Source organism: Ruegeria sp. BG9 (assembly GCF_056538305.1).
In genome coordinates this window covers 57,672-112,870 of the sequence record NZ_JBQFSY010000002.1, presented here as the reverse complement: position 1 = coordinate 112,870, position 55,199 = coordinate 57,672, and the positions used below count along the sequence as shown (strand labels likewise).

The 55,199-nt window shown below is 57.9% G+C and carries 58 protein-coding genes and 1 pseudogene (2 of these 59 cut by a window edge); 25 read left to right on the top strand and 34 right to left on the bottom strand.

The genetic code is table 11. The annotated features are described in order from the left end of the window. The 4 genes from ACR0I8_RS04170 to ACR0I8_RS04155 all read left to right on the top strand — a co-directional run. A protein-coding gene (locus tag ACR0I8_RS04170; protein ID WP_170689526.1) for a glycosyltransferase family 2 protein crosses the window boundary here: on the top strand, positions 1–601 show its 3' portion. 446 nt of this gene lie to the left of the window's left edge; the window shows 601 of its 1,047 coding nt (coding positions 447–1,047); its start codon lies off the left edge, out of view; the stop codon is at positions 599–601. A gap of 160 nt (positions 602–761) precedes the next feature. Then, entirely contained in the window at positions 762–1,748 is a 987-nt protein-coding gene (locus tag ACR0I8_RS04165; RefSeq protein ID WP_170689527.1) for a glycosyltransferase family 2 protein, read from the top strand. Next, positions 1,745–3,445, top strand: a complete 1,701-nt coding sequence (locus ACR0I8_RS04160) for a DUF5927 domain-containing protein (protein ID WP_170689528.1) — start codon at positions 1,745–1,747, stop codon at positions 3,443–3,445. The genes ACR0I8_RS04165 and ACR0I8_RS04160 overlap by 4 nt, the downstream gene beginning before the upstream one ends. A gap of 6 nt (positions 3,446–3,451) precedes the next feature. After that, positions 3,452–4,873 (top strand): nodulation protein NodH, encoded by a 1,422-nt coding sequence (locus ACR0I8_RS04155; protein WP_170689530.1) that lies wholly within the window; start codon positions 3,452–3,454, stop codon positions 4,871–4,873. Here ACR0I8_RS04155 and ACR0I8_RS04150 read toward each other — a convergent pair. The 8 genes from ACR0I8_RS04150 to hslO all read right to left on the bottom strand — a co-directional run bounded on the left by ACR0I8_RS04150 (position 4,870) and on the right by hslO (position 14,100). Beyond that, complete coding sequence (locus ACR0I8_RS04150; RefSeq protein WP_170380233.1) at positions 4,870–5,388, bottom strand: L,D-transpeptidase family protein; 519 nt, start codon at positions 5,386–5,388, stop codon at positions 4,870–4,872. The two genes, ACR0I8_RS04155 and ACR0I8_RS04150, sit on opposite strands and share 4 nt — an antisense overlap. 57 nt (positions 5,389–5,445) lie before the next feature. After that, positions 5,446–6,231 (bottom strand): ion transporter, encoded by a 786-nt coding sequence (locus ACR0I8_RS04145; protein WP_170689532.1) that lies wholly within the window; start codon positions 6,229–6,231, stop codon positions 5,446–5,448. Positions 6,232–6,245: 14 nt separating this feature from the next. Next, on the bottom strand, positions 6,246–7,475 hold the full coding sequence (locus ACR0I8_RS04140; RefSeq protein WP_170689533.1) for a class I SAM-dependent RNA methyltransferase: 1,230 nt from the start codon (positions 7,473–7,475) through the stop codon (positions 6,246–6,248). A 38-nt stretch (positions 7,476–7,513) separates the two neighbouring features. Then, positions 7,514–9,346, bottom strand: a complete 1,833-nt coding sequence (locus ACR0I8_RS04135) for an ABC transporter ATP-binding protein (RefSeq protein WP_170689535.1) — start codon at positions 9,344–9,346, stop codon at positions 7,514–7,516. Continuing rightward, positions 9,343–11,181 (bottom strand): ABC transporter ATP-binding protein, encoded by a 1,839-nt coding sequence (locus ACR0I8_RS04130; protein WP_170689536.1) that lies wholly within the window; start codon positions 11,179–11,181, stop codon positions 9,343–9,345. The genes ACR0I8_RS04135 and ACR0I8_RS04130 overlap by 4 nt, the downstream gene beginning before the upstream one ends. 192 nt (positions 11,182–11,373) lie before the next feature. Next, the gene (locus tag ACR0I8_RS04125; RefSeq protein WP_170689538.1) at positions 11,374–12,528 is read right to left on the bottom strand and encodes a CCA tRNA nucleotidyltransferase; all 1,155 of its coding nucleotides are present in this window, start codon (positions 12,526–12,528) and stop codon (positions 11,374–11,376) included. Beyond that, on the bottom strand, positions 12,525–13,121 hold the full coding sequence (locus ACR0I8_RS04120; protein WP_170689539.1) for a CoA pyrophosphatase: 597 nt from the start codon (positions 13,119–13,121) through the stop codon (positions 12,525–12,527). The genes ACR0I8_RS04125 and ACR0I8_RS04120 overlap by 4 nt, the downstream gene beginning before the upstream one ends. Then, a complete protein-coding gene (hslO, locus tag ACR0I8_RS04115; RefSeq protein ID WP_170689541.1) occupies positions 13,114–14,100 on the bottom strand; it encodes an Hsp33 family molecular chaperone HslO in 987 nt (328 codons plus the stop codon). The genes ACR0I8_RS04120 and hslO overlap by 8 nt, the downstream gene beginning before the upstream one ends. 76 nt (positions 14,101–14,176) lie before the next feature. Between hslO and ACR0I8_RS04110 the strand changes: the two genes are divergently transcribed. Beyond that, positions 14,177–14,620 carry an NUDIX hydrolase gene (locus ACR0I8_RS04110; RefSeq protein WP_170689543.1) on the top strand — a complete coding sequence of 148 codons (444 nt, stop codon included), beginning with the start codon at positions 14,177–14,179 and terminating at the stop codon, positions 14,618–14,620. 99 nt (positions 14,621–14,719) lie between these two features. Here ACR0I8_RS04110 and ACR0I8_RS04105 read toward each other — a convergent pair whose 3' ends face one another. After that, the gene (locus ACR0I8_RS04105) at positions 14,720–15,991 is read right to left on the bottom strand and encodes a SpoIIE family protein phosphatase (RefSeq protein WP_170689545.1); all 1,272 of its coding nucleotides are present in this window, start codon (positions 15,989–15,991) and stop codon (positions 14,720–14,722) included. Between the two features lie 157 nt (positions 15,992–16,148). On the opposite strand from ACR0I8_RS04105, the gene ACR0I8_RS04100 reads away from it, so the two are divergent. Then, positions 16,149–16,478, top strand: coding sequence for an Hpt domain-containing protein (locus ACR0I8_RS04100; protein WP_170689546.1), 330 nt, complete (start codon positions 16,149–16,151; stop codon positions 16,476–16,478). Here the strand turns inward: ACR0I8_RS04100 and ilvA are convergent. Then, the gene (ilvA, locus tag ACR0I8_RS04095; protein ID WP_170689548.1) at positions 16,475–17,701 is read right to left on the bottom strand and encodes a threonine ammonia-lyase IlvA; all 1,227 of its coding nucleotides are present in this window, start codon (positions 17,699–17,701) and stop codon (positions 16,475–16,477) included. The two genes, ACR0I8_RS04100 and ilvA, sit on opposite strands and share 4 nt — an antisense overlap. Positions 17,702–17,757: 56 nt before the next feature. Beyond that, positions 17,758–18,576, bottom strand: coding sequence for a hypothetical protein (locus ACR0I8_RS04090; protein WP_480702768.1), 819 nt, complete (start codon positions 18,574–18,576; stop codon positions 17,758–17,760). A gap of 91 nt (positions 18,577–18,667) precedes the next feature. Between ACR0I8_RS04090 and ACR0I8_RS04085 the strand changes: the two genes are divergently transcribed. Together ACR0I8_RS04085 and ACR0I8_RS04080 are read left to right on the top strand one after the other, a co-directional pair. After that, positions 18,668–19,894 carry an argininosuccinate synthase gene (locus ACR0I8_RS04085; protein ID WP_170380221.1) on the top strand — a complete coding sequence of 409 codons (1,227 nt, stop codon included), beginning with the start codon at positions 18,668–18,670 and terminating at the stop codon, positions 19,892–19,894. Positions 19,895–20,033: 139 nt separating this feature from the next. Next, positions 20,034–20,315 (top strand): SCP2 sterol-binding domain-containing protein, encoded by a 282-nt coding sequence (locus ACR0I8_RS04080; RefSeq protein ID WP_170491779.1) that lies wholly within the window; start codon positions 20,034–20,036, stop codon positions 20,313–20,315. On the opposite strand, the gene ACR0I8_RS04075 is transcribed toward ACR0I8_RS04080, so the two are convergent. From ACR0I8_RS04075 to ACR0I8_RS04065, 3 genes are read right to left on the bottom strand one after another with little or no spacing between them, the layout of a single operon-like run. Beyond that, positions 20,312–20,653: a carboxymuconolactone decarboxylase family protein gene (locus tag ACR0I8_RS04075; protein WP_170462857.1), complete on the bottom strand. Its 342-nt coding sequence runs from the start codon at positions 20,651–20,653 to the stop codon at positions 20,312–20,314. The genes ACR0I8_RS04080 and ACR0I8_RS04075 overlap by 4 nt on opposite strands. An 11-nt stretch (positions 20,654–20,664) precedes the next feature. Continuing rightward, the gene (locus ACR0I8_RS04070; RefSeq protein WP_170380218.1) at positions 20,665–21,423 is read right to left on the bottom strand and encodes an amino acid ABC transporter permease; all 759 of its coding nucleotides are present in this window, start codon (positions 21,421–21,423) and stop codon (positions 20,665–20,667) included. Between the two features lie 9 nt (positions 21,424–21,432). Beyond that, positions 21,433–22,173 carry an amino acid ABC transporter ATP-binding protein gene (locus tag ACR0I8_RS04065; RefSeq protein ID WP_170689550.1) on the bottom strand — a complete coding sequence of 247 codons (741 nt, stop codon included), beginning with the start codon at positions 22,171–22,173 and terminating at the stop codon, positions 21,433–21,435. Between the two features lie 122 nt (positions 22,174–22,295). Between ACR0I8_RS04065 and ACR0I8_RS04060 the strand changes: the two genes are divergently transcribed. Both ACR0I8_RS04060 and msrA read left to right on the top strand, forming a co-directional pair. After that, positions 22,296–23,066: a transporter substrate-binding domain-containing protein gene (locus ACR0I8_RS04060; protein ID WP_170380216.1), complete on the top strand. Its 771-nt coding sequence runs from the start codon at positions 22,296–22,298 to the stop codon at positions 23,064–23,066. Between the two features lie 160 nt (positions 23,067–23,226). Continuing rightward, a complete protein-coding gene (gene msrA / locus ACR0I8_RS04055) occupies positions 23,227–23,898 on the top strand; it encodes a peptide-methionine (S)-S-oxide reductase MsrA (protein WP_170689552.1) in 672 nt (223 codons plus the stop codon). On the opposite strand, the gene ACR0I8_RS04050 is transcribed toward msrA, so the two are convergent. Both ACR0I8_RS04050 and ACR0I8_RS04045 read right to left on the bottom strand, forming a co-directional pair. Next, entirely contained in the window at positions 23,895–24,767 is an 873-nt protein-coding gene (locus ACR0I8_RS04050) for a ribokinase (RefSeq protein WP_170689554.1), read from the bottom strand. The two genes, msrA and ACR0I8_RS04050, sit on opposite strands and share 4 nt — an antisense overlap. After that, a complete protein-coding gene (locus ACR0I8_RS04045; RefSeq protein ID WP_170689556.1) occupies positions 24,764–27,025 on the bottom strand; it encodes an NADP-dependent malic enzyme in 2,262 nt (753 codons plus the stop codon). The genes ACR0I8_RS04050 and ACR0I8_RS04045 overlap by 4 nt, the downstream gene beginning before the upstream one ends. Positions 27,026–27,186: 161 nt before the next feature. On the opposite strand from ACR0I8_RS04045, the gene mutS reads away from it, so the two are divergent. Then, on the top strand, positions 27,187–29,802 hold the full coding sequence (gene mutS, locus ACR0I8_RS04040) for a DNA mismatch repair protein MutS (RefSeq protein WP_170689661.1): 2,616 nt from the start codon (positions 27,187–27,189) through the stop codon (positions 29,800–29,802). A gap of 58 nt (positions 29,803–29,860) precedes the next feature. On the opposite strand, the gene ACR0I8_RS04035 is transcribed toward mutS, so the two are convergent. After that, complete coding sequence (locus ACR0I8_RS04035) at positions 29,861–30,424, bottom strand: nucleotide exchange factor GrpE (protein WP_170470713.1); 564 nt, start codon at positions 30,422–30,424, stop codon at positions 29,861–29,863. 10 nt (positions 30,425–30,434) lie between these two features. Further along, a complete protein-coding gene (gene hrcA / locus ACR0I8_RS04030; RefSeq protein ID WP_170380211.1) occupies positions 30,435–31,499 on the bottom strand; it encodes a heat-inducible transcriptional repressor HrcA in 1,065 nt (354 codons plus the stop codon). Positions 31,500–31,611: 112 nt separating this feature from the next. Between hrcA and rph the strand changes: the two genes are divergently transcribed. Genes rph through ACR0I8_RS04010 form a run of 4 tightly spaced genes read left to right on the top strand, consistent with a single transcriptional unit; the run spans position 31,612 to position 34,437 of the window. Beyond that, positions 31,612–32,325, top strand: a complete 714-nt coding sequence (gene rph / locus ACR0I8_RS04025; protein WP_170412685.1) for a ribonuclease PH — start codon at positions 31,612–31,614, stop codon at positions 32,323–32,325. Then, complete coding sequence (rdgB, locus tag ACR0I8_RS04020) at positions 32,322–32,936, top strand: RdgB/HAM1 family non-canonical purine NTP pyrophosphatase (protein WP_170689558.1); 615 nt, start codon at positions 32,322–32,324, stop codon at positions 32,934–32,936. Before rph ends, rdgB begins: the two co-directional genes overlap by 4 nt. Then, positions 32,926–34,080 (top strand): radical SAM family heme chaperone HemW, encoded by a 1,155-nt coding sequence (gene hemW / locus ACR0I8_RS04015; RefSeq protein WP_170689560.1) that lies wholly within the window; start codon positions 32,926–32,928, stop codon positions 34,078–34,080. The genes rdgB and hemW overlap by 11 nt, the downstream gene beginning before the upstream one ends. Before the next feature lie 3 nt (positions 34,081–34,083). Further along, on the top strand, positions 34,084–34,437 hold the full coding sequence (locus ACR0I8_RS04010) for a YbaN family protein (RefSeq protein ID WP_170660972.1): 354 nt from the start codon (positions 34,084–34,086) through the stop codon (positions 34,435–34,437). Here ACR0I8_RS04010 and ACR0I8_RS04005 read toward each other — a convergent pair. The 7 genes from ACR0I8_RS04005 to ACR0I8_RS03975 all read right to left on the bottom strand — a co-directional run bounded on the left by ACR0I8_RS04005 (position 34,427) and on the right by ACR0I8_RS03975 (position 41,802). Continuing rightward, entirely contained in the window at positions 34,427–35,323 is an 897-nt protein-coding gene (locus ACR0I8_RS04005; RefSeq protein ID WP_170689562.1) for a ParB/RepB/Spo0J family partition protein, read from the bottom strand. The genes ACR0I8_RS04010 and ACR0I8_RS04005 overlap by 11 nt on opposite strands. A gap of 20 nt (positions 35,324–35,343) precedes the next feature. Beyond that, positions 35,344–36,147 (bottom strand): ParA family protein, encoded by an 804-nt coding sequence (locus ACR0I8_RS04000; protein WP_170380205.1) that lies wholly within the window; start codon positions 36,145–36,147, stop codon positions 35,344–35,346. Beyond that, positions 36,140–36,751, bottom strand: coding sequence for a 16S rRNA (guanine(527)-N(7))-methyltransferase RsmG (rsmG, locus tag ACR0I8_RS03995; protein WP_170689564.1), 612 nt, complete (start codon positions 36,749–36,751; stop codon positions 36,140–36,142). Before rsmG ends, ACR0I8_RS04000 begins: the two co-directional genes overlap by 8 nt. Further along, a complete protein-coding gene (mnmG, locus tag ACR0I8_RS03990) occupies positions 36,748–38,616 on the bottom strand; it encodes a tRNA uridine-5-carboxymethylaminomethyl(34) synthesis enzyme MnmG (RefSeq protein ID WP_170689565.1) in 1,869 nt (622 codons plus the stop codon). Before mnmG ends, rsmG begins: the two co-directional genes overlap by 4 nt. A 12-nt stretch (positions 38,617–38,628) precedes the next feature. After that, on the bottom strand, positions 38,629–39,915 hold the full coding sequence (gene mnmE, locus ACR0I8_RS03985; RefSeq protein ID WP_170689567.1) for a tRNA uridine-5-carboxymethylaminomethyl(34) synthesis GTPase MnmE: 1,287 nt from the start codon (positions 39,913–39,915) through the stop codon (positions 38,629–38,631). Between the two features lie 30 nt (positions 39,916–39,945). Continuing rightward, positions 39,946–41,217, bottom strand: a complete 1,272-nt coding sequence (gene rho, locus ACR0I8_RS03980) for a transcription termination factor Rho (RefSeq protein WP_170462843.1) — start codon at positions 41,215–41,217, stop codon at positions 39,946–39,948. Between the two features lie 135 nt (positions 41,218–41,352). Continuing rightward, positions 41,353–41,802, bottom strand: coding sequence for a CopD family protein (locus tag ACR0I8_RS03975; RefSeq protein ID WP_170689569.1), 450 nt, complete (start codon positions 41,800–41,802; stop codon positions 41,353–41,355). A gap of 404 nt (positions 41,803–42,206) precedes the next feature. Here ACR0I8_RS03975 and ACR0I8_RS03970 point away from each other — a divergent pair, with 404 nt between their 5' ends. From ACR0I8_RS03970 to dnaQ, 4 genes are read left to right on the top strand one after another with little or no spacing between them, the layout of a single operon-like run. Then, on the top strand, positions 42,207–42,806 hold the full coding sequence (locus ACR0I8_RS03970) for a nucleoside triphosphate pyrophosphatase (protein ID WP_170689571.1): 600 nt from the start codon (positions 42,207–42,209) through the stop codon (positions 42,804–42,806). Beyond that, the gene (locus tag ACR0I8_RS03965) at positions 42,803–43,636 is read left to right on the top strand and encodes a shikimate dehydrogenase (RefSeq protein ID WP_170689573.1); all 834 of its coding nucleotides are present in this window, start codon (positions 42,803–42,805) and stop codon (positions 43,634–43,636) included. The genes ACR0I8_RS03970 and ACR0I8_RS03965 overlap by 4 nt, the downstream gene beginning before the upstream one ends. Then, positions 43,633–44,226, top strand: a complete 594-nt coding sequence (gene coaE, locus ACR0I8_RS03960) for a dephospho-CoA kinase (RefSeq protein WP_170689574.1) — start codon at positions 43,633–43,635, stop codon at positions 44,224–44,226. Before ACR0I8_RS03965 ends, coaE begins: the two co-directional genes overlap by 4 nt. Continuing rightward, entirely contained in the window at positions 44,219–44,941 is a 723-nt protein-coding gene (dnaQ, locus tag ACR0I8_RS03955) for a DNA polymerase III subunit epsilon (protein WP_170380196.1), read from the top strand. The genes coaE and dnaQ overlap by 8 nt, the downstream gene beginning before the upstream one ends. A 27-nt stretch (positions 44,942–44,968) precedes the next feature. Here dnaQ and secB read toward each other — a convergent pair whose 3' ends face one another. Further along, complete coding sequence (secB, locus tag ACR0I8_RS03950) at positions 44,969–45,478, bottom strand: protein-export chaperone SecB (protein WP_170380195.1); 510 nt, start codon at positions 45,476–45,478, stop codon at positions 44,969–44,971. A 54-nt stretch (positions 45,479–45,532) separates the two neighbouring features. Continuing rightward, positions 45,533–46,033 carry an FxsA family protein gene (locus ACR0I8_RS03945; protein WP_170380194.1) on the bottom strand — a complete coding sequence of 167 codons (501 nt, stop codon included), beginning with the start codon at positions 46,031–46,033 and terminating at the stop codon, positions 45,533–45,535. Between the two features lie 108 nt (positions 46,034–46,141). On the opposite strand from ACR0I8_RS03945, the gene ACR0I8_RS03940 reads away from it, so the two are divergent. The 3 genes from ACR0I8_RS03940 to ACR0I8_RS03930 are packed head-to-tail and all read left to right on the top strand — an operon-like array spanning position 46,142 to position 48,422. Next, positions 46,142–46,801 carry a Tim44/TimA family putative adaptor protein gene (locus ACR0I8_RS03940; RefSeq protein ID WP_170550850.1) on the top strand — a complete coding sequence of 220 codons (660 nt, stop codon included), beginning with the start codon at positions 46,142–46,144 and terminating at the stop codon, positions 46,799–46,801. Beyond that, complete coding sequence (gene mltA, locus ACR0I8_RS03935) at positions 46,798–47,835, top strand: murein transglycosylase A (protein WP_170380192.1); 1,038 nt, start codon at positions 46,798–46,800, stop codon at positions 47,833–47,835. Before ACR0I8_RS03940 ends, mltA begins: the two co-directional genes overlap by 4 nt. Continuing rightward, entirely contained in the window at positions 47,835–48,422 is a 588-nt protein-coding gene (locus tag ACR0I8_RS03930; RefSeq protein WP_170640851.1) for a Smr/MutS family protein, read from the top strand. The genes mltA and ACR0I8_RS03930 overlap by 1 nt, the downstream gene beginning before the upstream one ends. Before the next feature lie 52 nt (positions 48,423–48,474). Here ACR0I8_RS03930 and ACR0I8_RS03925 read toward each other — a convergent pair whose 3' ends face one another. Together ACR0I8_RS03925 and hslU are read right to left on the bottom strand one after the other, a co-directional pair. Further along, complete coding sequence (locus ACR0I8_RS03925; RefSeq protein ID WP_425084054.1) at positions 48,475–49,503, bottom strand: alpha/beta hydrolase; 1,029 nt, start codon at positions 49,501–49,503, stop codon at positions 48,475–48,477. A gap of 181 nt (positions 49,504–49,684) precedes the next feature. Continuing rightward, positions 49,685–50,992, bottom strand: coding sequence for an ATP-dependent protease ATPase subunit HslU (hslU, locus tag ACR0I8_RS03920; protein WP_170380189.1), 1,308 nt, complete (start codon positions 50,990–50,992; stop codon positions 49,685–49,687). Positions 50,993–51,192: 200 nt separating this feature from the next. On the opposite strand from hslU, the gene ACR0I8_RS03915 reads away from it, so the two are divergent. Further along, positions 51,193–51,594, top strand: a complete 402-nt coding sequence (locus tag ACR0I8_RS03915; protein WP_170689576.1) for a DM13 domain-containing protein — start codon at positions 51,193–51,195, stop codon at positions 51,592–51,594. Positions 51,595–51,699: 105 nt separating this feature from the next. Then, positions 51,700–52,941 carry an MFS transporter gene (locus ACR0I8_RS03910; RefSeq protein WP_170689577.1) on the top strand — a complete coding sequence of 414 codons (1,242 nt, stop codon included), beginning with the start codon at positions 51,700–51,702 and terminating at the stop codon, positions 52,939–52,941. 95 nt (positions 52,942–53,036) lie between these two features. On the opposite strand, the gene hslV is transcribed toward ACR0I8_RS03910, so the two are convergent. Next, positions 53,037–53,588: an ATP-dependent protease subunit HslV gene (gene hslV, locus ACR0I8_RS03905; RefSeq protein WP_170661002.1), complete on the bottom strand. Its 552-nt coding sequence runs from the start codon at positions 53,586–53,588 to the stop codon at positions 53,037–53,039. Between the two features lie 197 nt (positions 53,589–53,785). On the opposite strand from hslV, the gene ACR0I8_RS03900 reads away from it, so the two are divergent. Further along, complete coding sequence (locus ACR0I8_RS03900) at positions 53,786–53,980, top strand: DUF1127 domain-containing protein (protein ID WP_170380185.1); 195 nt, start codon at positions 53,786–53,788, stop codon at positions 53,978–53,980. A gap of 57 nt (positions 53,981–54,037) precedes the next feature. Here the strand turns inward: ACR0I8_RS03900 and ACR0I8_RS03895 are convergent, their stop codons facing one another. The 4 genes and pseudogenes from ACR0I8_RS03895 to addA form a co-directional block, all read right to left on the bottom strand. Then, the gene (locus tag ACR0I8_RS03895; protein WP_170689579.1) at positions 54,038–54,400 is read right to left on the bottom strand and encodes a Lin0512 family protein; all 363 of its coding nucleotides are present in this window, start codon (positions 54,398–54,400) and stop codon (positions 54,038–54,040) included. Continuing rightward, on the bottom strand, positions 54,397–54,747 hold the full coding sequence (locus tag ACR0I8_RS03890) for a Lin0512 family protein (RefSeq protein ID WP_170689581.1): 351 nt from the start codon (positions 54,745–54,747) through the stop codon (positions 54,397–54,399). Before ACR0I8_RS03890 ends, ACR0I8_RS03895 begins: the two co-directional genes overlap by 4 nt. A 69-nt stretch (positions 54,748–54,816) precedes the next feature. Beyond that, a pseudogene (gene trxA, locus ACR0I8_RS03885) lies at positions 54,817–55,158 on the bottom strand (thioredoxin); the annotation flags it as partial. Between the two features lie 39 nt (positions 55,159–55,197). Further along, a protein-coding gene (gene addA / locus ACR0I8_RS03880; RefSeq protein ID WP_480702761.1) for a double-strand break repair helicase AddA crosses the window boundary here: on the bottom strand, positions 55,198–55,199 show a 2-nt sliver of it. The gene runs 3,358 nt beyond the window's last position; only 2 of the gene's 3,360 nt are visible here; its start codon lies off the right edge, out of view; the stop codon is cut by the window's right edge — 2 of its three bases fall inside, at positions 55,198–55,199.

The window sequence follows — 55,199 nt, the reverse complement described above, 5'->3', positions numbered from 1 at the left end:
CCGACCCTTGCAAGACCTTACTCGTTGGCTGGAGGGGCAAGGCCGCGCCGGGTTCGGCGCTTTGATGCTGGATCTCTACCCGAAAGGCCCGCTGGGGTCGCAAACGCACGACCCGGAAAGTGATCCGACCGAGGTCCTAAACTGGTTCGACGCCGGCCCTTACCGCGCGCAACGGCAAACCCCTATGGGTAATCTATGGGTCCAGGGCGGCGCGCGCGAGCGGGTGTTTTTCGCCAATACACGCCAGCGCTCACCGACTTTGAACAAGATTCCTCTGATCAAATGGTCCCGGCGCTATGCCTATGTAAACTCAACCCATTCCGCGCTGCCCCGACATCTTAACGCGCTCTATGATGGGCCGAACGGAGCCGCGCCATCGGGCCTACTTTTGCACACGAAGTTCCTGCCCGAGATCACCGCAAAGTCGCAGATCGAGAAAAATCGCCGCCAGCATTTTCATGATCCCGACCAATTCCAGACATACTATGATGGGATCATCGCGCAGCCGGATATGTGGACCGACCAGTCCGAGGCATATACCGGTTGGTTAAAACTACAGCAACTGGGGCTGATGAATGCGGGGTATTGGCCGGATCAGTAGGGTTAGGGTCACTAACCTGTTGTAAATGCATTGCCCCTCAAGATGAAAAAATGGCATAGTCGGCGGAATCCGGGTGTTGGACACTCAGCAATCAATCCGGGGAAGCTCGCGTCAATAACAAGGGTTGGGCAGTCGCGTGGGCCTTTTGGAATCTTATCGCATGAGGTTGCGGCGCAAGCGCCGTCTCGTGCGCTGCGTCAAAAGACGGCGTGAGCTGAAGCCCATCAGCACGAATACCGCCGCCATCCGCCCGTACGATGTGTTGCTGATGAGCGTTGTCCGTAATGAGAAGATCCGCCTGCCCTTCTTTCTGGACTACTACCGCAAGCTGGGCGTGAACCATTTTCTGTTTGTCGACAATTACAGCGATGACGGCAGCCTCGAGTTTCTGCGCACGCAGCCCGATGTCTCGGTCTGGCAGACGAAAACCAGCTACAAAAAAGCGGGTTTCGGGCTGGACTGGTCCAACTATCTGCTGCGCAAATATGCGCATGGACATTGGGTTCTGACCGTCGATCCTGATGAGTTCTTTATCTATCCGTTCTGCGACACCCGCCCGATCAGCGCGCTGACCGACTGGCTGGACAGCTGTGCGGTGCGCAGTTTCGGCACCATGCTGATCGACATGTATCCCGAAGGTCCTGTAGACGATGAACCCTATCACGAGGGTCAGGACCCGTTTGAAATAGCGCGTTGGTTCGATGCCGGGAATTACATGATTTCCAAGAACCCCGAATATAAGAACCTGTGGATTCAGGGTGGCCCAAGGGCCCGTGTTTTCTTTCAGGACAACCCCTCGAAGGCCCCGGCACTGAACAAGATACCCTTAGTGAAGTGGGATCGGCGCTATGTCTATATCAGCTCAACCCATTCGCTGCTGCCGAGGGGTTTGAACCAAGTTTATGACGAATGGGGTGGGGAAAAGACCAGTGGCGCGCTGTTGCATGCCAAGCTGATCAACACCCTAGGCGACAAGGCACGCGAAGAGATGCAGCGCAGGCAGCACTATCGCGGGTCCGGTGAGTACAAGGCTTACGCCAAACAGCTAGAGGAGCAGCCCATTTTTCGCTGCGATTGGTCGCAGCAATATATCAACTGGCGGCAGCTTGAGATTCTGGGCCTCATGTCGAAAGGAAACTGGGCATGAGTTCGCTTGGCATCGTTATGCTGGTGCATACCGCCCTGGACCGGGCGGAGCAGGTTGCCCGCCATTGGACCGCCGCGGGCTGCCCTGTTGTGATTCACGCGGACGGCAAGGTCGCCGAAAAGACGTATTCAAACTTTGTCGCCTCCTGCGCGGACAACCCCCTAATCGGTTTCTCGGAGCGTCATACGTGCGATTGGGGCCGTTGGGGTATCGTCGCGGCCTCACAATCCGCATCCGAGCAGATGCTGGAGAGCTTCCCGGACGTGCGGCATGTCTTCCTATCGTCCGGCGCGTGTCTGCCTCTGCGCCCGGTGCAAGAGCTGATCGACTACCTGTCCGACCGTCCCCGCGTCGATTTCATCGAAAGTGCTACTACCGCCGATGTCAGCTGGACGATCGGTGGGCTGGACCATGAACGCTTTACCCTGCGGTTCCCGTTTTCCTGGCGCAATCAGCGCAAACTGTTTGACGCCTATGTAAAACTGCAACGGGCGACCGGCATGCGCCGCAGCATCCCAGACGGTTTGACTCCGCATATGGGCAGCCAATGGTGGTGCCTGACGCGGCAGACCCTCTCGGCTATTTTGCAAGACCCCAGGCGTAAGGTCTATGACCGCTATTTCCGCCATGTCTGGATACCGGATGAAAGCTATTTTCAGACACTTGCGCGGCTCTACTCCACGCATATCGAAAGCCGGTCCCTGACCCTGTCGAAATTCGACTACCAGGGGCGGCCCCACATCTTTTACGATGACCACCTGCAACTGCTACGCCGGTCGGACTGCTTTGTTGCCCGTAAAATCTGGCCCCGGGCCGAGAGACTTTATCACTCTTTCCTGACCGACCAGACCAGCGCGATGCGGCCGGCCGAACCTAACCCGGGCAAGATCGACCGCGTTTTCTCCAAGGCGGTCGAGCGGCGCACTCATGGGCGAGATGGCCTCTATATGCAAAGCCGCTTTCCCCGCCACGGCAGCGAGAACGGTCTGACGGCTGCGGGTTATTCGGTGTTTCAGGGGTTCTCGGACCTGTTTGAAGAGTTCGAAACCTGGCTGGAAACTGCGACCAACACACGGGTTCACGGGCACCTCTTTGCCGCAAACCGCGCCGAATTCGCGCAGGATGAGACGATCACCAATGGCGCGCTCAGCGACAGTGCCACGTTGCGCGACTATAACCCCAAGGCGTTCCTGTCGAACCTGATCTGGAACACACGCGGTCAGCGCCAGTGTTTCCAGTTCGGCCCGCGAGACACGCAGGACATCAACTGGTTTCTGGCGCGGGACAAGAACGCGCAGATCTCGGTGATTACCGGGGCGTGGGCGATTCCGCTGTTCCGGTCAAACATGAACTTCGCCGATATCCGCTGCGAAGCTGCCCGCTTGCAACAGATCGAAAGCAAACAGCTTGAGGTGCTAAGCTCGGTTTGGACAAAAGCGCGTGTGCGGAGCTGGACGCTGGCAGATTTCATTGAGGCCCCGATGGAGCCTCTGCAAACCATTCTGGACGAGATCGCACCACAGACGTCCCGCCACCTGACCGAGGCCCCGCTTATGGTCGATCTGGCCGGCTTTGGGCAATTCCTCCAGAACCTCAAGAACCAGGGCATGCACCCGCAACTGATGGGCGACTTCCCCGTCGATGATGTGTTTGGAACCCGCACCAAGCCTTTCCGCAAACCTTATCTGGTGCAGTGATCCCCGATGGCCGGTCCCTTTGAATCGTTCGTAATCCTGGGTGCGATGCGCACCGGATCAAACCTGTTAGAGGCCAACTTGAACCGGATCGACGGCCTCACTTGCCATGGTGAGGCCTTCAACCCGCATTTCATCGGGCGGGTGAAATCAGATCATATTCTGGGTCTAACACTGGACGAAAGGGACCAAGATCCCGGGAAACTCCTGACAGCGATCCGCGCAGCCCCGGACGGGTTGCACGGGTTTCGGTATTTTCAGGAACACGACCCGCGCATCCTGCCTGAGGTCCTAAACGACCCGCTCTGCGCCAAAATCATCCTCAGCCGCAATCCGCTGGACAGCTATCTTTCGCTGAAGATCGTTCGGAAAACCAAGCAATGGCAGTTGAAGAATATCAAGCGCCGGTTGGAAGAAACGGTCGAATTCGACGCGGCTGAGTTCTCGGACTACGTCGACACCCTCGCCTCTTATCAGACGTCTCTGCTTAACCACCTGCAAAGATCGGGCCAGACCCCCTTTTACATCAACTATGATGACCTGGACGATCTTGAGGTTTTGAACGGTCTCGCCAAGTGGCTCGGAGCGGTCGGGCGGTTGGATGCGCTGGACGATACGCTCAAGCCACAGAACCCGTCAGCCGCTGTGACCAAGGTGACCAACCCGGACGAGATGGCGCGTTCAGTGTCAGGAATGGACCGTTTCGCCTTGCACCGCACGCCAGATCTGGAACCACGACGCGCGCCAACGCTGCAAAAATGTATCGCGGCACCGACAACACCACTGCTGTTTCTACCGATTCCCGGCGGGTTAGAGCCTGCTATTGCCCAATGGTTGGCGCGGATGGATGGATGCGACGAGGATGCTTTGCACGACACCCCGGACGCAGTCGAAAGCTGGATGCGAACCCATCCCGGGCACCGCAAATTCACTATCCTGCAACATCCGATCGCTCGCGCGCATAATGCCTTTTGCGACTATGTTCTGGCCAAGGACCATGAGGACTATGCCGATATCCGCCACATGCTGCGCAATCGGTTCAAACTGCCGATCCCCGGACAGTTGCGTAAAAAGAACTACTCGAAGGATCAGCACCATGCGGCATTTACGGCTTTCCTGACGTTCCTACACCACAATCTGAACGGCCAAACCCCGATCCGGGTCGATGCGATGTGGTGCAGCCAGTCAAAGGTGATTGAGGCCATGACGCCTATCGCCCTGCCCGACCTGATCCTGCGAGAAGATGACCTGCAGACCGCTCTACCCGATCTCGCCGCAAGCTTGGGGAACGCAAACCCACCCACGCCTGAAATCCGCGCTGCGGATACGCCCTACGGATTGGAAGAGATTTACGACGCACAACTCGAGGCGCTGGCAGCAAAGGCCTACCAGCGCGACTATGCGAAATTCGGGTTTGGGCCCTGGCGCTAGGGACGCAGAGTGATCAGCGTACCTTTGTTGACCATCGCATAGATCTCTTCGATCTCGTTATTCTTGACGGCGATGCATCCGGCGGTCCAGTCCGGGGTCTTCTTGGCGCGCTTAAGCTCCGACCGCAGACTGGGCTGACCGTGGATAAAGATATCACCACCCGGATCAACGCCCGCCGCCTTGGCCTGAGCTACATCCTGTGAGTTGGGATAGGAAATACCCAAAGACAGATGATAGCGGCTTCTCGGGTTGCGCCGATCGATCAGGTAGCTCCCCTCTGGGGTCCGACCATCACCACGCTTGGTTTTGGTGCCATTGGGCGCAAAGCCCAGATCAACATCATATTCCCGCAAGACATGCTCATGATGCAAAAGGTACATCTTGCGCGCGCTCTTGTTGACGACCAGCGAGGTCACCTCGGGTCCATCATATGTCAGAAATCTGGGTCCGGCTGAGGCACAAGCCGAAAGGCTCAGCGTTGCCATTGCACCCAATCCAAATGCTCGACGATCCATGATTCACTGCCTGCTGCTTTTTTTTGGGTATTATGCCAAAAACTGAAAAAACTGAAATCACTTTTTGATGTTTGATTGCTCAATTAGTCGGCGCTCTATGGCTTCCAGCCGCTCCAGCACCTCATCTCGGTAGGCATCGGTCTTCACTTCGTCCTCGGCGTGGTGCGCATCCTGCATCGAATTCACGATCAGACCGACCAGCAAGTTCACAACTGCGAAGGTGGTGACCATTATGAAGGGCACAAAGAACAGCCAGGCGTAGGGGTAGACCTCCATCACAGGACGCACGATGCCCATGGACCAGCTTTCCAGCGTCATGATCTGGAACAGCGTATAAGCTGACAGGCCCAGATCCCCAAACCAAGCCGGGAAGGAATAAGAGAACAACTTGGTCGAGATCACCGCGCCAATATAAAACAGAATCGCCATCAGCAGGAAAACGCTGGCCATGCCTGGAAGGGCCGATATAAAGCCTTCGACCACCCGGCGCAGGCGCGGTGCAACTGAGATCACGCGCAAGACTCGCAGGATTCGTAGGGCCCGCAGCACCGACAAACCGCCCGCGCTTGGGACCAGAGCGATGCCGACGATCGTGAAATCAAACAGATTCCAGCCGCTCTTGAAGAAGTTGCGGCCTGAGACGATCAGCTTCATCGCGATCTCAACCACGAAAACCGCAAGGCACAGCTTATCGAGAATGACGATCAGCGGCCCCGCTGCATCCATCAGCGTTGGCGAGGTCTCCATCCCCAGCAGAATCGCGTTGAAGATGATCACTGCCGTGATGAACTGCCCGAAAAAGGGGGCTTCGATGATGTTCTGCAAGCGCTGTTTGAACGCCATGGGTTGCTGTCTCCTTAACGTGCGGGGTTCAGCACAAACCGCGCGGCCAGTTCCGTATGGGACGACCACCGAAATTGGTCAACGACCTGCACCCATTCAAGGGCGTAGCCTGCATCAACTAGCGTTTTTGCATCCCGCGCAAAGGTAATGGGGTTGCACGAGACATAGGCGATCACCGGGGGCTGCGCCTGCGCAAGTTCTGCGACCTGCGCTTCGGCCCCCGCACGCGGCGGGTCAAGGACCACGGCATCAAAGCCCTTGAACTCATCCGGCATTAGAGGGCGCCGGAACAGATCACGGGCCTCACAGGTGACGCGTTTCAACCCCGTGGCCTTGCGCCATCCCTGATTAAGTGCCTGCGTCATAGCGGATTCACCTTCGACCGCGTGAACCTCGACCTCTTGCGCGAGCGGTAGAGAGAAGGTTCCACTCCCGGCAAACAAGTCCACAACCCGCCTTGCACCTTGCGTGGCTTCCAAAACAGCCTGTGTTAGAGCCTGTTCTCCGTCCTTTGTGGCCTGCAGAAAGGCCCCCGGTGGCGGGATGACCCCGGCGATTCCAAAGCGCTGGACTGGTGGTTGCCGCATCGCGATCACCTCACCATCCCAGCTGAGGCGCGCCAGCCCGTGTTTCTCGGTCGCTTGTGCCAAGGCAAGCTCCAGCGGGCCGTCCAAGGGCTTGCCGCCTGACACCGCGATATCCAGACCGCCCTCGGACAGGGTCAGCGCAACCGCCAGTACACCTTTGCGGCTGCCACCCAGCAGCGCCAGCGCCTCGGCGACCGGGATCGCGGCGATCAGGGCCGGGTCCAGGAGATGGCAATCTGGGATTTCGGTGATCGTATCGGACGCGCGACCGTGAAATCCGGCCAGCGTGCCTTTCTTCGTCCGCTGCACGGCAATCGTTGCCCGCCGACGAGACCGCTCGGGCGAAGTGTGGATCGGCCGCATCGGGGCCTCAAGGCCCTGTGCAGACAGTGCTGTGCGCACGATTTCCACCTTCCAATCCGCCACAAACGCGTCCGAGGCGTGCTGCAACTGGCAGCCTCCGCAGGCTTTGTAGTGGCGGCACGGGGCTTTAACCCGTTGATCTGAAGGGGTTTCCACCCGCATGTCTTCCAGTAGCTGGCCGACCAAAGTTCCGCTGACCACTTCGCCCGGCAAAGTCCGGGGAATATAGACAGGGCCGTCTGCGATACCGTCGCCTTGATGACCAAGGCGGTTGATGGTGAATTGCTGCGTCATGGGGGCCTGATAGCCGGGCTTCGCCTGCAACAAAACCCTTATTCTGCAGCCTCGGCCTGAATGAAACCACCCGACTGGCGATGCCAGAACCGCGCATACAGCCCGCCCTGGTCCAAAAGCGCCTCATGCGTGCCGGCTTCAACGATCCGCCCCTGATCCAGCACGACGATCCGGTCCATCTCGCTGAGGGTCGACAGGCGATGCGCGATGGCAAGCACGGTTTTACCCTCCATCACCCGATGCAGCGCAGTCTGGATCGAGGCCTCGACCTCGGAATCTAGCGCCGAGGTCGCCTCGTCCAGCACAAGGATAGGCGCGTCCTTAAGAATGGCGCGGGCCAGGGCGATCCGCTGCCGTTGTCCACCGCTGAGTTTCACGCCTCGCTCACCCAAGTGCGCGTCGTAGCCTTTCCGGCCTTGCGCGTCTTCGAGGCTCAGGATGAACTTATGGGCTTCGGCCTTCTCGGCGGCCTCGATCATCTCGGCCTCGGACGCATCGGGACGACCGTACAGAATGTTCTCACGCGCCGAACGGTTGAACATGGCGGTTTCCTGCGTGACCATCCCGATCTGACGGCGCAGGCTGTCTTGGGTTACTTGCGACACATCCTGCCCGTCAATCGAAATCACGCCTTTTTCCCCGTCATAGAGCCGCAACAACAGCGAAACGAGGGTGGATTTGCCCGCACCTGACGCCCCAACGATGCCCAGCTTTTCGCCCGGTGCGATCGTCAAGTTCAGATCAGAAACCCCGCCAATATCCCGACCATAGGCAAAGCTGACGGACTCAAACGCAATGCCGCCCTGAGACACGGCAAGGTCCTTGGCTGCTGCGGCGTCCTCAACCCGGTCCCGCTTGGCCAGCGTTTTCATGCCGTTTTCGATCTCGCCAACATTCGCGTAGAGACCCATCAGCGTGAAGCTGACCCAGCCCGTCATTTGGGAAATGCGGATCGCAACCGCACCCGCCGCCACAATGTCTCCGGCCGTCGCCATGCCCAGTTGCCAAAGCCAAAGCGTTGCACCCAGCAGCATCACGGGCAGAACACCTGCCAGAACCATAAGGATGAACCGGAACGCGGCGGAGAGTTTGCCGAAATCCAGAGATCTTTCGCGCAGGTCGACCATCGCGTTTCGCGCTGTCTGATCTTCATAAGCGGAGTGGGCGAACAGCTTGACGGTTTTGATATTGGTGATCGTATCCACCACCTGCCCCGACACCATCGCCCGTGCGCCCGCCCGCGCGGCCGAGCGTTTGCGAATGCGGGGCAGATACCAGCGGACCAGCGTGAAATAGACCACCAGCCAACCCGCAAAGGGCAGCATCACCAACGGGTGAATAGACCCTAACAAAAGCAAAGATCCAACAAGAGACGCCAAAGCGAAGACAATCGCACTGATCGTTTCCGACACGACCGAGGCCATCGCGTTCGAGGTTTGCATCTGTTTCTGCGCAATCCGACCGGCAAAATCGTCGTCGAAATAGGTGACTGACTGACCCAGTGTCCAACGGTTCAGCTTGGCCAGAACCAAGGGCGGGATGTTCGGCATGACGATGTAGTTGTTCGACACCGAGGACAGGCCAAACAGGATCGGGCGGATCACCATGAAGAACACCGCCGCGCCGACAATCATCCAGATATTCTCAGCGGTCAGAAAATGCTCGGGCCCGCCCGAGGTGGCGACATCGATGACCCGGCCCAGAATCCAGGCGGTGGCGGCCTCCATCGCGCCAGCGATCGCCGAGAACGCCGCCGCGACAAACAGCATGGGCCAAGCGCCTGACAGACTCCAGCGAATGAACGCCCCCAGCGTTTGTGGTGGGGGCGTCTCGATGTTCTTGAACGGGTTGATGAGGTCGGCAGCCCTCATTCAGCGGCCTCCGGATTCATGAAGCCGCCAGATTGCCGCGCCCAGAACTGCGCGTAAAGGCCACCCTGCGCCAAAAGATCGGCATGCGCGCCCTCTTCCACGATCCGGCCCGTATCCATCACCAGAATACGGTCCATCTGAGCGATAGTGCTGAGCCTGTGGGCAATGGCAATAACGGTTTTTCCTTGCATCATACCGTAAAGGGTTTCCTGAATGGACGCTTCGACCTCGGAATCTAGGGCGGATGTCGCCTCATCCAACAGCAAAATCGGCGCGTCCTTCAGAATGACCCGCGCCAGCGTGACCCGCTGCCGCTGACCTCCTGATAGCTTCACGCCACGCTCACCCACATGCGCGTCATACCCGGTTCTGCCCTGAGGGTCCTGCAGGTCGAGAATGAACTCATGCGCTTCGGCCTGTTTGGCGGCGGCGATCATCTGATCCTCGGTCGCGTCCGGACGGCCATAGAGGATATTGTCGCGCACCGACCGGTGCAGCAAAGCGCTGTCCTGCTGGACCATGCCGATACGGCTGCGCAAACTGTCCTGCGTGACCTGCGCAATGTTCTGATCGTCGATCAGAATTGCCCCTCGCTCAACGTCATAGAATCGCAAAAGAAGCTTTACTAGGGTCGATTTTCCGGCCCCGGAGCGCCCGATCAGGCCAATCTTCTCACCCGGTTGAATGGTCAGGTTGATGTGGTTCAAACCTCCGGCCTCACGCCCATAGTGGTGGGACAGATCGTTGATTTCGATCTTGCCTTTGCTCAGTTGCAATGGCTTCGCCGTAGGTGCATCCAGCAGGTCGATTGGCTGAGCAATGGTCTCCATCCCCTCAGCGACAATGCCAAGTTGGCGGAAGAAACTGGTCAGCGCCCACATGATCCACCCGGTCATCGCGTTTAGGCGCAGGGTCAAGGCAGTCGCCGCAGCAACAACACCAACCGAGGCCGTGCCCTGCATCCACAGGGAAATCGCCCATCCCACGACGCCCACGATCAGCAGGCCGTTCAGTGTAACCAGAACCGCGTCCATGATGGTAAAGATTCGCATTTCGATCTGGAAGGTGCGGCGCGTCTCTTCGATGGCTTCGCGGGCATAGTCCATCTCTTGCCGGCCATGGGCGAACATCTTGACCGAGTGGATATTGGTGTAGCTGTCCACCACACGCCCCGTCACGGTCGAGCGCGCATCGGACGCCGCCTTGGACGCCGGGCCAACGCGCTGAATCGTCCAGCGCACCAACAGCGCGTATAGAGCAAACCAGATCAGCAGCGGGATCAACAATCTCGGGTCCGCCGCATAGAGCAGAATCGCCGCGCCAATCAGATACGCGAGCGAGAACGAAATCGCGTCAAAGACCTGGAACACCACCTCGCCCGCAGCAGGAGGGGTCTGCATGATCCGGTTGGCAATCCGCCCAGCAAAGTCATTCTCGAACCAGCCAACCGACTGACGTAGAACATGTTTATGCGCCCGCCAGCGGATCAGTGTGCCAAAGTTCGGCAGGATCGTGTTGTTGAGCAGCAGTACGTCGATCAAATGCAGCAACGGACGCAGCAGCAGGACAAACGCAGCCATAAGCAACAGCTCAGTCCCGTGGTTCTGCCAAACTTCGGCCGGAGTTCCACCCAGCAGATCGACCACGCGACCCATATAGGCGATCAACCCGATCTCGACCCCGGCCACGATGATCGAGATTAGCGCCGCCCAGGCAAACACCCGATAGAACGGGCGCGAATAGTCCAGCATGAACGGCCACAGCTTGGTTGGTGGCGCGTCGGCTTCTTTATAGGGGCCAAAAGGGTCAACGAGGTTTTCGAAATAGCGAAACATAGGGGAGTGCTCCGATTGAGCAGAAAATTAGACATGCGAAGAAGAATGGCGCCTGAACACCACCCTATACGGGGTAAGCGTCCCGGCTTTAGCCGAACCAGATCCCGTAATACATTCGCAGTCCTCCATCCATGTGACAGGCGCACGTAAGCACAAACATTCTGATTTGTCATCCCCTTTTGAGACTTCGTGCTACCCGGCCAGCAAATCCTCGCGCGTCAGGGTAAAGCCAGATGCGATCCAGCTTGCTTCCAGATCGGCCAGTTTCTTGCCCAGCGCAGGGCCAGAAAAGTTGGGGATGAGGTCCGTCGCCTTGATCGGGAACTGCGCGGTGGCCCCGGAATGCAGCGCTGTGCGCAGATCCTCTGACCAGGGGCGCTCCAGAAACGCGCATCGCAGTAGTGTTTCGTGCAAGCCGCCTTCGTCGCCGTAACGGTAGCCCAGTTCGGCCACACTGGTCGAGGCCTGCGCCTCATCCCTCATCCGGGTCAGGCGTTGCAGCTGGTTGCGGCTCAGGCGCAGCGTCTCCGCGTCCTCAGGCGCGGCGATGGCCGCCAGTCTGCGCACCGCGTCCGGTCCGGCACCTGCGGCCTGCTCAATGGCGACCAAAGGCGCCAAGGCGCGATCATCCGCGCCCGGCAGAAGCTGCGCCAGTACTCCCGTGCTGCGCATTGCGGCAACGGAAGGGGCCGGATCGGGCGCACCCAACAGTTTCAGCAACTCGGCCCCGACACGTTCCCGCGACAAGTTGTACAAACCGTCCAGGTTCGCTGCAATCGCGGCCAGAGCATCCGGGTCGAACCCGGCCTCGACATCTCCGTACCAGGCATGAAACCGGAAATAGCGCAGGGATCGCAGGTAGTCTTCGCGGATGCGGTTTTCTGCAGTTCCGATGAACCGAACGCGGCGCGCCTGAAGGTCCGGCAGGCCCAAAAGCGGGTCTAACACGGCACCATCTGGCTTTGCGTAGATCGCGTTCATTGTAAAATCGCGCCGGGCTGCATCCTCTTCCACCTTGTCCGAGAAGGCCACGACCGCGCGGCGGCCATCGGTTTCCACGTCACGGCGAAAGGTGGTGATCTCATGCGGGATGTGATTGCAGACCACAGTTATCGTTCCGTGATCAATCCCAGTAGGAATCGCCTTGAGCCCCGCGCTCTGCGCCAGCTCCAGCACCCTTTTGGGATGCGCATCCGTTGCGATATCAATGTCCGACACCGGCGCGCCCAAAAGCGCGTTGCGCACACATCCCCCCACAAACAGCGCTTGCGCACCGCCATCCGTGAGGGCCGCGCATACCTTTTGTGTCGCAGGGTCCGAAACCCAAGCCGCGCTGATTTGCTTCATTCTCTCACCCGTGCTGCAAGCCCGCGCAATATGCGGGCGGTCGCGCCCCATATGTAATAAGGGCCATAGGGCACGGCGAAATACTTCCGTCTTGTCCCCTGCCAACGACGCGACTCGATCACATAATTCGCAGGGTCCAGCACATGTGCAAGAGGAACCGAGAAAATTTCGTCTACTTCGCCGGGTTCAGGCACCGGGTCGAAGCCCTGCCGGATGATTGCCACCACCGGAGTGACCGAGAAGGACGTGACGGTTTCATGCGTGGGCAAAAAGCCCAGAACCTCGGGAAGATTGATGGACAGACCGACCTCTTCCCGCGCCTCGCGAAGGGCAGCGGCGGTGACATCCGCGTCACCTTCATCCTGTTTGCCGCCGGGAAAGGCGATCTGGCCGGGGTGGTGCTTCAACGCCGAGGAGCGTTTGGTCAGGATCAGCCGTGGCATCCCGTCCGCGACCGTGATCGGCACCAGCACCCCCGCCGGTCGCAATTTGCGCCCCGGCGGCAGCACGGTGTCTGGGTTCAGGTCAAAATCACTGGACCCATGGCCCGGACGAGCCAAAGCCGTCCGGAGTTGCGTCTCTAACTCAGACACTTTTGTTGTCTTCGGCGTCAAAACCCACAGTGGCAGGGTCCAGCACGTAATGCGCGCCGCAGAACTGACAATCGGCGGTAACCTGACCCTCAGACGTGGTCATCTTTTCAATGTCCTTGGCCGAATAGATCGACAGGCTTTGGCGCACACGCTCTTCCGAGCAGGTACAGCCGAACTGTACCTGCTGCGCGTCATAGACCCGTGGGTTTTCCTCGTGGAACAGACGCACCAGCAGATCGGTTGGCGCAATCGAGGGGCCGATCAGTTCAAGATCCTCGACCGTGTCCAGCAGAATATTGACGCGGCCCCAGTTCTCACCTTCTTCGCCATCTACCAGATCAGTGGCGGTCAGGATCTCTCCGGTGCCTTCGCTGGACGCCGCGAAAGGCGAGGCTTTGGGCATATGCTGCAACATGATGCCGCCTGCGCGCCAATGCTCACCCACACCCGGCTCGGTCGATTTGCCAAAGCTCAGCGAGAACCGGGTGGGCAGCTGCTCGGACTGCGCAAAATAGGCTTCGGCACAGGCGCTGATCGAGCCTCCGGCCAGCGGAGTGATGCCCTGATAAGGCTGCGTGCCTTCGCCCTGGTCGATCATGATCGCGAAATAACCCTCACCCACCTGATCGAAGGGCGCGCCATCGGTCAGACGATCGCGGTCGAAACTGGCGTAAGCGCGGATGCGGGCCGGCTCACCCTCTTTCTGTGGCGCATAGTAGTCCGTGGCAATCATGCGCACCGGACCCTTGGACTGCACCTGCAATGACAGCTTCCAGCGAAGCGAGACAGTCTGGCCGATCAACGCGGTCAGCAGGGCCATCTCGGCCACCAAGGCCTCAACCTTTTCTGGATAGTCATGCTGTTTCAGGATGCCGTCCAACACGCCATCGAGACGGGCCACGCGCCCGCGCATGTCCGATACATCGAGTTGAAAGGGCAGGACGGTATCGTCCCACGCGATTTTTGTTCCAAGAGACATGGGGTTTCCTTACACGCCAAGGGTTGGCATACCGGCACCATATAGGTCGCAGAGATTGGGTTGTAAGGGGCCATACATGATCAGACGGTTCGGTGAAACCCCTGAACCCGGGCGCAAGTACACTCGGCGGGTCGGAGTCTACGCGTTGCTGCCCCGCGCCGGGCACCTTCTTTTGACCTGTCAGACCGAACCGGGGCCGGATCTACAACTGCCCGGCGGCGGCATAGATCCGGGCGAATCGCCTACAACCGCTCTGCACCGCGAAGTGTTCGAGGAAACGGGCTGGCTGATCGCTGCACCCCGTCGAGTCGGGGCGTTCCGTAGGTTCACCTTTATGCCGGAATATGACCTCTGGGCCGAGAAGGTGTGCCTGATCTATCAAGCGCGGCCCGTGCGCCGTCTGGGACCACCGAGCGAGCCGTTCCACGAAGCGCTCTGGATGCATGCCGCCGATGCGGTTGAAACGCTGGGCAATGATGGTGATCGCCATTTCGCGATGCTGCATCTTCGCGGGCTTTAGATCGTTTCGCATTAAACCTGCGACACGAATACCCTGCCACGCTTTCGGCGTTTTCGGGACATTCTTGTCATTTGATGATTCAGGTAAACCCGAAACGCACTAGGCCCCATTGTATTCAAAGAACACGGCCGAGACATCGTCCCCCATACCGCTGTCAGGTGACATCACCTGTGTCAGGCGCCAGAACAGATCGTCCAGAAACTCAGGCTCGCCGCGATCCGCCGCACAGTCGAGCGCCATCTTCCGCAAGCCATCCTCATCCAGCAATCCGCCTTCGGCCAAAGCACATTCTGTGAACCCGTCTGAATGCAGCAATAACCGGTCCCCAGGCTCCATCTTCGCCTCAATCTGCTGAAACTTCACATCCGGGATCAACCCGATGGGCAGCCCACCTTCGCCCAGAAACTCGGTCGTGCCATCGCGTCGCAGCATCAACGGATGTGGATGCCCCGCCTGAACCATCCTGATATGCCCGTTGCGCAAATCGACAATGGCATAGACCATCGTAAAATACTCTTCTATCCCGGCATCCGCCAGCAATCGGGAATTCAGCATCCCCGCGACATCCTCCGGGGGAAGCAAAGCGTAGAATTTGTCAAACCGCTTTTCCATTGCGACGTTCTGTTCGAAATGTTTGCTGGACAGATAACCGCCCAACCGCGCCGTCATCATCGCCGAGGTGATGCCGTGACCAGATACATCAATGCTGTAGAACCCAAGGCGGTTCGGACCGGGTGAGAACATCCCCACCAGATCGCCTCCGATATGTCCGCAAGGCTTCAACAACAGGCTGACACGCGATTTACCGAATTCTTGCGTGAGGTCCGGCACCAGCGATTCCTGTATTTTGCGGGCTTGGATCAGGTCCTTGTCGATGGCCTCATGCGCCAGTTTCAGCTCTTGTAGGGCGGATTCGATCAGTCGGTTCTTCTGTGACAACTCACGCTGCATATTCAGAATTCGCGCCCCGGCCGAGATACGCGCGCGCAGCTCATCCGCCTCAAGCGGTTTGATCAGGAAGTCATCTGCGCCTGCATCCAGACCGCGCGCCACCTCCTGTTTTTCGCTTTTGGAGGTAAGCAGGATGAAATAGCTGTAATGTTCCGCCTCAAGCGCGCGGAATGCGCGGCAGAACTCAAGGCCGCTCATCCCTGGCATGACCCAATCGCTGAGAACAAGGTCCGGCGCGGCTTCGGTGCAGATATCTATCGCCGCCTCGCCATTGTCGGCCTCAAGAACCTCAAAACCCCATTTCTTGAGCGAGGCCACCAGAATGCGCCGTTGCAGGCGGCTGTCGTCTACCACCAGCACCCTCCGGATTGCACCGAAGTCCAGATCGGATCTGGTTTCCTCAAGACTTGCCGCTGGCACTCTGCAACCCCACACGCTTCCTTTTCTCGGGATGGTGCGACCCTACGCGTCTGGGGCTTAACATCGAGTGAAGGCCAATTGGGGCCGACGCTTAACCCAACATTTACTCAGGCCGGGCTACCACGGATCCATTCAATTCCGATGCAGGACACAACCCATGATCCACTGGCCCCGAGTTCGACAGCTCCGTGACGAGGTTGGCCCTGACGAGTTCGATGAGGTTGTCGAGATCTTTCTGGACGAGGTGCAAGAGGTCATCGCCCGCCTGCATGCAGACACCGCGCGGCAGGATCTTGAACAGAACCTGCATTTCCTGAAAGGCAGCGCCCTGAGCCTTGGGTTCGAGGTGTTCTCGAAGCTCTGTCAGGATGGCGAAAGGCTGGCCGCCTCGGGTGAGGCGGCAAAAGTCGATCTGCCGGAAATCCTCGCCGCGTTTGCTGCGTCGAAATCAGTGTTTCAGGCCGAACTGAACGACAATCTGCACTAGATCACAAACTGTGCCAGCGTCTCATCCTCGGTGATGTCGGTATAGGTGAACCCGGCCTCATCTAGGTGCGCAAAGAGGCGGGCAAAGTTCTCGGGCTTTCGAGTCTCGATCCCGATCAGGACCGAGCCGAAATTACGCGCAGATTTCTTCATGTATTCGAACCTGGCGATATCGTCTTCGGGGCCGAGGATACTCAAGAACTCTTTCAACGCGCCAGGGCGCTGCGGCAGGCGAAGGATGAAGTATTTTTTGACGCCGGAATAGCGCTGCGCGCGCTCCTTGACCTCGGGCAGACGCTCAAAATCGAAATTGCCGCCAGAGGTGACACAAACAACCGTTTTGCCACGGATAAAGCTTTGCACATCAGCAACCGCCTCAATCGCCAATGCGCCAGCGGGCTCCAGCACGATGCCTTCCACATTAAGCATCTCGATCATTGTGGTGCAGATGCGATCCTCGGACAGGACCAGCACATCCGATAAGTGACGGTCTTTCAACAGCTCAAACGGCTTGGCACCGATCTTGCCGACCGCCGCGCCATCGACGAAATTATCTACGTGATCCAAGGCAACCGGATGCCCTGCAGCCATTGCCGCGTGCAGACAGGCCCCACCTTTGGGTTCGACAAACAAACAGTGGGTCCTATCCCCGAACCAAGTTGCCACGCCCGACGACATACCGCCGCCGCCGACCGGCAAGATGACATGATCAGGCACGCGGCCCAGCTGTTCCTCGATCTCGACCGCAAGCGAAGCCTGACCTTCGATCACATCCTCATCATCGAACGGCGACAGGAAATGCCCGCCTTCTTTTGCGCACCACGCTTGTGCTGCGGCAAGCGTATCGTCGAAATAGTCTCCGCTGAGGTGAACCTCGATATTGTCGCCGCCGAAGATACGGGTCTTCTGGATCTTCTGTTGAGGCGTGGTGACCGGCATGAAGATCACCCCCTTCACATCCAGATGCTTGCACATGAAGGCCACGCCCTGCGCGTGGTTGCCGGCGCTGGCACAGACGAATAGATCCTGCCCCTGCTGCTTGCGCATGGCATTGAAGGCGCCTCGAATCTTGTAGGAACGAACCGGGCTGAGGTCCTCTCGCTTGAGCCATATATCAGCACCGTAGCGGTCAGACAGATGGGCATTCCGCTGCAAAGGCGTTGCCGGAAACACAGAGCGCATCGCCTGTTCGGCAGCGCGGGCACGGGTCATGAAATCGCTCATGCCGGTTTCAGTGGCTTATCCTAAGCAAAAGGGCAAGGAATACATGTGTGTACGAATTACGACAGCGCGCGTTTTTCGATGAAGACGCCATAGAACGTTGTCAGGATGCTGACATTGATTAAGGGCACGATCAGCATACTGGCGAAAACCACCACCAATGCGCCAATTAATGGGACGATCAGAAGCGCTGCGAACAGAAGCTGAAGCCCCATCTGGAACAACACCAGCAACACAACCAGCGCCACTATAGTGCCGTTGGCTCCGTCAGTGGCACGCCAGGCGTCCGACAGATTCAACGGTTCGCCTATTGCGGCGGCGGGCATGATCGGAGACACGCGGTAAAAGGCGACGGAAAGGCCCACAACAACCAGAAGCCACGCCAATATGCCCATCGCGACCGAGGCTTGGGTCAAAAATCCGATGACAAGCATTGCCGGGATCAGGACGACCACACCCAGCAAGGCCAGCATCACCATCCGCCCCATGTAAGCGAGCATTCGATCCGATCTGAACGCGGGCAGAAAACCGGCCGGGTATTCTTCGAGCAGCACAAAACGATGCCAGGACACGACAATCCAAACCATGATCGCAAAAAGGGATGCCACCACGCAGAACAGGAAAGCGGTGACCGCACCCGGCGACGCTGCATCCGGCAGGCCGTTTGGTTCAGTCGAGATATCTTCGAAGGAAATACCAAACAGAAGACTGAATGCGATGATGGCCAAACCGCCGATCAATGCGGGGATCAACGTGATCTGAATCGCCTGTTTCAGATTCCGCAAAACCATCTTGATCGAATGCATGAAAATCTCGAACGCCAACATCTGGAAATGCCCCTGCTCAACTATCTCTTGTTCTTTGTCCAGCCGTTTCACCCCAATTCCCGGCCTGCGTCAATCCACACAGCTTGCCCCCGCCCACAAAACCCGTTAGGGGCCAATCGTCTTGCGAATAAGGGGAAGTCAGATGTCCGCGCCAAAGAAAGTTGTTCTGGCCTATTCCGGTGGCCTTGATACCTCGATCATTCTGAAATGGTTGCAGACCGAGTATGGATGTGAGGTCGTCACCTTCACCGCCGATCTGGGTCAGGGTGAGGAACTGGAACCCGCCCGCCAAAAGGCTGAGATGCTGGGGATCAAACCGGAAAACATCTATATCGAGGACATTCGCGAGGAGTTCGTCCGCGACTTCGTCTTCCCCATGTTCCGCGCCAACGCGCAATATGAAGGCCTGTACCTGTTGGGCACCTCGATCGCGCGGCCTCTGATCTCGAAACGTCTGGTCGAGATCGCTCAGGAAACCGGTGCTGATGCCGTAGCACATGGCGCAACCGGCAAGGGTAACGATCAGGTTCGCTTTGAATTGGCCGCCTACGCGCTGAACCCCGAAATCAAGGTCATCGCCCCGTGGCGTGAATGGGATTTGACCAGCCGTACTCGACTGATCGAATGGGCCGAAGCGCATCAGATTCCGATCGCCAAGGACAAACGTGGCGAGGCGCCCTTCTCGGTCGATGCTAACTTGCTGCACACCTCCTCCGAGGGCAAGGTTCTGGAAGACCCCGCCGATATGGCGCCCGACTATGTCTACCAGCGCACCGTCCACCCCGAGGACGCGCCCGATCAGCCCGAATTCATCGAGATCGGCTTTGAGAAAGGCGACGCAGTCAGCATCAATGGCGAGGCGATGAGCCCGGCCACCATCCTGACCAAGCTGAACGAGTATGGCGGCAAGCACGGCATCGGTCGTCTGGACTTGGTCGAAGGCCGTTTTGTTGGCATGAAGTCGCGCGGTATCTACGAAACTCCGGGCGGCACCATCCTGCTGGAAGCACACCGTGGTATCGAGTCGATCACCATGGACCGTGGCGCGATGCACCTGAAAGACCAGTTGATGCCGCAATATGCCGAACTGATCTACAATGGCTTCTGGTACTCGCCCGAACGCGAGATGCTGCAGGCCGCCATCGACAAGAGCCAAGAGCATGTCACCGGCACCGTGCGCGTGAAACTGTATAAAGGTCTGGCCTCGACCGTTGGCCGCTGGTCCGATCACTCGCTGTATTCCGAGGCGCATGTGACCTTCGAGGAAGACGCTGGTGCCTATGATCAAACAGACGCCGCAGGCTTTATCCAGCTGAACGCGCTGCGTTTGAAACTGCTGGCGGCACGCGACAAACGTCTGTCCAAGTAACCTGGCCAACAGTTTAGAATTCAAAACCCCGGCAATCACACTTTTGCCGGGGTTTTCTTTTGCCCACCGGACCCAGCGTCATGCTTGCCGGATGTGGGGCCATGTCTTTACGCATACGTCAAGTTTGAAAGGACAGACCATGCTGCAAGAGATCGCCGACGGAATTCAAAAAGGGCTGGATGGCAAAAGCTTTGACGGATCGCTCAAGTTCGATTGCGGCGACGCGGGTGTGATCGTGCTGGCCGACAATCAGGCCACCACGCAGGATCAGGATACCGATTGCACCATCCGTATCTCGCAGGACAACCTGACCAAGCTACTCACTGGCAAACTAAACCCGATGACCGGCGTTGCTTTGGGCAAGCTCAAAATCTCGGGGAATATGGGTGTGGCGATGAAGCTGGGACAGCTGCTGGGTTAATCGCCTTCCGAGAACACATCAAACGCCTTCAGCGCCTTGGCACTGTAGGCAAAAGACGGGCCCCCGCCCATATAGGTCGCCATCGAGAGCGCCTCGCACAACTCCTCGCGAGTGGCGCCAAGACGCACCAGCGATTTCACGTGAAACCCGATGCAGCTGTCGCAACGTGTGGCGATGGCAATGCCCAGCGCGATGAACTCTTTGGTTTTTTCGCTCAGGGCGCCATCGGTTTTGGCCGCCTTGCCCATCATCCCGAATCCGCGCACCGTTTCGGGAACCTCTTTCGAGAGGGTGCCGATATTGGCCTCGGTCTCGGCCATGAAGTCTTTCCAGTCCATACTGTGCCTCCTTATCCGCGTTCGTCCGCGCCCATGCGGCGTTCCAGCCAGCGTACCCCGGCGCTGATGATCAGAACCAAGATCAGGTATTCAAATATCAGCAAGGTGTAGATTTCCAGCGGGCGGTATTCCGTCACCACCAGCTCATTCGCGCGGCGGGTCAGTTCCTGCATGCCGATAACGCTGGCAAAAGCACTCATTTTGACGATGTAGATGAACTGGTTGGCCAAAGGCGGCAGGATGCGCCGGATCGCTTGTGGCAGGATCACGTAGCGCATCGTTTGCACATAGTTCAGCCCGATGGTCTGGGCCGCCTCGCGCTGGCCGCGTGCGATGGATTGGATGCCGGCGCGGTAGATTTCGGCCGTGAAGGCACTGTCAGAGATCGCCAGGGTGATGATCGCGCCCCAGAAGGGGTCAATCGGGATGTTCAGGCCCATCGACTGGAACACGATCGGCAATCCATAGAACACCCAGAACAGCATGGGCAGCAGTGGAATCGCGCGAATAAACTCGACATAGACCCTATTCAACAGCCGCCAACCGCGTTTCTCGGACAGTCCGGGCAAGGCGACCAACAGGCCGATCACAATCGACAGGGCCGCCGCGATCAGAGAGATCAGGATCGTCGCGCCCATGCCCGAGATCAGGAATTTCACATTGGTCCAGCCCGAGTCAGTCCGCGGGTCGATGACATACCAGCCCCATGTCTGGGATGAGGAACAGCCCGCCAGCAGCAGAAGCGGTATGAGGAGAAGTGCTTTTTTCATCATACCCACTCAGTGCTGCAATATCTGGCTGAGGAACTTGCGGCACCGCTCCGAGGTCGGATTGGTGAAGAAATGCTCTGGCTTGCCCTGCTCCACGGTCTCGCCCTCATCCATGAAGATCATCTTGTCGGCGACCTTGCGGGCAAAACCCATCTCATGGGTGACAACGACCATGGTCATGCCTTCATGCGCCAGCTCAACCATCACGTCCAGCACCTCGGCGATCATTTCCGGATCGAGGGCCGAAGTCGGCTCATCAAACAAAAGAACTTTCGGCTCCATGCAAAGGGATCGGGCAATGGCGACGCGTTGTTGCTGACCGCCGGACAGTTGGATGGGGCGTTTGTCGGCCTGATCGGGGATGTGAACACGCTCAAGATAATGGCGCGCGCGCTCTTCGGCCTGCGCTCGGCTCAGGCCCCTCGCCTTGATGGGGCCAAGTGTCAAGTTGTCTAGAACGCTCAGATGCGGGAACAGGTTGAACTGCTGAAACACCATGCCGACCTCGGACCGGATCGTGGCTGCAGATTTGGCGTCATCCTTCAGTTCGACCCCGTCAATGCGGATGGTGCCTTTCTGATGTTTCTCCAACTGGTTGATACAGCGCACGACCGTAGACTTACCCGAGCCGGACGGCCCGCAGATCACAACCTTTTCACCACTATTAACTGTGAGGTTGATATTCTTGAGGACATGGAACGTATCGAACCACTTGTTCACATCGACAAGCTCGATGGCGGGGTCTGGCATTGGTCGATCTGTCCCTAGTTTGCGCGGGTGGATTGATTTATTGGGCCTGCGCCCCCTATCCCGCTTAAAACAACGAACTATATATGGCAGCAAGTCCCAGCTGCCACCAACAGGAGAATTAAATGAACACAATCTGGAGAGCAGCCGCTGCCGCTGCGCTTGGTCTGGTCTTGTCAGGCGCAGCCCAGGCGCAATCGGCACTGAACGAAATCCTGGATTCCGGTGTGTTGAAGGTCGGCACGACCGGTGACTGGAACCCGATGTCCCTTCGGGATCCGGCCACCAACAGCTACAAAGGCTACGACATCGACATCATGAACGAACTCGCCGCCGATTTGGGAGTTGAGGTCGAATACGTCCCGACCGATTGGAAAACACTGGTGAACGGCGTTGTGGCGAAGAAATACCACCTGACCGGCTCGGCCTCGATCTCGCCGCCGCGGATGAAGGTTGCCGGATTCTCGGACAGCTATATCTCGGTTGAGCTGTTCCCATACACGACCAAGGACAAGGCCGACAAATTCGACGGCTATGAGTCGATCAACCAGCCGGGTGTGACGGTCGCAACAACGCTGGGCACAACCTTTGAGAAGCGCGTCCGCGAGTGGTTCCCGAATGCCGAGATCAAAGTGGTCGAAGCCCCCGCACGTGGTTTTCAAGAAGTGATCGCCGGACGGGCCGATGTGTTCATCACATCGAACATCGAAGGCTCCACCTTGGAAGAGAAGTTCCCGATCGAGCGTGTTAAGAACGCCGGACCACGTTCCCCTTCACCCATCGCGATGATCCTGCCGCAGGATGATCAGGTCTGGATCAACTACGTGAACAACTGGATTGAGGTGAAGAAAGCCCAGGGCTTCTTTGAGGAAAACCAGAAGAAATGGGGTCTGTGAACCTGCCAACGCCCGGCCCCACGGCCGGGCGTTTTCTTGCCGGTCGCGTGGGTAAACAGGTCAGTCAATAAACTCAGGTCACCAGCGCGTGACATTCCATGTCAGGCAATTGCAACTTGTTAGAACACCGGTCACCTTGAGTCTCGGAAGGAGACATACCATGACCCGGACTGCATATCTCGACTACCTAAAACCCGCCCTGTTGTTCACCTTGATTGCACTGGCCGCAACCTTGCGCGCCGTTCCGGCCCCGGCTGCAGGGACCGAGACCCTGACGGTTGCCGGCGGATGTTTCTGGTGTGTTGAATCCGATTTCGAATCCGTACCCGGCGTCATAGGCGCCGTGTCCGGATTCACGGGTGGTTCTGTCTCGAACCCGACATATGATCAGGTGACCAAAGGCGGCACGGGCCACTACGAGGCGGTTCAGATCACGTTTGATCCCGCGCGCGTCTCACGTGAAACGCTTCTGAACATGTTCTTCCGCTCGGTCGACCCCACAGATGCAGGCGGTCAGTTTTGCGACCGTGGAGAGAGCTACCGAACGGCAATTTTCGTGTCTAACGCATGGGAAAAAGCGCTTGCGCAACAGGCAAAGACCAACGCGCAACGAGCGCTTGGCCAAACGGTCGTCACCCCGATCCTGCAGGAGGGCGCGTTTTATCCGGCCGAGGCATACCATCAGGACTACTACAAAGGCGACAAGCTGGTGTTCACCCGCTTTGGCCCCAAACGCCAGAAGAACGCCTATAAAGCCTACCGCAATGCCTGCGGTCGGGATGCACGGGTGAAGCAGCTTTGGGGAAGTGACGCGCCCTTTGCCGGATCTTAATCCAACTGCGCGTCACGGACTTCCCTCAGATCCGGAATGACATCTGCAGTGCCGTGCCGCGTGACCATCAGGGCCGCGGCGCGGTTCGCTTGTAGAATGGCCTGCTCCATCGGCATGCCACGGTCCATCCCGGCCAGAACGTAGCCGGTAAACGTATCCCCTGCGCCCGTTGTATCCACCGCCTGCACCTTATGCGCGGCGAAATCCACGGGATCACAACCCTGCTGCAGATACCGCGCGCCCCTCGACCCAAGCGTAACGATCACATGGCGCACCGGCAGTTCCGCTGCATCCAACCCGGTTTCCTGCCGCAATTGCTCGGCCTCGACCTCGTTGAGGATCAGGAAATCCAGATAAGGCAGAACCTCTTGCACCGATTGCGCCTGAAACGGCGCGGCGGCGTAGCAAACGGTCAGGCCAAGCTCATGCCCCAGACGGGCCGCTTCGACCTGAGCGTTGGTTTCGTTCTGCAAAACCAGAATATCTCCGGTATTGGCCGAGGCCAGCGCCTGCCCGATCTGCGCGCTGTCCAACGCGTGGTTAGCGCCGGGGTAGAGGATGATAAGGTTCTCGCCCTGCGCGTCCACAGCAATGATCGCGTGACCGGTCGGCACATCCACCTCAGCGATGAACCGCGTGTCGACGCCATATTCCGTCAGCCGATCCTTGGCCCAGCGCCCGTCCGGACCGACAGCACCGATATGGCTGACTCGGGATCCCGCGCGCGATCCGGCAACGGACATATTGGCCCCTTTGCCGCCCAGAAAACGCTCAAGACCGTCTGCCGCCAAGGTCTCACCCGCCGCAGGCAGGTGCGGCAGGCCGTAAACCATGTCGGCATTGATCGAGCCCAGGTTCCAGATTGTCATGACTTGCCAATATCGCAGGAGGCCAGAATGGCCATGTTCAGGATATCATTGGCCGTCGACACGGTCGAGCAGATCTGAATCGGCTTGTCGACGCCAGACAAGATCGGGCCGATCACGGTGGCTCCACCCATTTCCTGCATCAGTTTAGTCGAGATCGACGCCGAGTGCCGCGCGGGCACGATCAGGATATTGGCCGGGCCGGTCAGGCGCTGAAACGGATATCCGGCCTGCTGATCCACGTTCAGGGCAACATCGACGGTCATCTCGCCTTCGTATTCGAAATCAACGCCACGCTGGTCCAGAACGGCAGGCGCACGGTGCATTTTTTCGGCCCGTTCCGAGACCGGATAGCCAAAGGTCGAGAAGCTGACAAAAGCCACGCGGGGTTCAAGCCCCATATGGCGGGCCACGTCGGCCGAGCGTTCAGCGATATTGGCCAAGTCGTTCTCATCCGGCCATTCATGCACCAGAGTATCACCGATCAGAACAATGCGCCCCTTGTGCAGCAACGCCGTCACGCCCGCCGCGCCATGGGCAGCGTCAGCATCGAATACATGGTTGATCCGGTCCAACACATGGGCCGATTTGCGCGTCGCCCCCGTCACCAGACCGTCGCCATGCCCATGCGCCAGCATGAGGGATGAGAACACATGCCGATCCCGGGCCGCCAGACGGTGGATATCCTTGGGATCAAAACCTTTGCGTTGCAAACGGTTGTACAGGAAATTCGAGTAGGCCTCGAGATGCGAGGTGTTGGCGGCGTTCACCACCTCAAGCTCACGCACCGCATCGCCAAGACCGGCTTCTTCCAGCTTGGTTTTCACATCATCTGGACGGCCCACAACCAGCGCCTTACCAAAGCCCGAGCGCTGATAGGTCACCGCTGCACGCAACACGCGCGGATCATCGCCCTCGGCAAAGATCATGCGGCTTTGTGCCTGACGCGCACGTGCGTTCAGGCCGCGCAGGATGCTGGCGGTCGGGTCCATGCGGGACTTGAGGCTGAGCTCATACGCCTCCATGTCGATGATCGGACGGCGAGCCGCTCCGGTATCCATCCCGGCCTTTGCTACAGCGGGCGGGATACGGTGGATCAGGCGCGGGTCAAATGGCGTCGGGATGATGTAGTCGCGGCCAAAGGTCAGCGATTTGCCATAGGCCATGGCGACCTCATCCGGCACATCCTCACGCGCCAGACGGGCCAGAGCATGGGCACAAGCGATCTTCATCTCGTCATTGATGGCGCGCGCGTGAATATCCAGCGCACCGCGGAACAGGTAAGGGAAGCCCAGAACGTTGTTCACCTGGTTCGGATAGTCGCTGCGGCCTGTGGCAACAATCGCATCAACGCGAACCTCATGCGCCTCTTCCGGCGTGATTTCAGGATCCGGGTTCGCCATCGCGAAAATCACCGGATTATCGGCCATGCTGGCAACCATATCCTGCGTCACGGCACCCTTGACCGAAACGCCCAGGAAAACGTCTGCGCCTTTCATGGCGTCTTCGAGGCTGCGCAGATCCGTGGTGATCGCATGAGCCGACTTCCACTGGTTCATCCCCTCGGCCCGGCCCTGGTAGATCACGCCTTTGGTGTCACAGACAATGCAGTTCTCATGCCGTGCGCCCATCGACTTGAGTAGCTCGATACAGGCGATCCCCGCCGCACCCGCACCGTTCAGAACGATCTTAACATCCTCAATTTTCTTACCCGAAATATGCAGCGCGTTCAGCAGACCCGCTGCACAGATCACCGCCGTGCCGTGCTGATCGTCATGGAAGACGGGGATGTCCATCTCTTCCTTGAGGCGCTGTTCGATGATGAAACATTCCGGCGCCTTGATGTCTTCGAGGTTGATGCCACCAAAGGTCGGCCCCATCAGACGCACCGCGCGGCAGAACTCATCCGGGTCTTCGGTGTCCAACTCGATATCGATCGAGTTCACGTCGGCGAACCGTTTAAACAGGACGGACTTCCCCTCCATCACCGGTTTCGACCCCAGCGCGCCAAGATTGCCAAGACCCAGCACGGCGGTCCCGTTCGAGATCACAGCGACCAGATTGCCCTTGTTGGTATAGTCATACGCCGTCTCGGGCGCTTCGGCGATGGCTTCACATGGAACAGCGACGCCGGGGCTATAGGCCAGCGAAAGATCGCGCTGCGTGGTCATGGGAACGGTGGCCTGCACCTCCCACTTGCCGGGGGTCGGGTCGAGATGAAAGGCCAGTGCCTCTTCTTTGGTGATCTTCGCTTTGGGCATCTTAAATGTCGTTTCCATGACTTCGGGGCTGATGCGTCATAGCGCAGCCACGCGCAGGCCTCAACGAGAATGAGTTTTCGGCTTTTACAGAAGATGGGGGATTTGTAAGGTCACGTCCGGAACACGCCAGAAGGGGGCCGCTTTTGTCCACAGTCACGCCGATGATGGCGCAGTATCTCGAGATCAAAGAGGCCCATGCCGACGCCCTGCTGTTCTACCGTATGGGCGATTTCTACGAGATGTTCTTCGAGGACGCCGTCAACGCCGCCGAAGCGCTGGACATCGCCCTGACCAAGCGCGGCAAACACAATGGTAACGATATCCCGATGTGTGGTGTCCCGGTGCATGCGGCCGAGGGCTATTTGCTGACCCTCATCCGCAAAGGGTTCCGCGTGGCCGTTTGCGAACAGATGGAAAGCCCGGCGGAAGCGAAGAAAAGAGGCTCTAAATCGGTGGTAAAGCGCGATGTCGTGCGACTGGTGACGCCCGGCACGCTGACCGAAGACGTCCTGCTGGAAGCCCGCCGCCACAACTTTCTGGCCACTTATGCCGAGGTCCGGGATGAGGCCGCACTCGCCTGGGCCGATATCTCGACTGGGGCGTTTCACGTGATGCCTTTGACCTCCGTTCGCCTCAGCCCCGAGCTAGCTCGGCTCGCCCCATCCGAGCTGATCGTCGCCGACGGGATGGAGCAGTCGCTGAACGAAACCGTCCGCGACCTTGGGATTTCTCTGACGCCTGTCGGGCGAGCCAGTTTCGACAGTACCGCGGCGGAAAAACGCATCTGCGGGCTGTTTCACGTGGGCGCGCTGGAGGCGTTCGGGTCTTTTGGCCGGGCAGAGATTTCCGCCATGGGCGCCCTGATCGACTATCTTGAGATCACGCAGAAGGGCAAACTGCCCCTCCTGCAAACGCCCTTGAAGGAATCCGAAGACCGCGTGGTACAGATCGACGCCGCCACGCGCCGCAATCTGGAGCTGACCCGGTCTCTGTCGGGCGGTCGTGTCGGATCGTTGTTGTCGGTGGTCGACCGCACCGTCACACCCGGCGGGGCACGATTGCTGGAACAGCGCCTCTCAAGCCCGTCTCGCAATCTGGATGTGATCCACTCCCGTCTCGACGCCGTCAGCTTTGCCGCCGAAGACAGCCTGATCGTCTCGGACCTGCGCGAGGCCCTGCGCAAAACCCCCGATCTGGACCGCGCCCTGTCTCGCCTGTCGCTTGAACGTGGCGGGCCTCGCGATCTGGCCGCCATCCGCAACGGCCTGACCCAAGCCGCTGCAATTGCGGGCATTTGCGAAGGGCAGAATCTTCCGGTCCTGCTGGGAACTGCCTTGCAAAACCTTGTTGGCTTCGACGACCTCCTGAACCTGCTAGATGAGGCTTTGGTGGCCGAACCGCCCCTGCTGGCCCGCGACGGAGGTTTCATCGCTCCCAGTTTTGACCCCGAACTGGACGAAGCGCGCACCCTGCGCGACGAAGGCCGATCTGTCATTGCCGGGTTTCAGCAGAAATATGCGGAACACACCGGCATCACCTCGCTGAAGATCAAGCACAACAATGTCCTGGGCTATTTCATCGAAACAACGGCCACCCATGCCGAGAAGATGTTGAACCCGCCATTCTCCGAGACCTATATCCATCGCCAAACCACCGCCAATCAGGTGCGGTTTACCACCGTCGAACTCTCGGAAATCGAAACCCGTATCCTGAATGCTGGAAATCTGGCTTTGGAGGTCGAAAAGCGGCTCTATAAAAGGCTTTCTGACGAAACTCTGACCCTTGCCGCCCGACTGAACCAAGCCGCCCGAGGGCTGGCCGAGCTGGATCTGACCACAGCCCTTGCCGACCTTGCGCGTGGTGAGAACTGGTGCCGCCCACAAGTCGACACTTCGCGCGCCTTTGAGGTTCAGGGAGGACGCCACCCGGTGGTCGAACACGCGCTGCGCCAGCAAAGCGGCGATGCCTTCGTCGCGAATGACTGCGATCTCAGTGCCGAAGACGGGGCCGCAATTTGGCTGCTGACCGGTCCCAACATGGCCGGTAAATCAACCTTCCTCCGCCAGAACGCTCTGATCGCCCTACTGGCCCAAATGGGCAGCTACGTCCCTGCGGAACAGGCCCATATCGGCCTTGTCAGCCAGCTTTTCAGCCGTGTCGGAGCATCAGACGATCTCGCCCGAGGCCGCTCGACCTTCATGGTCGAAATGGTCGAAACTGCCGCCATTCTGAACCAGGCCGATGACCGCGCACTGGTCATTCTGGATGAAATCGGCCGCGGCACCGCCACCTATGACGGCCTCTCCATCGCCTGGGCCACGCTGGAGCACCTGCACGCCGCCAACCAATGCCGCGCCTTGTTTGCCACGCATTACCACGAGCTCACTGCGCTTGCTGGAAAGCTCAAGGGCGTCGACAACGCCACCGTGGCCGTGAAGGAATGGGAAGGCGAAGTCATCTTCCTGCACGAGGTCCACAAAGGCGCCGCCGACCGGTCCTATGGCGTGCAAGTCGCCCAATTGGCAGGTCTGCCTGCCTCAGTCGTCGAACGTGCCCGCATCGTATTGGATCAACTGGAAAAAACCGAGCGTGAGGGCGGTAAACAAAAATCCCTGATCGACGACCTTCCGCTATTCTCTGCCGCTCCGCCACCGCCGCCGCCTGCACCGAAAGCCTCACCGGTCGCAGACATGCTGAACGACATCCTGCCAGACGAGCTGACCCCCCGCGAAGCACTCGACTTGATCTACAAACTGAAAGAGGCGGCCAAATCCTGACCGCCCCTTCTTCTGTTCAAAAATACCTCCGCCGGAGGCTTGGCCTCGCAGAGGCCAATCAGCTCGCAGGTGTCGACGACACACCGACCTGCGCCGGGCGCAGCAAACGGTCGTGCAACATAAACCCTTCTGCAGAGACCTGAATGATGTCCCCTGCGCGGGTTCCAGGCACTGGCGCTTCAAACATCGCCTCATGCACATTCGGGTCGAACCGATCCCCAACCTCGGGCGTGATCACTTCGATCCCGTGCTTCTGAAATACGTCCTTAAGCGCGCGCATTGTCAGCTCAACACCTTCCAGCAAACCAGCAGCCACTTCTTTCTGCTCATCGGTCGCTGCTTCAAGCGCGCGTTTCATGTTGTCATAAACCGGCAGCATGTCGCGTGCCAGTTTCGACCCACCATATTGCTCCGCGTCCCGACGGGCCTTGTCGCCACGCTTGCGCGCGTTTTCCGCGTCAGCCAAAGCGCGCATGAACTTGTCTTTGTAGTCATCCCGCTCGGCGCGCAACTCATCCAGTTCCAGCGCCTCGTCGCTGATCTCAGCGAACTCTTCGGCCAATTCTTCCGCTTCGGCCGCCATGATGTCGTCCAGAAATTCTTCGTTCTTGGGCTCTGCCATCTCTTACCCTCTAGCTCCGGTCGGATATCAGCTTGCCGACCAGTTGCGCCGTATAATCCACGATCGGCACGATCCGTCCATAATTCAAACGTGTGGGTCCGATGACCCCAACCGCACCAATTATCTTACGATCAGCGTTCATATAAGGAGACACCACCAAAGAGGAACCCGAAAGTGAGAAAAGTTTGTTCTCTGACCCAATAAAAATGCGCACACCCTCACCTTCCTCGGTCAATTCAAGGAATTCGGCAATGTCGCGCTTGCGTTCCAGATCATCGAACAGGGTGCGAATACGGTCCAACTCCTCGGCCTCGCCCGAATCCGCCAAAAGATTCGCCCGACCGCGTACGATCAGACGGGCTGAGTCGCTTCCATCCCCGTCCCAGGCCGCAATCCCGCTTTCCACCATCTCGCGGGCCAGAATGTCGATCTCTTGTTTGCGAGCGTCAATCTGCGACAGCATCTGACGGCGCACCTCGCTGAGGGTTCGCCCCTCGATCAGTGCATTGAGGAAATTCGCCGCCTCTCGCATCGAACTGGGCGTCTGACCCGGCGGCGGCGTGAAAAGCCGGTTTTCGACATGCCCGTCCGAGAACACCAGAACCACCAGCGCCCGGTCATGCGCCAAGGAAACAAACTCGATATGCTTGATCTCGGCCTCATGTTTTGGCGTCAGAACCAGCGACGCGCCATGTGTCACGTGTGACAAGGCCGAGCCCACGCGATCCAGCATTCCGCCAACATCGCCTGCGTTAGAGCCTAAAGTCTCATCCAGCTTCTGCCGATCGTCGGCGCCCAGATCGCCGACCTCAAGCAAACCGTCCACAAACATCCGCAGCCCCTGCTGCGTCGGAATTCGTCCTGCAGACACGTGAGGGCTGTCCAGCAGACCCAGAAACTCAAGATCCTGCATCACATTGCGCACGGTTGCGGCACTGACTTTTTCGGAAAGGGTCCGTGTCAGGGTGCGGCTTCCCACCGGCTCACCGCTTTCCAGATAGCTTTCGACGATCAGCCGAAACACCTCACGCGACCGGTCGTTCATCTCTGACAGAATTCTGCTGGCTTCGCTCATTCTCGGTCCCCTGCTGGACTGCCATTAAATCGCAGGTAAATGAAAGGTCAATCGGGGTTGCATCGTAATGCCGCAGGACGTTATCCCCAACCCAGCAAACAAAGGAATTCCCATGCGACCCTCAGGACGTGATCTAAACGAAATGCGCGCCGTTTCAATCGAGACGGGCTTCACCAAACATGCCGAAGGGTCTTGCCTGATCAAGATGGGCGACACTCATGTGCTGTGCACCGCTACGATCGAGGATCGCGTGCCGCCCTTCATCAAGGGTTCGGGCCTGGGTTGGGTCACCGCCGAATACGGCATGCTGCCCCGCGCAACCAACACCCGGATGCGGCGTGAGGCTGCCTCGGGCAAGCAAGGTGGTCGTACCGTCGAAATCCAGCGCCTGATCGGTCGCGCCCTACGCGCCGGCGTCGACCGGGTTGCATTGGGTGAGCGTCAGATCACCGTCGATTGTGATGTCATCCAGGCGGATGGTGGCACCCGCTGCGCCTCGATCACCGGTGGCTGGGTGGCGCTGCGTCTGGCCGTGAACAAGCTGATGAAAGCGGGCGATGTGATCTCGGATCCCTTGGTAGACCCTGTTGCAGCTGTGTCCTGTGGTATCTACGCCGGTCAACCGGTGCTGGACCTCGACTACCCCGAAGACAGCGAGGCGGGCGTGGATGGCAACTTCATCATGACCGGCTCGGGCAAACTAATCGAAGTACAGATGAGCGCCGAAGGCTCGGTCTTCAGCCGCGCGCAGATGGATCAACTGATGGATCTGGCCGAAAAAGGTGTGGGTGAGCTGGCAGCCGCCCAAAAGGCCGCCACAGCATGACCCGCAAGTTCGACGGCGACAGGCTACTGGTCGCCACACACAACAAAGGCAAGCTTGAGGAGATGGCACATCTCCTCAACCCCTTTGGCGTGACCGTGGTCGGCGCGGCAGAAATGAACCTGCCCGAACCGGTCGAGACCGAGGATACATTCGTCGGCAATGCCCGGATCAAAGCGCATGCTGCCGCCAAGGCCACCGGCCTGCCTGCCCTGTCGGACGATTCCGGGATCACCATCGACGCGCTGGACGGTGCGCCGGGCGTCTATACGGCCGACTGGGCCGAAACCGACAATGGCCGCGATTTCATGATGGCCATGACCCGTGCCAACAACGAACTAGAGGCCAAGAACGCCCCTCACCCGCGCTCCGCGCAGTTCCGCTGCACATTGGTTCTGGCCTGGCCCGACGGTCATGACGAAGTGTTCGAGGGCATCGCGCCCGGTCATCTCGTCTGGCCAATCCGTGGCAAGGACGGCTTCGGTTATGACCCTATGTTTGTCCCCGAAGGCCACGACATTACCTTTGCCGAGATGGATCGTTGGGAAAAGAACAAGATCAGCCATCGCGGTCGCGCGGTGGAGATGTTCGTGAAGGGCTGCTTTGGCGGATGATTGGCGCAATGGGGGCTTTGGCCTTTATGTGCATTGGCCTTTTTGCGAGGCCAAGTGCCCCTATTGCGATTTCAACAGCCATGTTTCGAAAAATATTGATCAAAAACAATGGCTTGATTCTTATCTAGACGAACTGCGCCGATCAGCCAGTGAAACGCCCGACAGGGTTCTCAATACGATCTTCTTTGGCGGTGGCACCCCGTCACTGATGAACCCCGACACCGTTTCAGCCGTCATTGACGAAGCCCGCAGCCTCTGGCGACCCGCCAACGATATGGAAATATCGCTCGAGGCCAACCCTGGCTCGGTCGAGGCCGGGCGCTTTGCCGCCTATCGTGACGCTGGCGTCAATCGGATTTCGATGGGTGTGCAGGCGCTGAATGATGAAGACCTCCGCCGCTTGGGTCGCATCCATACGGTCGCCGAAGCACGCGCTGCTTTCGACATCGCGCGCGCCTGTTTCGACCGCGTCAGTTTTGATTTGATCTACGCGCGCCAACATCAAACCCTAGAAGCTTGGCAGGCCGAGTTGACCGAAGCACTGTCGATGGCTGTCGATCACCTGTCGCTCTATCAACTGACCATCGAAGAAGGCACCGCCTTTGGGGATCGCTATGCGGTCGGTAAGTTGCGCGGTTTGCCCGAGGATGACCACGCCGCCGATATGTATCTGGCCACGCAAGAGATCTGCGAGGCGCACGGCCTGCCCGCCTATGAAGTCTCCAACCATGCCCGCCCCGGCGCCGAGTCACAGCACAACCAGATCTATTGGCGCTATGGCGACTATGTTGGTATCGGACCCGGCGCGCATGGCCGTGTCACTTTGAACGGACGTAAATTCGCGACGGAGACCCATTTGTCGCCAAATACCTGGCTAAATGCGGTTTCCAACGGATCCGGAGAAAGTGATCGAACCGAGGTTCTTCCGGTGGAACAGGCAGCTGAATACCTTATGATGTGTCTGCGGTTGACTGAAGGCCTAGATATGGAGAGATTCAGCGCTCTCTCTGGGCACCCTCTCCCCAAAGACAAGCTCGACTCTCTGGCCGACCTTGGCATGGTAAAGCTGTCAGACACGCATCTGAAGGCAACCAAAGACGGGCGTGCCGTTCTGAATGCGGTCATCCGCGAGTTGTTGGAGTAACCAATGCAGTACCTCTGGGCCGGTCTTGGTTTGCTCTGCGTCGCGCTCGCCATGGTCGGAGTGGTTTTGCCCCTGCTCCCAACCGTTCCCTTTCTGCTTCTGGCCGCGTTTTTCTTTGCCCGCTCATCGTCCCGGCTGCACAATTGGCTTCTGACCCATCAGGTGTTTGGTCCAATGATTATCGATTGGCAAAGCTCCGGGGCGATCCGTCCGAGCGCAAAAAAGGCGGCCACCGTGTCGGTCGCCGCCGTATTTGGCATCTCGGTTCTGCTGTCTTTACCGTCCTACGTCCTGATCATTCAGGCCGTGGTTCTGAGCGGCGTCATGATCTTTATCTGGACCCGCCCTAACGGCTGAGCTTAGCGCAAAGATCGTCCAACTGATCCAGGTTTTCATAGGTCAAAACAACCTGACCCGTTTCTGTCCCCGCTTTGTGGTTGATCGAAACCTTCATAGCCAAGATGGCCGAAAGGTCTTTCTCCAACGCGCGGGTATCTGCATCTTTGCCTGCATTCAGATCCCGAGACCTCGGTGCGGGACGATCACCTGAGGCCTGCTGTTGCTTTTTCACCAGGGCTTCTGTGGCTCGCACCGAAAGCCCCTCTTTCACGACCTGCTTGGCCAGCTCGGATGGATTCTCGGCTGTGATCAAAGCCCTTGCATGACCGGCGGATAATTTCCCTTCGATCACAAGGGCTTGCACATCCATAGGTAGAGACAGAAGTCGCAAGAGGTTAGCGATATGGCTGCGACTTTTACCCAAAGCCTCGGCCAGTTTCTCCTGCGTGTGGCCGAAACGATCCATGAGCTGCTTGTAACCAGCCGCTTCTTCGACGGAATTGAGGTCCGCCCGTTGGATATTCTCGATAATCGCGACTTCCAGAACCTCGGTATCATCAAAATCGCGAACAATGACTGGAATATCATGCAGTTGCGCCATTTGCGCGGCGCGCCAACGGCGTTCCCCCGCAACGATTTCATACTCTCCGGCACCGATCGACCGCACGATCAATGGTTGGATGATTCCCTTTTCCTTGACCGAGGATGCCAATTCATCCAACTGCTCCGGCTGGAAAGTCCGGCGCGGCTGGTTCGGGTTTGCCTTCAGCTTTTCGATTGGAACCGTCATATCCGGCCGACGCGGCTCAGCCGGTGAGCGTCCATCGGTTTCCTGCGTGACATCCGCCATAAGGGCCGAAAGACCGCGGCCAAGACCCCTGGGTTTCGCTTTTTTGGCGCTCATGTCGCCCTCCTCATTGTCGCTTAAGCGGCGACTTTGTTGTTCTTGTGCATGACTTCGCGGGCCAGATGGCGATATGCCATCGCCCCAAGCGAGCCCGAGTCATATTGCAAAACTGGCAACGCGTAAGATGGTGCCTCACTGACCCGCACATTTCTGGGTATCTTGGTCTTAAAGACCATCTCACCCAAATTGTCACGCGCGTCTTTTTCGACCTGACGGGACAAGTTGTTGCGGTTGTCATACATTGTCAACACAATACCTTCGATTCTCAGATCCGGGTTCGCAGTTTGGCGAACCTCTCGGATCGTCAGCATCAGCTGAGACAAACCCTCCAGAGCGAAGAACTCGCTCTGCAATGGAACAAGAACCGAATGCGAGGCGACCATCGCGTTCACCGTCAGCAGGTTCAAGGACGGTGGGCAGTCAATCAACACGAAATCCAGCTCGAATCCATCTATTGAGGTTTGTCGCAATGCATCATGCAACAAGTAGCTGCGTTTTTCGTTCGAAATCAGTTCGATATCTGCCGAACTCAGATCGACAGTGGCCGGAATGACGAAAAGACCACCTATCTCAGTCTCTTGTATGACCGCCTCGAGCGGTGCGTCGTCCAAAATAAGATCGTACGTGGTCCAATCTCGGTCTTCGACACCCAATCCAGTCGACGCGTTGCCCTGCGGATCGAGATCAACAACCAGAACCCGGCAGCCAGCTTCGGCCAAACCCGCAGCCAGATTGATCGCCGTCGTGGTTTTCCCAACTCCACCCTTCTGATTGGCAACCGCAATTATCCGGGGCCCTGAAGGACGAGAAAGATCAACCACGAGATACTCCTTTGATTTTAAGGATTACGGCTTGGGGCTCTGTTAAACTTGTAATCGGCTCAACATCGAATTTCCATTCTTCCTGAGCCTCTGACAGTTCTTTTTTCCAGTTCGCGCCTTTCGGCAACAAAGCAGTTCCGTTCTCGCTTAAATGCCTGTCACAAAAGGACAATAATGTGCGCAGATCTGCCAAAGCACGGGCCGATAGAATATCCGCTTCAAGTGGCTCAACGGATTCGATTCGCTTTGAGATGACCTGACACGTCACCCCGCATTCGCGAGCAACGTTCCTCAGGAATGCTGATTTTCTCTGATCACTTTCAACAAATTGGAAACGGGTGTTTGGCGACTCTTCCAGTGCCATAATCGCACACACCATCCCCGGAAATCCGCCTCCAGTTCCGATATCAACCCAGGTATCTGCGGCCATTGCACATCGGAATACCTGGACGGAATCCAGAATATGTCGATCCCAGATATCCTCCAGACTGTTCCTTGAGACTAGATTGATCTTGGGATTCCAACGCTTCAGCAGCTCCACATACGTATCCAGCCGGTCGAATGTTTCACGTGAAACATCGAACTTGGAAAATTCAGGCTTCATGCTTGTTTAACTTTTTGATCGCGCCGAAGTTTTGCCAAAACCAAGGTCAAGGCCGCGGGTGTAACGCCTTCTACCCTACTGGCCTGAGCAATATTTCCGGGTTTTGTCTGAGACAGCTTTTGCTTCATTTCAGATGAAAGGCCATCTAAAGCAAAATAGTCGAAATCCCTGGGAATCTGATAGGATTCATCCCTCTTCATCGCTTCGACATCCCGCTGCTGCCGTGCGATGTAGTTTGCGTAAAGCGCATCCCTAGCGACCTGAAGCCGGATATCTGGCGTCACCATATCCAGCTCGGGTATCAAGGGCAGCAGGTCCTCAAAAGCCACATCCGGAAAAGCCAGAATCGCCATGCCATCACGCCTATTGCCGTCCTGATTAACATTGATGCCAGCGGCCAAAACCTCTTTTGGCGTATAGGTTCTATCGCTCAGAAGCGATTTCGCGTCGTTCAACTTGTCCATCTTTTTTGTGAAAGCTTGTCGACGTCCGCTTCCAACGCAACCCAACTGCAACCCAATAGGCGTCAAACGCTGATCTGCATTATCTGCTCGAAGTGACAATCTGAACTCTGCACGAGAGGTGAACATCCGATACGGTTCTGCAACGCCTCGGGTGGTAAGATCATCTATCATGACACCGATATAGCTATCGGCGCGAGTGAAATGGATCGGTTCCCGACCCTGAACAGCCAAAGCAGCATTGAGGCCAGCAACCATACCCTGAGCGGCAGCCTCCTCATATCCTGTGGTTCCGTTGATCTGACCCGCTAGATATAGGCCTGGAATCTCGGGCAAGGCCAAAGAAGCTGATAAGACACGGGGGTCTATATAGTCGTACTCGATGGCATAACCGGGTTGCAGGATATCAGCATTCTCTAGCCCTTTGATCGAACGAACATATTGTAACTGCACATCCTGCGGCAGAGACGTTGAAATACCATTGGGGTATATCGTATGGTCATTCACCCCTTCGGGCTCAAGGAAGATCTGATGCGAGTCTTTCTCTGCAAACCGAACAATCTTGTCTTCGATCGACGGGCAATATCTTGGACCAACACCATCGATATGCCCGCCATACATCGCTGACTTGCTTAGATTCTTTTCAATTATTTCATGTGTCTGAGCGTTCGTATGGGTGATTCCACACGAAATCTGAGGCGCGACAACCGAAGTCGATAGGAACGAGAACAAGGTTGGCTCGTCGTCGCCGTCCTGACGCTCCAACCCTGACCAATCAATTGTGCGTCCATCCAGCCTCGGTGGGGTTCCCGTCTTCAACCGTCCAGTTGGAAGGTCATATGCATCCAAACGTTCCGCCAATCTGACGGAAGGGCGATCTCCCATGCGACCTCCGGGTCGCGAGACATCTCCGATGTGAATGACCCCTCGAAGGAACGTGCCGGACGTAAGAATGACTGACTTTGCTGAGATTTCTGACCCGTCGTCCAACCTAACGCCGGCGACACGATCCTGTGTCATCAGAAAGTCTACGACTTCGCCAACAATAACAGACAGGTTTTCTTGCCTATCCGTTTCCTTTTGCATCGCTGCTCGGTAAAGCGCCCTATCCGCTTGCGTCCTTGGACCCTGAACTGCTGGCCCTTTTCGGCGGTTTAGCAGCCGGAACTGTATCCCTGCTTGGTCTGCAACACGTCCCATGACGCCTTCCAGGGCATCTATCTCGCGAACCAAGTGGCCTTTACCCAATCCTCCGATTGCAGGATTGCAGGACATCACACCGATATCTGCGGCAGATAGCGTGACCAATGCTGTCGAAACACCCATTCGGGCTGCAGCATGCGCAGCCTCGGTGCCCGCGTGCCCCGCGCCAATGACGACTACATCGAAGTCTGAATGTTTCACGTGAAACACTCCCTATTTTCCCAGACAGAAGCTCGAGAATATTTCATCTAACAGATCCTCAACGCCTATTCTGCCCACCAAAGATTCAAGTGCACGGATCGCAGTGCGCATCTCTTCTGCTGCTATATCATACAAGTCTGGACCCGATTCCAGAACCGACATTGCCGCAGTCAGAGCGTCCAAAGCTTTAATCAAAGCAGTACGATGGCGTTCTCGTGTTGCAATACCATGGCTAGTGGTACGATCACTCAGTACACGCGATATGTTGGATATCAGCTGATCAATCCCCTGACCCGTTTTCCCGGAAACCCCACCGTCTTCTGGGTTTCGAAGGTCCGCTTTCGGTGCCACCTGAATATCATCTGGCTGAATATCAACACCAAGATGCAACGGTTCGTCAGACAGGAACACACGCAGATCGGCAGCTTCAGCGCGTTTCTTAGCCAATGCGATACCAAGACTTTCTACGTGGTCCTCCGTATCACGCAGCCCGGCAGTGTCCAGTAGTGTCACTGGGAGTCCTGCCAGATCCATTCGGACTTCGATGACGTCCCGCGTTGTCCCCGCATATTCTGATGTAATTGCAGCGTCTCGCCCCGCCAAAGCATTCAGCAAGGTAGACTTGCCCGCGTTGGGAAGGCCGACGATTGCAACTTCAAAGCCGGTTCGGATGCGTTCCGCGATCTGAACGCCATCTGCTTCGCGCTTCAAATCCGCCATGACGCCCGAGATCAGCTCGCGCACCTCGGGGGTGACATCTGTCGGAACCTCTTCATCGGCAAAGTCGATCACAGCCTCCAACAGAGAAGCAGCTCGGATCAGGTCCCTCCTCCATCGCTCGGCAAGGTTTCCCAACTCACCAGCGAGGATCGTTTGCGCCTGTTTCCGTTGGGCTTCCGTCTCGGCGTCGATCAAATCGGCAAGGCCTTCGACCTGGGCCAAATCCATCTTGCCGTTTTCCAACGCGCGGCGGGTGAACTCTCCGGGTTCGGCAAGGCGCAGACCGTCCGTTTCCGACAAGCAGCGCATGACAGCATTGACCGAGGCCGTACTTCCGTGAATCTGCAACTCAGCCACATCTTCACCGGTGAAGCTGGCCGGAGCCTTGAAGGTCAATACCAGACCATCATCCAGACGAGCACCGTCAGCATCCCGCAAAACCCGCAACGACATCCCACGTGCCGGAAGCGCGCCGCCGGTCATCCCCGCCGCCGCTCGATGCGCGTCAGGACCAGAGAGGCGGATGACCGCCACCCCTGCTTTGCCTTGCGCGCTGGCCAAGGCGAATATCGTATCCATTCGAAGGCCTCGCGTCTGTTAAGACCTGTGTCAGGTGTTCATCGAATCGAAGAACTCGCCGTTTGTCTTCGTCTGTTTCAGCTTGGACAGCAGGAACTCGATAGCGTCGGTGGTCCCCATCGGGTTGAGGATGCGGCGCAGAACGAAGGTCTTGGCCAAGTCCCCCTTGTCGACCAGCAGGTCCTCCTTCCGCGTACCGGATTTGAGGATATCAATGGCCGGAAATACACGCTTGTCTGCGATCTTACGATCCAGAACGATTTCCGAGTTACCCGTGCCCTTGAATTCTTCGAAGATGACCTCATCCATCCGGCTACCGGTATCGATAAGCGCGGTGGCGATAATGGTCAGCGAGCCACCCTCTTCAATGTTCCGCGCAGCACCAAAGAACCGCTTGGGCCGTTGCAGAGCATTCGCATCCACACCACCGGTCAGAACCTTACCCGAGGATGGGACCACGGTGTTAAACGCCCTACCAAGTCTTGTGATCGAATCGAGAAGAATAACAACATCTCGTTTATGTTCGACCAAACGCTTGGCTTTTTCGATCACCATCTCGGACACGGCGACGTGGCGCGTTGCAGGTTCATCAAAGGTCGAGGACACAACCTCACCCTTCACCGAGCGCTGCATGTCGGTCACCTCTTCGGGCCGTTCATCGATCAGCAGAACGATCAGGTAACACTCCGGGTGGTTCTGTTCGATCGAATGCGCGATGTTCTGCAGGATCACGGTTTTACCGGTCCGCGGCGGCGCTACGATCAACGAACGCTGGCCTTTACCAATAGGTGAGACCAGGTCGATCACACGGGCCGACTTGTCCTTGATGGTCGGATCCTCGATTTCCATCTTCAGACGCTCATCCGGGTAAAGCGGCGTCAGGTTGTCGAACAGGATCTTGTGCTTGGCCTTCTCAGGATCTTCAAAGTTGATCTTGGTGACCTTGGTCAGCGCAAAATACCGCTCACTATCGTCGGGCGCTTTGATTTCGCCTTCAACGGTGTCACCGGTCCGCAGCGAATGCTGGCGGATCATGTCAGGCGAGACGTAAATGTCGTCCGGACCCGGCAGATAGTTCGCCTCAGGCGAGCGCAGGAAGCCGAAGCCGTCTTGCAGGACCTCAAGAACGCCATCACCGCCGACGGTCCAGCCCTCATCCGCGCGTTCGCGCAGGATCTGGAACATCATTTCGCCCTTGCGCATGGTCGAGGCGTTTTCGATCTCCAGCTCTTCGGCCATCGCCAGAAGATCTTTGGGGCTCTTGGCTTTCAGATCGGCCAGATTCAGGGATTCATTGGACATGATGCATACCTTCACCGCGGACTGCGGTTCGAAGTGGAATTTTAGTACGGAAAAGACGCCGCCCGGACGGGCGTGTTGACCCCTACATAGTTGCGTCGATCTACGGAGTCAAACAGGCTCTTGCTGGAATGGCCCTCAGAACTTCAGAATGACCGCCAGAACGATGACAACCATCAGAACTGTCGGAACCTCGTTCATCATGCGATACTGCCGCCCAGTGAGCTTGTTTCGCCCCTCAGCGAAGTCCTTGCGGCGGGCCATCAGCCAATGATGAAACCAGGTCATACCAATCACGGCCGCACCCTTGAGCCAGGGCCATGCAAAATCCCAGCCGACGATGCCCGGTGTGAACACCATGATCAGACCACAAACCCAGGCCACGATCATCGCAGGGCGCATGATCACGCGAAGCAGCTTCTCTTCCATTTCAAAGAAGATAGTCTCGGCCCCGTTAACCGCTTGCGCTTTTTCTACGTGATAGACGAACAGACGGGGAAGGTAGAACAATCCTGCCATCCACGAAATCACCGCCATGATATGAAGGGACTTCACCCACGGGTATATCGTGAAAAGAAGATCAGTCATCTTGGCTCCGGGTGCTTCTCGGAACTCTCCCTAATAAAAAAAAATGAAAGAAGAAAGGAAGATGGTTTTGTAGGGTGGGTAAAATCCGTGGATTACTTTTTTACCCTTTGGTTTTCCCCAAGTGGACAGTTTCGCACGAGATTTGAGCGATTCTGTGAATTTCAAAAATAATCAAATTAAAACATATAGTTAGTTCTGAATTCTGAAGATGTATCTGGGGATAACACCATGAACAAATCCAGATGTCCCGGTTATCCGCGGTTTCCAAGTTACCCTTACCCCGATTGGATGATGTTTGAGCGACTCAGGGAAGTTTTTCGCGAAATTCCCGGGCTTGCGTGTCAATCTGAAAACCATACAAAGCGTCCAAGACCGCTCAACGATTTGCCCACGGGGTTGTCCACATGTCTGTCCCCATTGTCCTGGCCTCAGGATCCTCTATTCGCGCGCAGTTGCTGGAAAACGCAGGCGTGCCCTTCTCTGTTCAGATCGCCTGCGTGGACGAAGATAGCATAAAGCTTGCCTTGTTGGCCGAGGGCGCCTCGCCGCGTGATATTGCCGATGCGTTGGCGGAAATGAAGGCGCGCAAGGTGAGTGACAAGACACCCGGAGCGATGGTGCTGGGTTGCGATCAGGTTCTGGATTTCGACGGACAACTGTTGTCGAAACCTCCGACGCCCGAGGATGCCTTTGCCCAGTTGAAGATGATGCGGGGCAAACAGCACATGTTGCTGTCTGCAGCGGTGATCTATCAGGATGGTGAGCCGATCTGGCGCCATGTCGGCCAGGTGCGATTGAGGATGCGGATGAGCTCGGACGCTTATCTGCGAGACTATGTCGACCGCAACTGGGACAGCATCCGACACGCGGTGGGTGCCTATAAGCTTGAGGAAGAAGGCGTGCGCCTGTTCGCCACCATTGACGGCGACTATTTTAACGTTTTGGGTATGCCACTGTTGGAGCTGCTCAACTATCTGGCTGTCAAAGGGGTGATTGATCAATGACGGACCACAAGATTCCTCTGGCCGGAGTGATCGGGCACCCGGTGGGCCATTCCCGCTCGCCCAAATTGCATGGTCATTGGCTAAAGACCTACGGGCTAGAGGGGCACTACGTCCCCATGGACGTCGCCCCGGCTGATCTGGAGACCGTTTTGCGCACCCTGCCCAAGGCCGGTTTTGTGGGAACAAACGTGACGGTACCGCATAAAGAGGCTGCCTTGCGTATTGCAGACCACGTCTCAGACCGGGCGACCGTGATCGGGGCCGCGAATACGCTGGTATTCCGCGAGGATGGCTCGATCCATGCGGACAACACCGATGGGTATGGGTTCATGGAGAACCTGCGTGCCGGCGCACCGGATTGGAACGCCAAGGATGGCCCCGCCGTGGTCTTTGGTGCAGGCGGAGCGGCACGCGCGGTGTTGCAAGCGCTGGCGGATGCGGGTGTGCCCGAGATTCTGCTGACCAACCGCACCCGTGCCCGTGCCGATCATCTGAAAGAAGAATTTGGCCAGCGCATCACAGTTGTGGATTGGGTGCAGGCCGGCAACGTGATCGAGAACGCGGAACTTGTTGTGAACACGACATCTCTGGGCATGCAGGGCCAGCCTGAGCTGCGGGTGCCATTGGATGGGTTGCAGCCGGGCGTCGTGGTGACCGATCTTGTCTACGCGCCGCTAAAGACCAACCTGCTGAAAACAGCGGAAGAGGCCGGATGCACTGTGGTCGACGGGTTGGGCATGTTGCTGCATCAGGCAGTTCCGGGCTTTGAACGTTGGTTCGGCGTGCGCCCCGAGGTCAATGACGATTTACGCGCGGCCGTGCTGGCATGAGGTTTGCGCTTGGCCTGACAGGCTCGATCGGGATGGGCAAAAGCACCACGGCGCAGATGTTCGTCGACGAAGGCTGCGCGCTTTGGGATGCGGATGCAGCGGTGCATCGTCTTTATGCCAAAGGTGGCGCGGCAGTTGGGCCGATGGGTGAGGGTTTTCCGTCGGCTGTCGTAGAAGGCGCAGTCAGCCGTGAGGCATTGAAACGGATTATCTCCGAAGACAGTTCTGCGTTGAAACGGATCGAAGGGATCGTTCACCCTCTGGTCGCCGCAGATCGCGCCGCGTTTCGCGAAAGTGCCGTGGCCGATATTCTGGTGTTCGACATCCCCCTTCTGTTCGAAACGGGCGGTGAGGCCGCGATGGATGCGGTCGCCTGTGTTCAGGTATCGCCTGACGAACAAAAGCGCCGCGTGATGGAACGCGGCACGATGTCCGAGGCGCAGTTCGAACAGATCCGGGCCAAGCAGATGCCGAATGACGAGAAATGCGCGCGCTCAGACTATGTGATTGAAACCGACACACTGGACCATGCCCGCGCGCAGGTGCAGGATGTGGTCAGGCAAATACGGGCGGGGATGGCTGATGCGTGAGATTGTACTCGATACCGAAACCACGGGCTTTGATCCTGAAAGCGGTGACCGGATTGTCGAAATCGGCGCGGTCGAACTGTGGAACCACGTGGCCACGGGCGAGACCTATCATGTCTATATCAACCCCGAACGCGGCATGCCGGAAGAGGCGTTTGGCGTGCATGGCATCGGCCCCGACCTGCTGGAAACCCCGCGCCCGCCCGAAAAGGGCGAGGTGACGCTGAAAGACAAACCGGTCTTTGCCAAGGTCGGTCAAGGGTTTCGGGATTTTATCGGCGACGCGAAACTGGTGATCCACAACGCCTCCTTCGACATGAAGTTCCTGAACGCCGAGCTGAAATGGATGGGCCTGCCGCCGATTCCGATGGATCAGGCGCTCGATACGCTCGCCATTGCGCGCAAACGGTTTCCGGGCTCTCCGGCCTCGTTGGATGCGCTGTGCCGGCGGTTCAATATCGACAACTCGAACCGGGTGCTGCACGGCGCGCTCTTGGACTCGGAGATCCTGGCCGAGGTCTATCTGGAGCTGATCGGAGGACGCCAACCGGATTTCGGCTTGTCCACTTCGGCTGCGTCCGGTGCGGGGGGTGCAGATGACTGGCGTCCGACACCGCGCGCAACGCCCCTGCCATCCCGGATCACCGAGGATGAGCGCGCAGCGCATAAGGCATTTGTCGAGAAGCTGGGCGAAAGCGCCCTGTGGACCCGCGCCTGATCCGGTCAGGCACGGGGCTCAAGGGATTTAGGCGTCGGTCTGCTCGGCCTGTTCCGCCTGAGCGGCCTGACGGCGCATCAGCTCGTTGCGGTAAAGTGCAACAAAATCAATGTTGTCCAAGTTCACCGGCGGATAGCCACCATCGCGGGTTACGTCGCTGACGATACGGCGCAGGAACGGGAACAGCATGCGCGGGCATTCGATCATCAGGAACGGGTGCAGCTGATCTTCTGGCACGCCTTCCACGTGGAACAGCCCGCAATAGTCCAGCTCACACAGGAACAGGACATCGTCCATGCCCTTGGCTTTCGAGGTCAGCTTCAGCTTTATCGAAACTTCGTACTGATGCTCGACCTGACGCTTTTTCGCGTCCAGGTTTACCTGAACCTGAATCTCGGGCTGTACGTCACCGGACACGCCTTTTTGCGCCATGACGTTTTCAAAGGACATATCACGAATGAACTGTCCCAGAACGCGCATCTGAACCTGAGGGGCGGCTTGAGCCGCAGTGTTTTCTGCAGCGTTTTCTTCGGCCATGGATCTACTCCAAAAATGAAATTCGACACTGCTTAGCAAGTTGCGCGCGGCACCTCAATGCTGGTGGGGACCTTCTACCCATTTTGACGGTTTCGAGGGGTCCTTGCGTGGGCGCACTTCGGTAAACTCGCCGTCAATCACGTCGCCCTGATCAAACGGTTCGCGCGGCTGTTGAAAGCCCGCGCCGGGCCCCATCTGGAACTGGGTCACGGTCACTTTGGTCTTCAGATAGCGGAAAACGGCGATCCGCACGCCGGGGATTAACAGTGCAAACCCAACGGCATCGGTGAAAAAGCCGGGTGTCAGCAGCAACGCGCCGGATAGAAGGATCATTGCGCCATGTGCCAAGGGCTCGGTCGGGTCGTCCAGAGTGGCGAAGGATTGCTGCAATTGCCCAAGCGCCATGCGACCTTGTGTCCGTACCAATGTGGTGCCCAGAACCGCCGTCAGAACCACGATGGCAAGGGTTGGCCACAAGCCGATCAGACCGCCAACCTGGATGAACAGGGCGATCTCGAGGATCGGAACCAATAAAAATGCCAAGAACAGGTACATTTGCGTTATCCTTTACCTATGGCCGAACTGTGGACTTGCCACCAACTGTCACCTACATAGTGGCAGGAGGCCGCGTACACAAAGTCTCGGTTCTGAAAAGAGGATGAAATGAACGAACCCATGATCCAGCTGCTGGTACTGGCCGGAATTGCCGTTTTCCTGATCCTGCGTTTGAAAAGCGTGCTGGGAACGCGTGAAGGTTTCGAAAAACCCCCTGTTCCGCATCAGCCCGATGCGGGTACGTCCCGTCGTGATTTCGAGGTGATCGAAGGCGGTCCGGATCATGACATCACAGACCACGTCCCCGAAGACAGCGAGCAAGCGCATACCCTGGCCGCGATGAAGCGGGTTGAGCCCAGTTTCTCGGTCAGTGAATTTGTTCAAGGTGCCCGCGGTGCATATGAGATGATCGTAATGGGTTTTGAGAAGGGCAACCTGGATGAGATCCAGCCCTTCCTGGCCGAAGATGTGTTCGAAACCTTCGTCTCGGTTGTATCCGCGCGCGAAGATCAAGGCCTGACGATCGAGGCCGAGTTCATCGGCGTGCGCGAAACCACCCTGACCGATGTGTCCTTTGACAAGGATACGAATGAGGCAGAAATCACCATGAAATTCATTGGTGAGCTGACCTCGGTCGTGCGGGACCGTGGTGGTGACATCATCGAAGGCAACCCGAACACCGTGAAACGCCAAAAGGACAGCTGGACCTTTGCCCGCGTGATGGGCAAGGACGATCCCAACTGGCTGCTTGTTGCCACGGACGCATGATTGCCACGCTCCGGTCGCTTATTCTGGTGGGTGCGATGACCACTGCCAGCGCCGCCGGAGCCGAGGCGACGCGATCCGTCCTTTCGTTTGATGACCTTCAGGGCTGGGCCGAGGATGACCACGGCGCGGCCCTTTCCGTTTTTCTGAACACCTGCGGTGATCTGAACGACCCGGATTGGCGTGCGCTTTGCGGTGTCGCCCAGACCTATGAGGGGGATGCCGCGCGATCCTTCTTTGAACTCTTCTTCCGGCCCGTTCTGGTTGAGGATGGCAACGACGGGCTGTTCACCGGGTATTTTGAGCCAGAGCTCGATGGCTCCAGAACCCGGACGGATCGGTTCAAGTACCCGATCTACAAGATGCCGCCCGAAGCGCGGGACGGACCGTGGCTCAGCCGGCGCGAGATCCTGACCAGTGATGTGATGCAGGGCCGCGGGCTTGAGATCGCGTGGGTCGATGACCCGGTTGAGCTGTTCTTTCTGCAAATTCAGGGTTCTGGCCGGGTACGCCTGCCTGATGGCGGTGCCTTGCGTGTGGGATATGGCGGCGCGAACGGGCAGCCCTACCGCTCGATCGGGGTTGAGCTGGTCCGGCGCGGCGCTTTGGGCGCCCATGCGGTCAGCGCGCAGATGATCCAGGCCTGGGTACGCAAGAACCCCGAAGCTGGGGCTGAGCTCTTGTTCCACAACCCCTCTTACGTGTTCTTCCGCGAGGTTAGCCGGGTTGCGCCGGAACTGGGGCCTTTAGGTGCTATGAACCGCTCAATCACGACCATGCGCAGCATCGCGGCCGATCCTGCCTATACGCCGCTAGGTGCTCCAGTCTGGGTTGAGAAAGACGGCAAGAAGCCCTTGCGCCGCCTGATGATCGCGCAGGATACCGGCGCGGCGATCAAGGGCGCGCAACGCGCTGATATCTTCTTTGGAACCGGCGATGAGGCCGGGCAAGCTGCCGGTCGGTTAAAGGACCCAGGTCGCATGGTCGTGTTGCTGCCGATCCAGCGAGCCTTTGCCATGGCGACGGATGACTACTGATGACCCGGCGCAAACTGACCAGCGATGAGATCGAGCTGTGGCGCAAGGTCGCCAAACAGGCTGAGCGGCTGCACCCCGAGATCCCTCAGACCGTGCATCCGACAACTCTGCCCAAACCCACGCCCAAGAAACTGCCAAAACCGCGGATTGAGGCGTTTGAGCTGGGGCAGAACCAACCTCCCAAGCCTTCTTCCAACCGGTTGAAGCCGTCGATCACCGAGACGCTGCGCGCCGCCCCCGTTCAGATGGACACAAAGGCCTTTGGCCGCATGAAGCGTGGTAAGCTCAAACCCGAGGGCAAGCTTGACCTGCATGGGATGCGGATTGACACCGCGCATCCGGCGCTCGTGCGCTTTGTGCTAACGGCGCAAGCGCAGGGTAAACGCCTGGTTCTGGTGATCACGGGCAAGGGGAAAGACCGCGACGAGCCAGGGCCGATCCCGACCCCGCGCGGTGTGTTGCGCAATCAGGTGCCGCATTGGCTATCGATCCCGCCTTTGGCGCAGGCGGTAATGCAGGTGACACCTGCGCATATCAGTCACGGCGGGGATGGTGCCTACTACGTTTATCTCAGACGTGTCCGCTAGGCTTCGCCCACCGACCGAAATAGTTAGAGACCCTCTGGCAAACCCTTGAATCCTACTGAGTAGCGACCTGCGCCTGTCCGGTCTCAGACAGAACAACCTCGGTCGCACCCGAGGGGTTGCGTTGACTGTTGGGGATCAAATAGTCGATGCCCCGGCGTCGGTTTCCAAGGGTGTTTCCAACACGCCGGGCCGAACTGAGCAGCGACAGCAAGGCGGGTGAGGTTGCAGCAACGAAATGCGAGGACTCGGCATCGCTGTTGAACGCGGTCGCGTCGATCACCTCGATCGGATATTCGGCCAGCGCCTCGATGGTGCTGATATTGCCCAGCCGTTCACTCCCCGGTGTACCGCGAATCCGGGCCGAGATATTCAGGATTTTGTCCTTTTGCGATACCATCACGACAAAGGGATCAGGCGGAGTTTTGATGCTGTCCATTTGCGAGCGAAATACGTCAATATCCAGATCGGGTGAGATCAGGAATACGCCATCAAGGTTGCGCCGCGACCAGCCGGGCGAGCGTAGCTCTGCCTGACGCATCATCTCCATCGACAGGGCACCGCCCATGGAGTGGGCGACCAGCACAACCCGTTTCACGCCGATGGATTTCAGGTCGCGGATTGTCTTCTCCAACCCGTCACGGGCGAACAACATGCTGTCCAGATCATAGGCATACCCTGCCCCGCGCGCCTGACTGGGCCAGGAATAAATCAGCACCGATCCGGGAATATCAAGGTCATGCGCCAACTGCGCCGCGCGAAACGCGGTCTCGGTATGGGTTGAGTTATACCCGTGCACGAAGATCGACACATCATCTTCTCCGCGCAGCTGGTTTGCCAACTCACGCGGGCCGGACAGGTCCGTTGTGTTGGCCAAAACAAACTGCTTTTCCGGATTGGGGTTTGCGTAAGAAAACTCCAACGTGCCTGGCGTGTGGTTTGGCGGGATTGAGACCGTCATTTTGTGGTACTGAACCCGCTCGCCCCGGTCGGCGTTAAACGTTCCGTCGGGGTTCCGCCCCCGGGTTGTGGCCGCGTAGACGGTTTCTGCGGATCCCACATTCAACGCGGATGGCACTGTCACCTGCGCAGTTCTGTCGACGCAAGCGCTCAGTGTAGCAACAGCAAGAAAGGCAATACTCAAACGCAACACGGCTCAACCCTCAAAGAAACAGAGTTTGAGTCACGGTTACCAGTTTCTGGTGCAAGGTCCAGCCGGAACGAAAATTCGCCGCCAAATCGGCGGCGAAATACAGCTGGATTTGTTACAATACGTAACGGCTGAGGTCAGTTGATTTCGTCAACTCACCCAGATTGTCATCTACGAATTGCGCGTTCACCGTGATCTCGGTCCCGGCCTGATCGGGCGCGGTGAACGAGAGTTCTTCGAACACACGTTCCATCACCGTGTAAAGCCGCCGGGCGCCGATGTTTTCAACGCTCTGGTTCACATCCGCAGCGATCTTGGCCAGCGCCGCGATGCCGTCATCGGTGAAGCTGACGGTAACCTCTTCGGTGCCCATAAGTGCGCTGTATTGGAGGGTCAGCGCGTTGTCCGTTTCGGTCAGGATGCGGACGAAATCCTCTTCTGTCAGCGCGCGCAGCTCCACTCGGATCGGCAAACGGCCCTGGAGTTCTGGCAGCAGGTCCGAGGGTTTCGCGATGTGGAACGCACCCGAGGCAATAAACAGGATGTGGTCGGTTTTCACCGGGCCATGTTTGGTGGACACCGTCGTGCCCTCGATAAGAGGCAGCAGGTCGCGCTGGACCCCTTCACGGCTGACATCGCCGCCACGCGCTTCCGCGCGCGCGCAAACCTTGTCGATCTCGTCCAGAAACACGATGCCGTTCTGTTCGACCGACTCCAGCGCCACGCGGTTGACGGTTTCATCATCCAGCAGCTTGTCGGCCTCTTCCCCGATCAGCAGGTCATAGCTTTCGGCCACGGTTACTTTCTTTTTCACCGTGCGTCCGCCGAAGGCCTTGCCGAAGATATCGCCCAGATTCATCATGCCCATCTGGCTGCCGGGCTGGCCGGGTAGGTCGAACATTGGCATCGGGTTTGAGGTGTCAGACAGCTCCAGCTCGATCTCTGTGTCGTCCAGCTCACCCGATTTTAACTTCTTGCGGAACATTTCACGGGTCGCTTCGCGGGCATCGGTGCCAGCAATGGCTTCGATCACGCGATCCTCGGCGGCCTGATGGGCGCGAGCCTTCACATCCTCACGCATGTATTCGCGGGTCTGGATGATCGCTGCGTCGGCCAGATCTCGCACGATCTGTTCCACGTCACGGCCGACATATCCGACTTCGGTGAACTTGGTGGCCTCGACTTTGATGAAGGGCGCACGGGCCAGTTTGGCCAGACGGCGGCTGATCTCGGTCTTGCCGACGCCGGTGGGCCCGATCATCAGGATGTTCTTGGGGTAGACCTCATCCCGGATATCATCGGCCAACTGCTTGCGTCGCCAGCGGTTGCGCAGAGCCACGGCCACCGCGCGCTTGGCGTCTTTTTGCCCGATGATGAAGCGGTCCAGTTCCGAGACAATCTCGCGCGGGGTCAGGTCGGTCATATGTGTTTTATCCGTCTGTTTCGAAGCGGAACCTAATCATACGTCGCGAAAACACAAGCCGATCACGAAAACATCACGACAACTCACAGAAGACACACGGATATTCGTAGTGATGTGAATCGCCATGCGAGGGTCGCGTGCGGCATAAAAAATGGCGACGGGCAAACAGGCCCGTATCGATCTTATGGAGATACCTGATCATGATGACTCGTCGTTCTCTTTTCGTGAAAGCTGCTGCCACCGGCGCTGCCCTGACCCTGGCCGGCACCACGGCTTCTGTGGCCGGTGGAGCTAAAAAGAAAGGCACGTTCGAGGGCCGTTCGAACCACATCACCACCGGTTCGGTGAAACTGGTCAAGGATGGCGATCGGTACATCGTTGAACTGGGTGAAGACTTTTCGCTGGACAACGGCCCCGACCCGCGCGTCGCATTTGGGAAAGACGGCACTTACGCCCCAGACAGCAAACTGGGCGCGCTGTTGCACCTTGCAGGTAAGCAATCCTATGCAGTCCCGCCGACCATGGATGTGTCGGGTTACAACGAGGTCTACATCTGGTGCGAGGTTGCTGGAGTGCCATTGGGCGTAGCATCGCTGAAGTAGTCACGCCGTCAGAGGTCGGGTTCGCCGGCCTCTGACACACTGTTAGGTAACGGCACAACTGTCTGTTACACTCGCCCCAAGTTATTGGAACCGGGGGCGTTTTTCATGACCAAGATAGCCAAGATCACCCTGCTGTTTGTGGTGTTTGTGGACCTGATCGGACAGGGGCTTGTCTTTCCGATCATCAACTCTCTGATCATGGAGACGAAGTCCGGTTTTCTGCCTGAAGGCACCCCCGACGGCCGTCGCCATTTCTACTATGGGCTGGTGATTGGGTGTTTCTTCCTGTCGTGGTTTCTGGGGGTTGTTTACGTATCGAAGGTCTCGGATTCCATCGGGCGCAAGAACGCGCTTCTGGTTTGTCTCGGCGGAGCGCTGGCAGGCTACGCCATTACCATCGCCTCGCTCTACCTCGATAGTCTGCTATTGCTGATCCTGGGTCGGTCGATCACTGGCTTTACGGCGGGCAATCAGCCCATCGCGCAGGCGGCGATGATCGATGGCAGTACCGATGCTGCCGACCGCGACCGCAATATGGGGTATATCGTAACCGGCGTCAGCTTTGGCCTTGTCGGAGGACCGATCATCGGCGCCGTCCTGTCGGACTCTGCCCTACTGGGCAGCTTTGCCACGCTTAGAACACCCTTCTACGGTGCCTTCGTTCTGGTGCTGATCGCCATTTTCCTCGTGCTGGCCTTCTTCAAGGACACCCGCAGCGAACGCGCGCCCTTTGTCTTTCGTCCGCGCGATATCACCGACAGCCTGATCGCTGTACGCGGTCATCCGATGGTTCTGAAAATCCTGCCGGTCTATTCCTTCTTCATGATCGCCAACGTCACCTTTTATGTGTTTGTCGACAATTTCCTGACCAGCCGGTTCGGCTATGGCGTGATTGGAGGCAGTATGGCCATGGTCGTCATCGGCTTTGCTCTGGCCTTTTCTAGCACCTTCCTTGTGAAACCCGCGCAAGAGAGGTTCAGCAAGCACAAGATCATCTATGTCTCACTGATCACGATGGTGATCTGCGGGCTTGCGTTCGCCTTCAGCCCCAGCGGCGCGCTGAGTTACATTCCGGTCTTCTTCTTTTACTTCTTTTTCGGTGTTTCATACCCGACCCTTTTGGGTTTGTTTTCATCCAGCGTCAGTGAGGCGGATCAGGGTTGGGTCATGGGCGTGACCACCGCAGTTTTCTGCCTGGCCGGAGGGGTTATGTCCCTGATCGGTGGCGGGCTGATGAGCATCGACATCCGCGTGCCCTACTACATCGTGATCATTGCCGCGATCTTTGGGTTGATCGGGATGCACCGCCGATGGAAAGGCGAAGAGATCAAGGCGCTGCTAGCTTGAGGCTGTTTTGCGTTTGATTTGAATCGAAATACGCTGCCTCTCGGTTCGGTCAAGTGCGCATTTCGATCCAGTGTTTTGGTGAAACGCAGAACGCCCTAGATCGTCTCGACCGTCAGGTTACCGTTGGTATAGACGCAAATGTCGGCAGCAATCGCCATTGCCTCGCGTGCAACCGTTTCGGCAGGCTTGTCGCTGTCCATCATCGCGCGCGCAGCGGCGAGGGCGAAGTTGCCACCCGATCCGATGGCGGCCACGTTGTGTTCCGGCTCGAGCACGTCCCCTGCCCCGGTGATCACCAGCAGGTCTTTGCCATCGGTGACGATCAGCATCGCTTCGAGCTTTTGCAGGTATTTGTCGGTGCGCCAATCCTTGGCCAACTCGACCGAGGCGCGGGCCAGTTGGCCAGGGGTGGCCTCAAGCTTGGCTTCCAGCCGCTCGAGCAGAGTGAAGGCATCCGCTGTCGATCCAGCAAAGCCTGCCACAACCTCGAATCCACCGGGTGACAGGCGGCGGACCTTGCGGGCGGTGCCCTTGATCACGGTCTGGCCCAGGCTGACCTGTCCGTCCCCGGCAATCACCACCTGGCCGTTCTTCTTGACGCCAATGATCGTTGTGCCATGCCAACCGGGAAAATCGCTGTCTGCCATCAGGGCCTCCGTTCATCACTGGCACCCTATATGGGCCGGAGCCAGCGCCAACGCAACTGTTCACAAACTGCCCAAAAGATATGCAAGAAACGCAGATCGGGTCTACCAGACTGGCAATTGTGAGACTCAGACCCCTGCACTACATGAGGCTTACAACCGACATTGGGTCGGCTGTTTCAGTTTGAAGGACTGCGCAAATGGCAAATACTGCACAAAACACTGCGCCGCTCGGAGCAGCTACCATCCTGCACGTAGTGGACGCGTTCACTGTGGCTTTCGAAAAAGCGGTTGAGTGGAACGAAACGCGTAAGACACGCAAAGCGTTGTCGCAACTGAGCGACGCTCAGCTGGAAGATATCGGTCTGACCCGTAAAGACATCATCACCATCTGATCCGTTTCAGATCAGCCGTAGTAAAGATGAGCCGCTCGTCCGAGCGGCTTTTTCTTTTCAAACCAGCCTGTATTTGCCCGACATATCAGGCAGATAGGCCTCAACCGCTGCGGTTGCGATGACGTGGCGGGTGCCTGCATCACTGTCCTCGACGTCCAGCCCGCCCAACACAGCCCGTACCTCGGCCCTGCCCCGTGGCAAATCCTGCGCGACCAGATCGCAATCCACGGCCTCGGGCTGTTGCACACCGATTGTCACCACAACGCGCATCTCTTTGTAGTCCACGCCCAAGCGCGAAAACAAAGTGATCGAGGAATGATGCAGCGCGTCCTGCACCGCCCGCCGTGCGGCTTTGGTGTAATCCTGACCATAGAGGTCATTGCCGGTGCCCATCTCAAGAATGATACGTTTTTCACTCATTGCGCGAGCTCCATGTCGAAAGAGACGATGATGGCGACGTTTGCGATCACCGTGTGTCCATCGGCATGCGGTTTGTCGATGTCCAGCCCACCTCGGGTGACCGTGATGTTCGGTTGACCATAAGGGAACACGGCCTTCAGCGCCTCACGGTCCACTTTATCGGGTTGCTGCACGCCGATTTCGGCATCAATGATCATCGCCTCTTTGGGAAAATCGAACAGCTCAGCCATATTGACCGAGTTGTGCCACAGCGCATCCTTGATCGCGCGCAAGGCGGCCTCGGTATAGTCCTCACGTCGCAGGGATGTGCCCATACCAAATTCCACAAGTACTCGTGTTTTTGCCATCAAGGCCTCCGGGTCATAAAAAAGGCGCCCGGTTCGGGGCGCCTTTGATCAATCACATTCCAATCCGGATCAGATGGATTCGTCGATCCAGCTTTGCAGCGCGGCTTTGGGTGCCGCGCCCGCGCGGTTCGAGACAACCTGACCGTCCTTGAAGATGAACAGCGCGGGGATGCCGCGCACGCCCATCGCAGCGGCTGCGTTCGGGTTGCTGTCCACGTCCACCTTGGCGATTTTCACCTTGTCGCCATACTCAGCGGCCAGTTCTTCCAGTGCGGGGCCGATCTGTTTGCAAGGACCACACCATTCCGCCCAGAAGTCCACAACCACGGGAACGGTCGAGTTCTTGACTTCGGCATCAAAGGTATCGTCGGTAACGGCTACGGTCGACATATTCTGTCTCCTGAATGGGGTAAACTCGGGAAAGGAACGTAGGTGCCGCGTCGGGTAAGGTC

What these genes read in the sequence shown, in the direction of transcription:
- ACR0I8_RS04165 (WP_170689527.1), top strand. Translation starts at nt 762, where the DNA reads ATGAGGTTGCGGCGCAAGCGCCGTCTCGTGCGCTGCGTCAAAAGACGG.
- ACR0I8_RS04160 (WP_170689528.1), top strand. Translation starts at nt 1,745, where the DNA reads ATGAGTTCGCTTGGCATCGTTATGCTGGTGCATACCGCCCTGGACCGG.
- ACR0I8_RS04155 (WP_170689530.1), top strand. Translation starts at nt 3,452, where the DNA reads ATGGCCGGTCCCTTTGAATCGTTCGTAATCCTGGGTGCGATGCGCACC.
- ACR0I8_RS04150 (WP_170380233.1), bottom strand. Translation starts at nt 5,388, where the DNA reads ATGGATCGTCGAGCATTTGGATTGGGTGCAATGGCAACGCTGAGCCTT.
- ACR0I8_RS04145 (WP_170689532.1), bottom strand. Translation starts at nt 6,231, where the DNA reads ATGGCGTTCAAACAGCGCTTGCAGAACATCATCGAAGCCCCCTTTTTC.
- ACR0I8_RS04140 (WP_170689533.1), bottom strand. Translation starts at nt 7,475, where the DNA reads ATGACGCAGCAATTCACCATCAACCGCCTTGGTCATCAAGGCGACGGT.
- ACR0I8_RS04135 (WP_170689535.1), bottom strand. Translation starts at nt 9,346, where the DNA reads ATGAGGGCTGCCGACCTCATCAACCCGTTCAAGAACATCGAGACGCCC.
- ACR0I8_RS04130 (WP_170689536.1), bottom strand. Translation starts at nt 11,181, where the DNA reads ATGTTTCGCTATTTCGAAAACCTCGTTGACCCTTTTGGCCCCTATAAA.
- ACR0I8_RS04125 (WP_170689538.1), bottom strand. Translation starts at nt 12,528, where the DNA reads ATGAAGCAAATCAGCGCGGCTTGGGTTTCGGACCCTGCGACACAAAAG.
- hslO (WP_170689541.1), bottom strand. Translation starts at nt 14,100, where the DNA reads ATGTCTCTTGGAACAAAAATCGCGTGGGACGATACCGTCCTGCCCTTT.
- ACR0I8_RS04110 (WP_170689543.1), top strand. Translation starts at nt 14,177, where the DNA reads ATGATCAGACGGTTCGGTGAAACCCCTGAACCCGGGCGCAAGTACACT.
- ACR0I8_RS04100 (WP_170689546.1), top strand. Translation starts at nt 16,149, where the DNA reads ATGATCCACTGGCCCCGAGTTCGACAGCTCCGTGACGAGGTTGGCCCT.
- ilvA (WP_170689548.1), bottom strand. Translation starts at nt 17,701, where the DNA reads ATGAGCGATTTCATGACCCGTGCCCGCGCTGCCGAACAGGCGATGCGC.
- ACR0I8_RS04085 (WP_170380221.1), top strand. Translation starts at nt 18,668, where the DNA reads ATGTCCGCGCCAAAGAAAGTTGTTCTGGCCTATTCCGGTGGCCTTGAT.
- ACR0I8_RS04080 (WP_170491779.1), top strand. Translation starts at nt 20,034, where the DNA reads ATGCTGCAAGAGATCGCCGACGGAATTCAAAAAGGGCTGGATGGCAAA.
- ACR0I8_RS04075 (WP_170462857.1), bottom strand. Translation starts at nt 20,653, where the DNA reads ATGGACTGGAAAGACTTCATGGCCGAGACCGAGGCCAATATCGGCACC.
- ACR0I8_RS04070 (WP_170380218.1), bottom strand. Translation starts at nt 21,423, where the DNA reads ATGAAAAAAGCACTTCTCCTCATACCGCTTCTGCTGCTGGCGGGCTGT.
- ACR0I8_RS04065 (WP_170689550.1), bottom strand. Translation starts at nt 22,173, where the DNA reads ATGCCAGACCCCGCCATCGAGCTTGTCGATGTGAACAAGTGGTTCGAT.
- ACR0I8_RS04060 (WP_170380216.1), top strand. Translation starts at nt 22,296, where the DNA reads ATGAACACAATCTGGAGAGCAGCCGCTGCCGCTGCGCTTGGTCTGGTC.
- msrA (WP_170689552.1), top strand. Translation starts at nt 23,227, where the DNA reads ATGACCCGGACTGCATATCTCGACTACCTAAAACCCGCCCTGTTGTTC.
- ACR0I8_RS04050 (WP_170689554.1), bottom strand. Translation starts at nt 24,767, where the DNA reads ATGACAATCTGGAACCTGGGCTCGATCAATGCCGACATGGTTTACGGC.
- ACR0I8_RS04045 (WP_170689556.1), bottom strand. Translation starts at nt 27,025, where the DNA reads ATGCCCAAAGCGAAGATCACCAAAGAAGAGGCACTGGCCTTTCATCTC.
- mutS (WP_170689661.1), top strand. Translation starts at nt 27,187, where the DNA reads ATGATGGCGCAGTATCTCGAGATCAAAGAGGCCCATGCCGACGCCCTG.
- ACR0I8_RS04035 (WP_170470713.1), bottom strand. Translation starts at nt 30,424, where the DNA reads ATGGCAGAGCCCAAGAACGAAGAATTTCTGGACGACATCATGGCGGCC.
- hrcA (WP_170380211.1), bottom strand. Translation starts at nt 31,499, where the DNA reads ATGAGCGAAGCCAGCAGAATTCTGTCAGAGATGAACGACCGGTCGCGT.
- rph (WP_170412685.1), top strand. Translation starts at nt 31,612, where the DNA reads ATGCGACCCTCAGGACGTGATCTAAACGAAATGCGCGCCGTTTCAATC.
- rdgB (WP_170689558.1), top strand. Translation starts at nt 32,322, where the DNA reads ATGACCCGCAAGTTCGACGGCGACAGGCTACTGGTCGCCACACACAAC.
- ACR0I8_RS04010 (WP_170660972.1), top strand. Translation starts at nt 34,084, where the DNA reads ATGCAGTACCTCTGGGCCGGTCTTGGTTTGCTCTGCGTCGCGCTCGCC.
- ACR0I8_RS04005 (WP_170689562.1), bottom strand. Translation starts at nt 35,323, where the DNA reads ATGAGCGCCAAAAAAGCGAAACCCAGGGGTCTTGGCCGCGGTCTTTCG.
- rsmG (WP_170689564.1), bottom strand. Translation starts at nt 36,751, where the DNA reads ATGAAGCCTGAATTTTCCAAGTTCGATGTTTCACGTGAAACATTCGAC.
- mnmE (WP_170689567.1), bottom strand. Translation starts at nt 39,915, where the DNA reads ATGGATACGATATTCGCCTTGGCCAGCGCGCAAGGCAAAGCAGGGGTG.
- rho (WP_170462843.1), bottom strand. Translation starts at nt 41,217, where the DNA reads ATGTCCAATGAATCCCTGAATCTGGCCGATCTGAAAGCCAAGAGCCCC.
- ACR0I8_RS03975 (WP_170689569.1), bottom strand. Translation starts at nt 41,802, where the DNA reads ATGACTGATCTTCTTTTCACGATATACCCGTGGGTGAAGTCCCTTCAT.
- ACR0I8_RS03970 (WP_170689571.1), top strand. Translation starts at nt 42,207, where the DNA reads ATGTCTGTCCCCATTGTCCTGGCCTCAGGATCCTCTATTCGCGCGCAG.
- ACR0I8_RS03965 (WP_170689573.1), top strand. Translation starts at nt 42,803, where the DNA reads ATGACGGACCACAAGATTCCTCTGGCCGGAGTGATCGGGCACCCGGTG.
- coaE (WP_170689574.1), top strand. Translation starts at nt 43,633, where the DNA reads ATGAGGTTTGCGCTTGGCCTGACAGGCTCGATCGGGATGGGCAAAAGC.
- dnaQ (WP_170380196.1), top strand. Translation starts at nt 44,219, where the DNA reads ATGCGTGAGATTGTACTCGATACCGAAACCACGGGCTTTGATCCTGAA.
- secB (WP_170380195.1), bottom strand. Translation starts at nt 45,478, where the DNA reads ATGGCCGAAGAAAACGCTGCAGAAAACACTGCGGCTCAAGCCGCCCCT.
- ACR0I8_RS03945 (WP_170380194.1), bottom strand. Translation starts at nt 46,033, where the DNA reads ATGTACCTGTTCTTGGCATTTTTATTGGTTCCGATCCTCGAGATCGCC.
- ACR0I8_RS03940 (WP_170550850.1), top strand. Translation starts at nt 46,142, where the DNA reads ATGAACGAACCCATGATCCAGCTGCTGGTACTGGCCGGAATTGCCGTT.
- mltA (WP_170380192.1), top strand. Translation starts at nt 46,798, where the DNA reads ATGATTGCCACGCTCCGGTCGCTTATTCTGGTGGGTGCGATGACCACT.
- ACR0I8_RS03930 (WP_170640851.1), top strand. Translation starts at nt 47,835, where the DNA reads ATGACCCGGCGCAAACTGACCAGCGATGAGATCGAGCTGTGGCGCAAG.
- hslU (WP_170380189.1), bottom strand. Translation starts at nt 50,992, where the DNA reads ATGACCGACCTGACCCCGCGCGAGATTGTCTCGGAACTGGACCGCTTC.
- ACR0I8_RS03915 (WP_170689576.1), top strand. Translation starts at nt 51,193, where the DNA reads ATGATGACTCGTCGTTCTCTTTTCGTGAAAGCTGCTGCCACCGGCGCT.
- ACR0I8_RS03910 (WP_170689577.1), top strand. Translation starts at nt 51,700, where the DNA reads ATGACCAAGATAGCCAAGATCACCCTGCTGTTTGTGGTGTTTGTGGAC.
- hslV (WP_170661002.1), bottom strand. Translation starts at nt 53,588, where the DNA reads ATGGCAGACAGCGATTTTCCCGGTTGGCATGGCACAACGATCATTGGC.
- ACR0I8_RS03900 (WP_170380185.1), top strand. Translation starts at nt 53,786, where the DNA reads ATGGCAAATACTGCACAAAACACTGCGCCGCTCGGAGCAGCTACCATC.
- ACR0I8_RS03895 (WP_170689579.1), bottom strand. Translation starts at nt 54,400, where the DNA reads ATGAGTGAAAAACGTATCATTCTTGAGATGGGCACCGGCAATGACCTC.
- ACR0I8_RS03890 (WP_170689581.1), bottom strand. Translation starts at nt 54,747, where the DNA reads ATGGCAAAAACACGAGTACTTGTGGAATTTGGTATGGGCACATCCCTG.